This window comes from Caballeronia glebae (assembly GCF_001545035.1).
Taxonomy (GTDB): Bacteria; Pseudomonadota; Gammaproteobacteria; order Burkholderiales; family Burkholderiaceae; genus Caballeronia; species Caballeronia glebae.
This window is the reverse complement of sequence record NZ_FCOJ02000007.1, coordinates 114,601-170,873: the sequence shown is the minus strand read 5'-3', so window position 1 is coordinate 170,873 and position 56,273 is coordinate 114,601. Positions and strand designations below refer to the sequence as shown.

Annotated in this window: 56 protein-coding genes and 1 pseudogene (2 of these 57 only partly in view); 33 read left to right on the top strand and 24 right to left on the bottom strand. The window is 63.9% G+C overall.

Annotated elements, in window-relative coordinates:
- Positions 1-378, bottom strand: partial view of an SCO family protein gene (locus AWB82_RS07305; protein WP_159462568.1) — the 5' portion only. 282 nt of this gene lie to the left of the window's left edge; only the first 378 of its 660 coding nucleotides appear in the window; it begins with the start codon at positions 376-378; the stop codon falls past the left edge of the window.
- A 567-nt stretch (positions 379-945) separates the two neighbouring features.
- On the opposite strand from AWB82_RS07305, the gene AWB82_RS07295 reads away from it, so the two are divergent.
- From AWB82_RS07295 to AWB82_RS07280, 5 genes and pseudogenes are all read left to right on the top strand, one after another.
- Entirely contained in the window at positions 946-2,610 is a 1,665-nt protein-coding gene (locus AWB82_RS07295; RefSeq protein ID WP_086966478.1) for a PQQ-binding-like beta-propeller repeat protein, read from the top strand.
- A 61-nt stretch (positions 2,611-2,671) separates the two neighbouring features.
- Positions 2,672-3,856 carry a hypothetical protein gene (locus tag AWB82_RS07290; protein ID WP_235023207.1) on the top strand — a complete coding sequence of 395 codons (1,185 nt, stop codon included), beginning with the start codon at positions 2,672-2,674 and terminating at the stop codon, positions 3,854-3,856.
- Between the two features lie 91 nt (positions 3,857-3,947).
- Complete coding sequence (locus tag AWB82_RS38225) at positions 3,948-4,343, top strand: hypothetical protein (protein ID WP_235023206.1); 396 nt, start codon at positions 3,948-3,950, stop codon at positions 4,341-4,343.
- A 53-nt stretch (positions 4,344-4,396) separates the two neighbouring features.
- Positions 4,397-4,728: pseudogene (locus AWB82_RS07285) on the top strand (ABC transporter permease subunit); the annotation flags it as partial.
- A gap of 98 nt (positions 4,729-4,826) precedes the next feature.
- Positions 4,827-5,081, top strand: coding sequence for a hypothetical protein (locus AWB82_RS07280; RefSeq protein WP_086966477.1), 255 nt, complete (start codon positions 4,827-4,829; stop codon positions 5,079-5,081).
- 10 nt (positions 5,082-5,091) lie between these two features.
- On the opposite strand, the gene AWB82_RS07275 is transcribed toward AWB82_RS07280, so the two are convergent.
- From AWB82_RS07275 to tauA, 3 genes are read right to left on the bottom strand one after another with little or no spacing between them, the layout of a single operon-like run.
- Positions 5,092-5,940 carry an ABC transporter permease subunit gene (locus AWB82_RS07275; RefSeq protein WP_086966501.1) on the bottom strand — a complete coding sequence of 283 codons (849 nt, stop codon included), beginning with the start codon at positions 5,938-5,940 and terminating at the stop codon, positions 5,092-5,094.
- Positions 5,941-5,963: 23 nt separating this feature from the next.
- A complete protein-coding gene (locus AWB82_RS07270) occupies positions 5,964-6,743 on the bottom strand; it encodes a taurine ABC transporter ATP-binding protein (RefSeq protein WP_086966476.1) in 780 nt (259 codons plus the stop codon).
- Positions 6,740-7,774: a taurine ABC transporter substrate-binding protein gene (gene tauA / locus AWB82_RS07265; RefSeq protein ID WP_086966475.1), complete on the bottom strand. Its 1,035-nt coding sequence runs from the start codon at positions 7,772-7,774 to the stop codon at positions 6,740-6,742. Before tauA ends, AWB82_RS07270 begins: the two co-directional genes overlap by 4 nt.
- A gap of 283 nt (positions 7,775-8,057) precedes the next feature.
- Between tauA and AWB82_RS07260 the strand changes: the two genes are divergently transcribed.
- Genes AWB82_RS07260 through AWB82_RS07250 form a run of 3 tightly spaced genes read left to right on the top strand, consistent with a single transcriptional unit; the run spans position 8,058 to position 9,760 of the window.
- Positions 8,058-8,525, top strand: a complete 468-nt coding sequence (locus tag AWB82_RS07260; protein ID WP_086966474.1) for a rhodanese-like domain-containing protein — start codon at positions 8,058-8,060, stop codon at positions 8,523-8,525.
- 33 nt (positions 8,526-8,558) lie between these two features.
- Positions 8,559-9,506, top strand: coding sequence for a serine O-acetyltransferase EpsC (gene epsC / locus AWB82_RS07255; protein WP_086966473.1), 948 nt, complete (start codon positions 8,559-8,561; stop codon positions 9,504-9,506).
- Positions 9,503-9,760 (top strand): helix-turn-helix domain-containing protein, encoded by a 258-nt coding sequence (locus AWB82_RS07250; protein ID WP_086966472.1) that lies wholly within the window; start codon positions 9,503-9,505, stop codon positions 9,758-9,760. The genes epsC and AWB82_RS07250 overlap by 4 nt, the downstream gene beginning before the upstream one ends.
- A 13-nt stretch (positions 9,761-9,773) precedes the next feature.
- Here AWB82_RS07250 and AWB82_RS07245 read toward each other — a convergent pair whose 3' ends face one another.
- Complete coding sequence (locus tag AWB82_RS07245; RefSeq protein ID WP_086966471.1) at positions 9,774-10,979, bottom strand: acyl-CoA dehydrogenase family protein; 1,206 nt, start codon at positions 10,977-10,979, stop codon at positions 9,774-9,776.
- A 22-nt stretch (positions 10,980-11,001) separates the two neighbouring features.
- On the bottom strand, positions 11,002-11,577 hold the full coding sequence (locus AWB82_RS07240) for a peroxidase-related enzyme (RefSeq protein WP_086966470.1): 576 nt from the start codon (positions 11,575-11,577) through the stop codon (positions 11,002-11,004).
- A gap of 208 nt (positions 11,578-11,785) precedes the next feature.
- On the opposite strand from AWB82_RS07240, the gene AWB82_RS07235 reads away from it, so the two are divergent.
- Positions 11,786-12,430 carry a peroxidase-related enzyme gene (locus AWB82_RS07235; RefSeq protein ID WP_086966469.1) on the top strand — a complete coding sequence of 215 codons (645 nt, stop codon included), beginning with the start codon at positions 11,786-11,788 and terminating at the stop codon, positions 12,428-12,430.
- Positions 12,431-12,508: 78 nt separating this feature from the next.
- On the top strand, positions 12,509-13,840 hold the full coding sequence (locus tag AWB82_RS07230; RefSeq protein WP_086966468.1) for an LLM class flavin-dependent oxidoreductase: 1,332 nt from the start codon (positions 12,509-12,511) through the stop codon (positions 13,838-13,840).
- A gap of 15 nt (positions 13,841-13,855) precedes the next feature.
- Here the strand turns inward: AWB82_RS07230 and AWB82_RS07225 are convergent, their stop codons facing one another.
- From AWB82_RS07225 to AWB82_RS07180, 10 genes are all read right to left on the bottom strand, one after another.
- A complete protein-coding gene (locus AWB82_RS07225) occupies positions 13,856-15,052 on the bottom strand; it encodes an acyl-CoA dehydrogenase family protein (protein WP_086966467.1) in 1,197 nt (398 codons plus the stop codon).
- A gap of 23 nt (positions 15,053-15,075) precedes the next feature.
- Complete coding sequence (locus tag AWB82_RS07220; RefSeq protein ID WP_086966466.1) at positions 15,076-16,461, bottom strand: LLM class flavin-dependent oxidoreductase; 1,386 nt, start codon at positions 16,459-16,461, stop codon at positions 15,076-15,078.
- Complete coding sequence (locus AWB82_RS07215; RefSeq protein ID WP_086966465.1) at positions 16,458-17,297, bottom strand: TauD/TfdA dioxygenase family protein; 840 nt, start codon at positions 17,295-17,297, stop codon at positions 16,458-16,460. Before AWB82_RS07215 ends, AWB82_RS07220 begins: the two co-directional genes overlap by 4 nt.
- Positions 17,290-18,681, bottom strand: coding sequence for an LLM class flavin-dependent oxidoreductase (locus AWB82_RS07210; RefSeq protein ID WP_086966464.1), 1,392 nt, complete (start codon positions 18,679-18,681; stop codon positions 17,290-17,292). The genes AWB82_RS07215 and AWB82_RS07210 overlap by 8 nt, the downstream gene beginning before the upstream one ends.
- 12 nt (positions 18,682-18,693) lie before the next feature.
- Positions 18,694-19,659 (bottom strand): ABC transporter ATP-binding protein, encoded by a 966-nt coding sequence (locus tag AWB82_RS07205; protein ID WP_086966463.1) that lies wholly within the window; start codon positions 19,657-19,659, stop codon positions 18,694-18,696.
- Positions 19,656-20,651, bottom strand: coding sequence for an ABC transporter ATP-binding protein (locus AWB82_RS07200; protein WP_086966462.1), 996 nt, complete (start codon positions 20,649-20,651; stop codon positions 19,656-19,658). Before AWB82_RS07200 ends, AWB82_RS07205 begins: the two co-directional genes overlap by 4 nt.
- Positions 20,648-21,472 carry an ABC transporter permease gene (locus tag AWB82_RS07195; RefSeq protein WP_086966461.1) on the bottom strand — a complete coding sequence of 275 codons (825 nt, stop codon included), beginning with the start codon at positions 21,470-21,472 and terminating at the stop codon, positions 20,648-20,650. The genes AWB82_RS07200 and AWB82_RS07195 overlap by 4 nt, the downstream gene beginning before the upstream one ends.
- Complete coding sequence (locus AWB82_RS07190) at positions 21,469-22,389, bottom strand: ABC transporter permease (protein ID WP_086966460.1); 921 nt, start codon at positions 22,387-22,389, stop codon at positions 21,469-21,471. Before AWB82_RS07190 ends, AWB82_RS07195 begins: the two co-directional genes overlap by 4 nt.
- A 3-nt stretch (positions 22,390-22,392) precedes the next feature.
- Positions 22,393-23,961, bottom strand: coding sequence for an ABC transporter substrate-binding protein (locus AWB82_RS07185; protein ID WP_086966459.1), 1,569 nt, complete (start codon positions 23,959-23,961; stop codon positions 22,393-22,395).
- 218 nt (positions 23,962-24,179) lie between these two features.
- Entirely contained in the window at positions 24,180-24,785 is a 606-nt protein-coding gene (locus tag AWB82_RS07180) for an NADPH-dependent FMN reductase (RefSeq protein ID WP_407642980.1), read from the bottom strand.
- 449 nt (positions 24,786-25,234) lie between these two features.
- Between AWB82_RS07180 and AWB82_RS07175 the strand changes: the two genes are divergently transcribed.
- The 14 genes from AWB82_RS07175 to AWB82_RS07110 all read left to right on the top strand — a co-directional run bounded on the left by AWB82_RS07175 (position 25,235) and on the right by AWB82_RS07110 (position 38,400).
- A complete protein-coding gene (locus AWB82_RS07175) occupies positions 25,235-25,933 on the top strand; it encodes a GntR family transcriptional regulator (protein WP_159462567.1) in 699 nt (232 codons plus the stop codon).
- A 139-nt stretch (positions 25,934-26,072) separates the two neighbouring features.
- Positions 26,073-26,861, top strand: a complete 789-nt coding sequence (locus AWB82_RS07170) for an enoyl-CoA hydratase-related protein (RefSeq protein WP_086966457.1) — start codon at positions 26,073-26,075, stop codon at positions 26,859-26,861.
- Positions 26,862-27,161: 300 nt separating this feature from the next.
- On the top strand, positions 27,162-28,397 hold the full coding sequence (locus AWB82_RS07165) for a CaiB/BaiF CoA transferase family protein (RefSeq protein ID WP_086966456.1): 1,236 nt from the start codon (positions 27,162-27,164) through the stop codon (positions 28,395-28,397).
- A 56-nt stretch (positions 28,398-28,453) separates the two neighbouring features.
- On the top strand, positions 28,454-28,885 hold the full coding sequence (locus AWB82_RS07160) for a Zn-ribbon domain-containing OB-fold protein (RefSeq protein ID WP_086966455.1): 432 nt from the start codon (positions 28,454-28,456) through the stop codon (positions 28,883-28,885).
- Positions 28,885-30,024, top strand: a complete 1,140-nt coding sequence (locus AWB82_RS07155; protein WP_086966454.1) for a thiolase family protein — start codon at positions 28,885-28,887, stop codon at positions 30,022-30,024. The genes AWB82_RS07160 and AWB82_RS07155 overlap by 1 nt, the downstream gene beginning before the upstream one ends.
- Positions 30,025-30,026: 2 nt before the next feature.
- Positions 30,027-30,836 carry an alpha/beta fold hydrolase gene (locus AWB82_RS07150; RefSeq protein WP_159462566.1) on the top strand — a complete coding sequence of 270 codons (810 nt, stop codon included), beginning with the start codon at positions 30,027-30,029 and terminating at the stop codon, positions 30,834-30,836.
- Entirely contained in the window at positions 30,833-31,657 is an 825-nt protein-coding gene (locus AWB82_RS07145) for an alpha/beta fold hydrolase (protein WP_086966452.1), read from the top strand. The genes AWB82_RS07150 and AWB82_RS07145 overlap by 4 nt, the downstream gene beginning before the upstream one ends.
- Positions 31,647-32,231, top strand: a complete 585-nt coding sequence (locus AWB82_RS07140; RefSeq protein WP_086966451.1) for a DUF4286 family protein — start codon at positions 31,647-31,649, stop codon at positions 32,229-32,231. The genes AWB82_RS07145 and AWB82_RS07140 overlap by 11 nt, the downstream gene beginning before the upstream one ends.
- A 225-nt stretch (positions 32,232-32,456) precedes the next feature.
- Positions 32,457-33,785, top strand: a complete 1,329-nt coding sequence (locus tag AWB82_RS07135) for a CaiB/BaiF CoA transferase family protein (protein ID WP_086966499.1) — start codon at positions 32,457-32,459, stop codon at positions 33,783-33,785.
- Entirely contained in the window at positions 33,782-34,285 is a 504-nt protein-coding gene (locus tag AWB82_RS07130; protein WP_086966450.1) for a MaoC family dehydratase, read from the top strand. Before AWB82_RS07135 ends, AWB82_RS07130 begins: the two co-directional genes overlap by 4 nt.
- Before the next feature lie 75 nt (positions 34,286-34,360).
- Positions 34,361-35,320 carry a Bug family tripartite tricarboxylate transporter substrate binding protein gene (locus AWB82_RS07125; protein ID WP_086966449.1) on the top strand — a complete coding sequence of 320 codons (960 nt, stop codon included), beginning with the start codon at positions 34,361-34,363 and terminating at the stop codon, positions 35,318-35,320.
- 60 nt (positions 35,321-35,380) lie between these two features.
- The gene (locus AWB82_RS07120) at positions 35,381-36,304 is read left to right on the top strand and encodes a hydroxymethylglutaryl-CoA lyase (RefSeq protein ID WP_086966448.1); all 924 of its coding nucleotides are present in this window, start codon (positions 35,381-35,383) and stop codon (positions 36,302-36,304) included.
- 75 nt (positions 36,305-36,379) lie between these two features.
- Positions 36,380-36,856: a tripartite tricarboxylate transporter TctB family protein gene (locus tag AWB82_RS07115; RefSeq protein WP_086966447.1), complete on the top strand. Its 477-nt coding sequence runs from the start codon at positions 36,380-36,382 to the stop codon at positions 36,854-36,856.
- A complete protein-coding gene (locus AWB82_RS07110) occupies positions 36,853-38,400 on the top strand; it encodes a tripartite tricarboxylate transporter permease (protein WP_086966446.1) in 1,548 nt (515 codons plus the stop codon). Before AWB82_RS07115 ends, AWB82_RS07110 begins: the two co-directional genes overlap by 4 nt.
- Before the next feature lie 86 nt (positions 38,401-38,486).
- Here AWB82_RS07110 and AWB82_RS07105 read toward each other — a convergent pair whose 3' ends face one another.
- From AWB82_RS07105 to AWB82_RS07070, 7 genes are all read right to left on the bottom strand, one after another.
- Complete coding sequence (locus AWB82_RS07105; RefSeq protein WP_086966445.1) at positions 38,487-38,912, bottom strand: acyl-CoA thioesterase; 426 nt, start codon at positions 38,910-38,912, stop codon at positions 38,487-38,489.
- 259 nt (positions 38,913-39,171) lie between these two features.
- The gene (locus tag AWB82_RS07095) at positions 39,172-40,146 is read right to left on the bottom strand and encodes a Gfo/Idh/MocA family protein (protein WP_086966444.1); all 975 of its coding nucleotides are present in this window, start codon (positions 40,144-40,146) and stop codon (positions 39,172-39,174) included.
- Between the two features lie 17 nt (positions 40,147-40,163).
- Positions 40,164-41,015, bottom strand: coding sequence for a sugar phosphate isomerase/epimerase family protein (locus tag AWB82_RS07090; protein WP_086966443.1), 852 nt, complete (start codon positions 41,013-41,015; stop codon positions 40,164-40,166).
- Positions 40,930-41,349 carry a Dabb family protein gene (locus AWB82_RS39130; RefSeq protein WP_086966442.1) on the bottom strand — a complete coding sequence of 140 codons (420 nt, stop codon included), beginning with the start codon at positions 41,347-41,349 and terminating at the stop codon, positions 40,930-40,932. The genes AWB82_RS07090 and AWB82_RS39130 overlap by 86 nt, the downstream gene beginning before the upstream one ends.
- A gap of 2 nt (positions 41,350-41,351) precedes the next feature.
- Positions 41,352-42,521: a dihydrodipicolinate synthase family protein gene (locus tag AWB82_RS07080; protein ID WP_086966441.1), complete on the bottom strand. Its 1,170-nt coding sequence runs from the start codon at positions 42,519-42,521 to the stop codon at positions 41,352-41,354.
- A gap of 8 nt (positions 42,522-42,529) precedes the next feature.
- Entirely contained in the window at positions 42,530-43,309 is a 780-nt protein-coding gene (locus AWB82_RS07075) for a 3-ketoacyl-ACP reductase (RefSeq protein WP_086966440.1), read from the bottom strand.
- A complete protein-coding gene (locus tag AWB82_RS07070; protein ID WP_086966439.1) occupies positions 43,306-44,451 on the bottom strand; it encodes an acyl-CoA dehydrogenase family protein in 1,146 nt (381 codons plus the stop codon). The genes AWB82_RS07075 and AWB82_RS07070 overlap by 4 nt, the downstream gene beginning before the upstream one ends.
- Positions 44,452-44,653: 202 nt before the next feature.
- Here AWB82_RS07070 and AWB82_RS07065 point away from each other — a divergent pair, with 202 nt between their 5' ends.
- On the top strand, positions 44,654-46,198 hold the full coding sequence (locus AWB82_RS07065; RefSeq protein WP_086966438.1) for an acyl CoA:acetate/3-ketoacid CoA transferase: 1,545 nt from the start codon (positions 44,654-44,656) through the stop codon (positions 46,196-46,198).
- 45 nt (positions 46,199-46,243) lie between these two features.
- Here the strand turns inward: AWB82_RS07065 and AWB82_RS07060 are convergent, their stop codons facing one another.
- The gene (locus AWB82_RS07060; protein WP_086966437.1) at positions 46,244-46,927 is read right to left on the bottom strand and encodes a TetR/AcrR family transcriptional regulator; all 684 of its coding nucleotides are present in this window, start codon (positions 46,925-46,927) and stop codon (positions 46,244-46,246) included.
- A gap of 307 nt (positions 46,928-47,234) precedes the next feature.
- On the opposite strand from AWB82_RS07060, the gene AWB82_RS07055 reads away from it, so the two are divergent.
- The 8 genes from AWB82_RS07055 to AWB82_RS07020 form a co-directional block, all read left to right on the top strand.
- Positions 47,235-48,743 (top strand): aldehyde dehydrogenase family protein, encoded by a 1,509-nt coding sequence (locus tag AWB82_RS07055; protein WP_086966436.1) that lies wholly within the window; start codon positions 47,235-47,237, stop codon positions 48,741-48,743.
- Positions 48,744-48,837: 94 nt separating this feature from the next.
- On the top strand, positions 48,838-50,511 hold the full coding sequence (locus tag AWB82_RS07050) for a GMC family oxidoreductase (RefSeq protein WP_086966435.1): 1,674 nt from the start codon (positions 48,838-48,840) through the stop codon (positions 50,509-50,511).
- 117 nt (positions 50,512-50,628) lie between these two features.
- A complete protein-coding gene (locus AWB82_RS07045; protein WP_086966434.1) occupies positions 50,629-51,708 on the top strand; it encodes a sugar ABC transporter substrate-binding protein in 1,080 nt (359 codons plus the stop codon).
- Between the two features lie 32 nt (positions 51,709-51,740).
- Entirely contained in the window at positions 51,741-52,724 is a 984-nt protein-coding gene (locus tag AWB82_RS07040; protein ID WP_235023204.1) for an ABC transporter permease, read from the top strand.
- 17 nt (positions 52,725-52,741) lie between these two features.
- A complete protein-coding gene (locus AWB82_RS07035; RefSeq protein ID WP_086966432.1) occupies positions 52,742-54,241 on the top strand; it encodes a sugar ABC transporter ATP-binding protein in 1,500 nt (499 codons plus the stop codon).
- 7 nt (positions 54,242-54,248) lie between these two features.
- Positions 54,249-55,208 carry an ABC transporter permease gene (locus tag AWB82_RS07030; protein WP_086966431.1) on the top strand — a complete coding sequence of 320 codons (960 nt, stop codon included), beginning with the start codon at positions 54,249-54,251 and terminating at the stop codon, positions 55,206-55,208.
- A 52-nt stretch (positions 55,209-55,260) separates the two neighbouring features.
- Complete coding sequence (locus tag AWB82_RS07025; RefSeq protein ID WP_086966430.1) at positions 55,261-56,010, top strand: electron transfer flavoprotein subunit beta/FixA family protein; 750 nt, start codon at positions 55,261-55,263, stop codon at positions 56,008-56,010.
- A gap of 15 nt (positions 56,011-56,025) precedes the next feature.
- Positions 56,026-56,273 carry the 5' end (the start) of an electron transfer flavoprotein subunit alpha/FixB family protein gene (locus tag AWB82_RS07020; RefSeq protein WP_086966429.1) on the top strand. Its footprint extends 685 nt past the window's final position, so only the first 248 of its 933 coding nucleotides appear in the window; the start codon lies at positions 56,026-56,028; the stop codon falls past the right edge of the window.

The following is a 56,273-nucleotide window of genomic DNA, read 5'->3' as shown; positions in this document are numbered from 1 at the left end:
TAACAATTGCACCGGATGACGGGCACGGATTCCCGGAATGCGCTCCTGAACCGCGCTGAAAAGCGCGCCTTGCAGGGGACATATCGTGCCGCAACCGGTGTAGACCGTTTGCAATGCGGTTATGCGCTGGCGCAGCAATTCGTTCAGCAGGCGCTTGCTGCCGTTCTGGTCGACGAGCGACGCATCGTCGAGGCGAACCGGCGGCGTGACGAGCCCGAGTTCCCCATGCTGCGCGAACGAGAAAGGAGAGACTGCACCAAGCGCGAGCGCGGCCATGTCGCATAGCAGGGAGCGGCGAGTCAGGGAAGGAGCAAGCGCACGCATGCCGGATTTCACGCGATCGGGCATCTTCTCGTGGCTTACCGAAATCGTCCACATCGACACTTTGATGATCCCCGTTCCGAGCGTTCAGGGCGTGACCGGCACTTCGCGGGAAGACGTGCCGCAGTCACCTAACTTCTTCATGTATTGCAATACCATCGGAACAAAGATTAGCAGCGCAAATCGGCAATAAAAATTCGGCTCACGAAATAAATAGGTAAATATGTGCACTCGGACACATTCGTTTTTAGAGCCGGAACAACTTTTTATCGATGGATCGATAACTTTCGAAAATTGCAACTCTTGAAGCAACCAAGAGCGTAATGAATCTTTCGCGGCGTAAGCGGATAGGTTACGAAATGAGATCCGCGCGAACGTTCGGTTGCGAAAAATTCCTCGTTTTCTGTCACCATCCGGCGATGGCGGCCGGACCGTAAGTCAAATTGGCGCGGTCCACCCAACGCCTGCATCACGTGTAAAAAACGCCCGACGAATTCCTTGCTTCGCGGATGCACCGCTCTACCGGTACACATCGCCACGGGGCATTGCGATTGCTCTGTTGCAGCATCGCGGTCCTCGACATCGCGTTGTCCGTTCCGGCCCTTCCGGTGAAGGAGAATGCAAATGAATGCGCGTTTTTCCGTTTATGCCGCCGCACTCGGGGCCGTGCTGATCACGGCGATCATCGGCGCATGCAGCGGCGGTGACTCCAGCGGCGATTCGACATCGGCCGCCGCATCCAGAGCGCCTTCGAGCGTATCGAATGCAGCGTCCGCCAGCACATCGATGGATGTCGTCACCTGGCACAACGACATCGCTCGAACCGGGCAGCAACTCGCGGAGACCGTCCTCACGCCCGCGAACGTCAATCAGAACACCTTCGGCAAGCTCGCGCTGTATTCCGTCGATGGCGCCGTCGACGCCGAGCCGCTCTTTCTGGCGGCCGTGCCGATCGCGGGCGCCACACATAACGTGCTTTACGTCGCGACGGAAAACGCCAGCGTCTACGCGTTCGACGCCGACAGCGGCGCGGTGCTATGGAAAGTCTCGACGCTCGGCAGCGGCGAATCGCCGAGCGACGATCACAAGTGCGCGCAGATCACGCCGACTATCGGCGTCACGGCGACGCCTGTCATCGACCGCGCGCGCGGGCCGAATGGCGCGATGTATGTCGTCGGCATGTCGAAAGATAGCTCGGGCGCGTATCACCAACGCATTCACGCGCTCGACGTCACGACGGGTGCAGAACTCTTCAACGGCCCGACGGAGATCCGCGCGACGTATCCGGGCAACGGCGCGGGCAGTCAGAACGGCACGCTCACGTTCGATCCGGGCCAGTACGCCGAGCGCGCGGCGCTGCTTTTGTTGAACGGCGTCGTCTACACCGCGTGGACTTCGCATTGCGATTTCATGCCGTACACCGGCTGGGTCATGGGCTACGACGCGAACACGTTGCAGCAGGCGAGCGTGCTGAACGTCACGCCGAACGGCCAGATGGGATCGATCTGGATGAGCGGCGCGGGACTCGCATCGGACGGTGAGGCGATCTATTTACTCGACGCGAACGGCACCTTCGACCCGACGCAAAACGAGCACGAAATGCCGATCAAAGGCAACTTCGGCAATGGCTTTTTGAGGCTCAACCTGGGGCCGCTCAGGGTGCAGGATTACTTTCAGCCGTCGAATACGGTGCAGGAATCGAATCAGGACGAGGACCTCGGTTCCGGCGGCGCGATGGTGCTGCCCAATTTCGCCGATGCAAACGGCAAGGTATGGCATCTAGCGATCGGCGCGGGCAAGAACTCGACCATCTACGTCGTGAACCGCTTCTCGATGGGCAAGTTCGATTCGAACGCGGATCACATTTATCAGGAACTCGTCGGCCAGATTCGCGGACCGATGTTCGGCGCGCCCGCGTATTTCAACAACACGGTGTATTTCGGCTCGGTCGGCGACACCATCAAGGCGTTCACGATTTCGAACGCCGCGTTGTCGGCAACGCCGGCAAGTCAGACACCGAACGCGTTCGGCTTCCCGGGCACGACGCCGGGCATTTCCGCAAACGGCACGGCGAACGCCATTTTGTGGGCGGCGGAGAACGGCTCGATCGGCGTTCTGCGCGCGTACGACGCGACCAATCTCAGCCACGAGCTTTACAGCAGCGTCGATGCAGGCGCGCGCGATCAGTTCGGCCAGGGCAACAAATTCATCACGCCGATGATCGCGAACGGCAAGGTGTATGTGGGCACGAGGAACGGCGTCGCCGTGTTCGGGTTGCGGTCGAACTAGCGAGGACTCGCTCGCCGGTTTCGGCAATGACCACTACGAATGGCACTTGCACCGACTGACTATGTCCGAGCAGCTTACACAGAGGATCGAGGCGAGTGCGGGAGTGACTGGACTTCTCTTCGTCGTCGCGTATGCGGCGCTTTCGTTGACAGCGATCGCACTGGTCGGCCCTTACGGTTGGGACGACGGCGCGATCACTGTCGCCTATGCGCATACATTGGGGCGGCACGGAATATTCGCGTTGACACCCGCTTCGGCATTAGCCGAAGGCACGTCGAGTTTGCTCATGACGGCGATGTTGGCGCTGGGGGAGTGGCTGCTGCATCCAGACTTTCTGGAGGCGATCACGGCGGCGCAGTTGCTCGCCTTCATCGCACTGAGCGCTACGTTGGTGCTCGTGTGGCGCGCACTTCAACCGTCCCTGCCGAGCCCGACGCAACGCCTCGTTGTCGTGTGCGTGCTGGGACTGCTGCCGACCTGTCAGGCCGAGATCGTCAATGGCATGGAAATGACGGTCTTTGCGTTGCTGCTGTTTGCGTTCGTGCTCGCGTGGCGCGCGCGTTCGCCGCTCGCTTACGCGCTCGTGCCGCTTCTCATGCTGACTCGCTTCGAGGCCGTGTTTTATCTGGGTTTCGCGCTTGGCTGGATGGTCCTGTTTTGCCGGCAGGATCGGCCGCTCGCCATTCGAATGTGCGTCTGGCTCGTGCTTTGTTTTCTGCTGCTGACGATCTGGAGATATTGGGTCTTCGGGGCGCTGTTGCCGAATACGATTCTGGCCAAGCTTCAAGTGCCCTACAGCAAAAAAGGCTGGGATGGCGTATTGGAAAAGCTGCGCGGGCTCAAGGATCCTCCTGGTGAATGCCGCGCTGCTGGCTGGCATGTACGTGAGCCGGAAGGGCGGCCAAAAGCGCCGTCTGGATCCAATGCCCGTGCTTCTGATATTTTCCTTTGGCGTATTCGCACTCGTATCGGGAAGAAACTGGGGCTATACCGGACGGATGTTCGTGGCCGTGCTGCCCATTTTCATTCTTTCTCTTGCGGAACGTTTTGCGAATATGCGTCAACCCCGCGTATTGCGCGGGCTCGTGCTGTGCCTTTGCGGAACCTTCCTGTTCAACTTTGCGGTGCTGCGCGAAAACATCGACACGGCGATTCTCGGTGCGGCGATGCGTGGCGTGCTGCCCACTGCGCTGAGCGCCACGAGCGACACGGCCCGAAAGCGAGTGTGGCACCAGTCCCCCGGTGACTGGCGGGGTATCACGCCACAGAACTTCGCGATGACGGGTGCTTCGGTCGATCGTCTGCGCGAGTATCTGGGGCAACCGACGCTCAAGTTCATGACGCCGGACGTCGGTGGCGCCGCGTTGTGCTGCGAACGTTTGGAAATTCTCGATCTCGGGCTGTTGACCAACCCAACGCTCACGCGTCGCGGATATGCCAGGTTAGCGGACTATCTGAGCGAGGAACGCCCCGAAGTCATCGAGACGCATGGCGTATGGAGCAGGGACAGCGGCATATATTCCGTCTCCGAATTCGCGACGCATTATCGGCCCACGGTTTATAACGACACGCTTTTTTGGTTGCGTCATGACGTCCTGCAGCGCTTGGTCGATCGAGGCGTGGCGGCCGATTCTGTTCGCCCGGAGAGGCTGCGCGATATTCGCTATCTCGGAGACAGCCGGGACGTTTCGTATCTGATGCAATTTCCCGCCGTGACGGTGCTCGGCCGGTGAATCTCCATCGGCCTTAAAGATGTTGCGGCCAAATCGTCCGGCCTATGCGCGCTGGCGCTGATCGGCGGCTAGCTGCGCTCTCGCTCGGGCTGACGCGCTGGCAGGCGCTGCGCCACGTGATCCTGCCGCAAGCCGTGCGCGTGATGATGCCGTCGTTCGTGAGTCAATGGGTGTCGCGCATCAAGGATACGTCGCTCGCGTATATCGTCGGCGTGCCGGAATTCACGTTCCTCGCGAACCAGCTCAACAATCGCTTGATGGTATCCGACGCAGATTCCTGTTCGTCGGCTTCGTGTATCTGATGCTTTGCGGCGCGCTGCAAGGGCTCGCCCGCGTGTTGCTCGGGCGTCGAGAGCCGGGACCGGCGCGGCGGCTTCCGGAATGACATGGCGCGCCGCGTGCAATGCATCGCAGAAATGCTCGTTTGTGAAACGTTTCGCGGCGGCCTAGATTGAAGTCATCGTGAACTGAAGGAAGCGACTCATGCCGCGATTGCTCGCTTATTACTGGCGCATGCTTTCATTCCGGCTCGCCCCGTCGAGCGGGCGCCGCTTGCCGTTCGAAGCCGGTTGCCCGACGAGCGCATGCGCTTGCGCGACGCCTCGCGGCGAAGGCGAAGGCGAAGCGAGCCGCGCGGAACGGCTCGAATACATCGCGTTGTTCGCCCAGGCCGGGTACTTCAACATGGGCAATGCGGTCGATCTATTTCAGCCGCCTGTCGAACCGCCGCCTTTCTGACGCGCGCGCTTCAGCGCCCCTTCCACGGCACGAGGCGGCGCTCCAGCGCGCGCATGCCGAAGTCGAAGATCCACGCGATCGCGCCGATCAGCACGATGCCCATCACCACCACGTCGGTGCGCAGAAAGCTCGATGCGTTGAGCACCATCTGCCCGAGACCCGCGGTCGCGGCCACCATTTCGGCGGCGACGAGCGTGGTCCAGCCGAAGCCCACGGCGATGCGCAGGCCCGTCAATATTTCGGGCAGCGCGGCGGGCAACACGACGTGCCAGACCACCTGCCGGAAGTTCGCGCCCAGCGACCACGCGGCGTTCACCTGCTCGGCGGTCGCGCTCCTCACGCCGGCGCGCGCGGCCATCGCAATCGGCGCGAAGCAGGCTAGCCAGATCACGACGATCTTCGCGGTTTCGTCGATACCGAAGTAGATGACGACGAGCGGCAGATAGGCGAGCGGCGGCAGCGGCCGATAAAACTCCAGCGGCGGATCGAGCACACCGCGCACGATGCGGCTCACGCCCATCAGAATGCCGACCGGCACCGCCGTGACGACCGCCAGCGCGAACGCGCCGAACACGCGGATCGCACTCCACAAAAGATGCTCGGAGAGCGGCAGGCCGCCCTGAAGCCGTCCATGCAGCGCGTCGATGAATGCCTGCCATACCGCCTCGGGCGAAGGCAGAAAGAGCGGCGGCAGCCAGCGAAAATGCGTGGCCGCCCACCACAGCACCGCGAGCGTCGCGACACACAGCGCGCTGGGCAGCGCGGTCGGCCCCGCGCCCGGCATGCCGCGATAACGTGCGCGACGCTTCGCGCTTGCGGCGCGTCGTGTCGCGGGCGGCGTGCTTGCGGCGCGCGGCAGCGGAACGTCCTGAGCGGGCTGGGTCACGCCGCCTCCGTTTCGGTGCGATGCAGACGGCGCGTCAAGCGCTCGCGCCACTCGATGAACGCGGGCGACGACTTGACGGCGCGGGCATCGCGGTTGCGAATGTAGTCGCGCGAGAAGGGCAGATCGTGCACTTCCTCGATGCGTCCCGGGCCGGGCGTCATCAGCACGAGCCGCGTCGCCAGAAAGAGCGCTTCCTCCACGCTGTGCGTGATGAAGAACACCGTCTTGCCGGTACGCGACCATACGTCGAGCACGAGTTCCTGCACGGTTTCGCGCGTGAGGGCGTCGAGCGCGCCCATCGGTTCGTCCATCAGCAACACTTCGGGATCGCTCGCGAGCGCGCGCGCAATGCCGACGCGTTGCTGCATGCCGCCCGACAGTGCGTAGACCTTCGCCTGCTCGTGTTGCGCGAGGCCGACGAGCGCGAGCGTGCGGCGCGCGATCTCATGGCGCTCGGCGCGCTTCACGCCGCGAAAACGCAAGCCGAGCGCGACGTTGTCGATGACGTTCAGCCACGGCATCAGCGCATGCTTCTGAAACACGACGCCCCGTTCCGCGCCGGGGCCGTCGATCGGCTCGCCGTTGAGCGACGCCTCGCCTTCGGTCGGCTCCAGAAAACCGGCGAGGCAATTGAGCAACGTGGTCTTGCCGCATCCGGACGCACCCAGCGCCACGACGAACTCGCCGCTGCCGATCTGCAAGTCGACGCCTTTCAGCGCGGGCGTGCTCGCGCCTTCGTAAGTGACGCCGAGATTGCGAATGGAAAGCGATGTCACTTCGCGGCCTGCTGCACGAAGCGCGGATCGACACCCGTGGAGTAATCCGCGAGCACGTTCTGGATCGTGCCCTGCTGCTTGAGGAACTGCGCGGTGGCGGCGAGCGACTTCGCCGCGCCGGACTGCTGTCCGCCGCCAAGCCACGTCGGCGACGCCTGTTCGCCCGCGCTTGGGAACGCATAGAGCGCGAGACTCGCGGGCACGTCGGCGGCGTTCGCGCCGGATTCCTGCGCGACGGCCTGCACCTGTTTCGACGTGGCGCTCCAGTCGGCCTTGTGGTCGCGGTACTGCGCATCGGTATCGGCAAGCACCTTGACGAGACCGTTCAGGAACGCGGGATTGTCCTGCGCGAACTTGCGCGACGCGACGAAGCCGTCGAAGGTCGCCTTGCCCGATTCCTTCGCCACTTCGCCCGACGTAATGATCACGCGGCCGCTCTGCTTGGCTTTGGCGAGCACCGGGTCCCAGATGTAAGTCGCGTCGATATTGCCGCGCTCCCACGCCGCCGCGACTTCCGGCGGACGCAGATTGACGATCTTGACCGTCGACGGATCGACGCCCGCCTGCTGCAAGGCGACGAGCGCATGGAAGTGCGAGGTCGACACATACGGCACGCCGAGCGTCTTGCCCTTCAGATCGGCGAGTTTGCTCACGCCGGAGCCATTGCGCGCGACGAGCGCTTCCGCGTCGTTGATGTTGTCGAGAATCCAGAACAGCGAGAGATCGACGCCTTGCGAGAGCCCGGCCGCGATCGGGCTGGAACCGGCTTCGCCCAACTGTATGGAGCCCGACGCGAGCGCGCGGATGACGTCCGCGCCGCTGCCGAGCTTGCGATACGTGATCTTGTAGCCCGTGGCTTTCTCGACCGCGCCGCTTGCCTGCGCATAGCGCCAGGGCACCACCATGTCCTGATAGCCGATGACCACTTCGCGGGTTTCGGCGCTGGCGCGAACGGGCGCGAAAACGACGGCGCCAAGCATGAAGGAAGCGATGCCGGCGATCAGGGCGCGGCGATGGATCGTATGTTTCATGGAACGGACGAAGTGTGTGGTGAAGCCTTCGACTATAGGCACTTCGCATGCCGCGGCTACGAATCATTTATGCGTAGCAAATGACGCGCGATGCGCTTCGCATATACGTTCGACAGGACGGCGAAAGGTCTGGCGCGCGCCGTCATTTGCAAATGAAGATTGCTTCGTTCCTCTTTCGGCGAACGTCTCGCATAGTCGAGCGTGATGGCTATAGACGGTCGAGTTTCATCGGACGAGTGCCGCCGCCATCGCATCTGTGACGAAACGAAAAAACGGAGACGTCATGACTGACGAAGTACAGGAACGTGTGATTCATCCCGTGCTGGAAGCGGCGCGCGAAGCGGGCGCGGCGGTGCAATTGCCCTATGCCGGCAGCGTGCCGCCGAAGGACGCATGGGCGCTCGTGCAGGCGGGCGACGCCGTGCTGGTCGATGTGCGCACCGCAGAAGAGCGCAAGTTCGTGGGATACGTGCCGGAAAGCCTGCACGTCGCGTGGGCGACGGGCACGAGCCTTTCACGCAATCCGCGCTTCGTGCGCGAACTCGAAGCGAAGACCGGCAAGGATGCGGTCGTGCTGCTCTTGTGCCGCAGCGGCAAGCGCTCGGCCGCGGCCGCCGAAGCCGCGACGAAGGCGGGCTTCGCCCACGCGTTCAACGTAAGCGAAGGTTTCGAAGGCGAACTGGATGACCAACAGCGGCGCGGCACGCAAAACGGCTGGCGCTATCTCGGTCTGCCCTGGGTTCAGGATTAAAGCGGACGACATCTCATCGTAAAGGACTGCACTGTGGCCGTATTCGACATCGACGACATCGTCCAATCGCTTCAGACGGTCCGCCAGCAGTGGCGGGAAATGCAAAGGCGCTCGCTTGAACCGGGCGGGCGCGAGCTTCCCGCACGCGAGGCGCTCGCGGACATCGTCGGGGCGCTGAAGGGCGCGCTCTTTCCGATGCGGCTTGGCCCGCCCGACCTGCGTCAGGAAAGCGAAAACTTCTACGTGGGCCACGCGCTCGACTTCGCGCTGCAGGGTCTGCTCGCGCAGGCGAAGCTGGAGCTGCAATACAAGGCGCGGCATCGGCCACGCGACGACCACGCCATCGACACACACGCGAGCAACGCGATACGCGCGTTCGCTCAAACCCTGCCGCGCATCCGCACGCTGCTCGACAGCGATATTCTCGCGGCCTATCAGGGCGATCCGGCGGCGGGCAGCGTCGATGAAGTGCTGCTTTGCTATCCCGGCATCCTCGTGATGATTCACCATCGCGTCGCACACGAGCTTTACCGGCTCGAATTGCCGCTGCTCGCGCGCATCGTGGCCGAACTCGCGCATGGCGAAACCGGCATCGATATTCATCCGGGCGCGCGCATCGGCTCGGGCTTTTTCATCGATCACGGTACGGGCGTGGTGATCGGCGAGACGGCCGTGATCGGCGAGCGCGTGCGCATCTATCAGGCGGTCACGCTCGGCGCGAAGCGCTTTCCGCGCGACGCGGAAGGTCATCTGGAGAAAGGGCTCGCGCGTCATCCGATTGTCGAGGACGACGTCGTTATCTATGCCGGCGCGACGATCCTCGGGCGCGTGACGCTCGGACGCGGCGCGGTCATCGGCGGCAATGTATGGCTCACGCATGACGTGCCCGCCGGCGCTTCGGTCACGCAGGCGCTGTCGCAAAGCGGCGAAGCCAGCACGTCGCGCGCGCACACGCCGCAGATCGAGCGGGTCTCCTCATGAGCGCGCTGGTGCGCCACTTCGGCGCGACCGTGCGCGAACTGCGCGAATCGCGCGGCTGGACGCAGGAACAGCTTGCGGAATATGCCGGCCTGAACCGGTCGTATGTGGGCGAGATCGAGCGCGGCTCGTGCATCGCATCGATCGTCACCGTCGACAAGCTGGCGCAAGCGCTCCATGTGCCGATGGCGCGCCTGCTGTCGCCTGCGATGCGGGTTGAATCGGAACGGCTGACCGACGCGGCGGGAGAAAAATAAGCGCCGCGCGTTTTCAAACTTTGCCGAGCACGCCGAGCCACGCCTGCCCGATGACTTCATGCGCGGCATCCGCGTTAGGCGGATGAAACGCGCCGGCGCGCACGTCGCGATAAAGCCGTTCAAGCTCGTGATTGCGCGACAGCGACGCCGCGCCCGCGATCTTCAGCGCGAGATTCACCACGCGCAGTGCGCCATCGACCGCGTGCTGCTTCGCCGCGAGAAGATCCGCGATCCACGGTTCGTCTTCGCCGTAGCCCGCCGTCCACCAAAGCTGCGCCGCGCGATCGACGAGCGCCTCGATGCTGGCAAGCTCGATCGCCGCCTGCGCGACGGCCTGCTGCGTGAGCGGCTTGTACGCGTAGGTCTTGCCGCCGATGGCAGGCGAACTGCGCTGCTTCGCCGATTCCACCGCGATGTCGAACGCGCGTTTCGCGATGCCGTAATACACCGCGCCGAGACCGGGCAGCACCGCGCCGAGAATGCCGTCCACGAAGGGATCGTCGGGAATGCCGGCGGGCAGCACGCGGATCACCTTGTCGCGCGGCGCGATGGCGCCTTCGAGCCAGGTGTCGTCACTGCGCGTGGCGCGCAGGCCGAGCGCATCCCAGGTCTTCACCGTGCGATGCCCCGCCGCATCGCGCCGGATGAACGCGTGCACGATCTTCGGCGCTTGCGGATCGGATTCGTCGATGCCGTGCACGCCGAGCCAGTCCCACGCGGGCGCGAGCGAAGTGAAGATCTTGCGGCCGTCGAAGCGATAGCCGCCGTCCGCCAGCGGTGTCGCCTTCACCGACGACCACGCGAGGCCGAGATCGTTGCCCGGCTCGCCGTGACCCGCGGCGAAGACCTTGCCCGCGCCGGCTTCTTCGAGAATCCATTGCGCCGACGTGTCGCCTTGCCGATACAGATGCAGCGCCGCGCCGACCCAGTACAGATGCATGTTCAGCGCGAGCGCGGTCGATGGCGCGCGCGCCGCGAGCCGCGCCTGTTCGCGCAGCAGTTGCGGCAACGTGAGGCCGAGGCCGCCGAATTCAACCGGCACGCTCGCACGCAGGAAATTCGCGTCGTGCAGATCGCTCAAGTCTTCGGAGAAGAACCGGTTCTCGCGGTCGTAGAGAGCGGCGCGCCTGCCGATCGAATCCAGCAGCGCGTCGGACAGAAGATGGGGCGCGTCGTTCGCGGCGCGCGATGGGGTGACGGATTCGAGCACGGCGCTCATCGAAACTCTCCTTTGTATCGTGTCACGTCAGAGCCGAAAAATACTTCTCGTCCGGCACGACGCCAGTGGCGATGAAAATGCGGTTCGTATGGTTGAACCACGACGCGGTTTCGACGGCTTCGAGAATATCGGCGTCGTCGAGGCCCACGCCGCGCAAACGTTCGAAGTCCTGTTCGGTGATCGCGCGCGGCGACGTGGTGATGGTTTCGGCGATCTCGGCCAGCGCAAGCTGACGCGCGGACAATTCGGCGAGGTGATAGTCGAGCGCGATGCGTCGCGCCTGCACGCGGTCGTGCAGCGCCTCGCCGAGCGCATGCGCGTGATGAATCGCGCACAGCCCGCAGCCGTTGGTCCGCGAAACGACAACCGCGATCAGCTCGCGCTCGTCAATCGGCAGGCGGCCCGCTGTCGCGCTGAAGAGTTTTTCGAAGTACTGCGCGAAACGGCGTGCGGTATCGGGATTCAGGGACAGCGCGCGAATCCAGTTGTCGCCGCCGTGCTGCTCGATCAGTTGCCGGAGATCGTCGCTCAACGTGTCGTGCCCGGGAACATCGAGCCGGCTGATGACATGCGCTTCCGCGCTCAGGACTTCCGCCATGTCGCATTCCTCGCCTGAAAGAAGTGAAGAGAAGCTGCAGGCCATTATGCGCAGCGCTCGATCGGGCGATCCAATATCGATTTGCGATTTGCAATTCGTCCGGCGCGATGTGAGCGCGGGCCGATTAGCTTATGAAAAATCGGTCAAACCGCGCGTCGATGCGTGCGCTACCTTGGATACCCTCGACATAGCAACAGGAGACCGGAAGATGTCCACCATCGCGCCATCCGATCCGTTCGCGGATCACCTGAACGACTTCGATGCCGATCTGCAACGCGAGCCGGTTTCGCGGTTCGGCGTACCCGACGAGACGCGCCTGCCGCCGCACGTCGCGTCGATCCACGCGAAGTTTCGCCGGCAGTACGGTTTCGTGCCGAACTGGCTTGCGGCGCTGTCGGTCAATCCCGATACCGCGTATCGACTCGTCACGTTCTATGAGCATCTGTTCGATCCGCATCGCAGTCATCTGACGGCCGCGGAGCGCGAGTTGATCGCGGTGGTCACGTCGGCCGCGAACGAGTGCAGCTATTGCGTGTTCAACCACACGCAGGCGCTTGCAAACGTGCTCGGCGATACGGTGCGCGCGCAGCGTATCGCACAGGGCTTTCGACATGTGCGGCTCTCGGTGAAGGAGGCCGCGCTCGCGGAGATATCGGAGCGTCTTACGCGCGAGCCGGGCAGCGTGCGCGAGGAAGATCTGCAGCGGCTGCGCTCGATCGGCTTCACGCAGCAAGCCGTGACCGAGGTGCTCGAAATATCGGCGTTCTTCAATTACGCGAACCGGCTGACCATCGCGCTGAACGTCGTGCCGGACGATCAGTTTTTTGCGGGGCGCGATATCGAGGGCGTGTGAAGACGGGTGTCGTTTCAGCGCGTTTTTGCAAGTTGCAGTACCTTGGCGCGATCCGCCACTCGTTCATCGACCGACGCGATGCCATCTACCCGACAACTCCATCTCGGCGCGTTCATGCGCCCGGTCAGCCTGCATACCGGTGCATGGCGCTTCCCCGGTTCGTATCCCGACGCCAATTTCAGTTTCAGGCACATAAAACGGTTCGTGCAGACGCTCGAACGAGCCTGCTTCGATGCGTTCTTCATGGCCGATCACCTCGCCGTGCTCAACATGCCCGTGGAGGCGTTGAAGCGCAGCCATACCGCGACTTCTTTCGAGCCGTTCACGCTGCTGTCCGCGCTCGCTTCCGTGACCGAACGCATCGGGCTGATCGCGACGGCGTCGACCACGTTCGACGAGCCGTATCACATCGCGCGGCGTTTCGCGTCGCTCGATCATCTGAGCGATGGGCGCGCGGGCTGGAATCTCGTCACCACATCGAATCCCGATGCGGCGCGCAACTTCGGCCGCGAAGAGCATATGGAGCACGACGAGCGCTATCGCCGCGCGCACGAGTTCTACGATGTCGTGACAGGCCTCTGGGATAGCTGGGCCGACGACGCCTTCGTGCGCGACACCGAAAGCGGCCTGTTCTTCGATCCGGAGAAGCTGCACGTGCTCGATCACAAGGGCGCGTATCTGTCGGTGCGCGGGCCGCTGAACATCGCGCGCCCGGTGCAGGGCTGGCCGGTCGTGGTGCAGGCGGGATCGTCGGAAGCGGGGCGGCAGCTCGCCGCCGAAACCGCCGATGCTGTCTTCACCGCGCAACCGAATCTCTCGGCGGGCAAGCGCTTTTATGCCGATGTCAAAGGCCGCATGGAGCGCGTCGGCCGCGCGCGCGAGCATCTGAAGATTCTGCCGGGCGCGTTCGTCGTGGTGGGCGATTCGCGCGACGAAGCGCAGGAAAAGCGCGCGCTGCTCGATACCTTCGTGCATGACGACAGCGGCTTCGCGTCGCTCTCGATCGCGCTCGGCCACGATGTTTCATCGTTCGATCCGGATGGCCCCTTGCCCGAGATTCCGGACACCAACGCGAGCAAGAGCGCGCGCGAGCGCGTGATCGAAATGGCGCGCGCCGAAGGCCTCACCGTGCGACAACTGGCGCAGCGTGTCGGCGGCTATTCGGGCTTGCAGATGGTCGGAACCGCGACGGATATCGCGGACCAGATGGAGCAGTGGCTCGTCGAGGAAGGCAGCGACGGGTTCAACGTGATGTTCCCGTATCTACCCGCCGGCCTGGACGATTTCGTTACGAAGGTGGTGCCCGAGTTACAGCGGCGCGGCATCTTCCGGCGGGCTTACGAAGGAACGACGTTGCGGGAACATCTCGGCTTGCCGAGGCCCGGCAATCGCTTCTTCGAGCCTCGGTGATCGGCGCGCCCGCGCTCAAAACGTGCGGCCTTCCACCAGATGCGTCTTCACGTCGTTAAGCACGTAATCGCCGATAACCCGCGCCTTGTGATGCAGCGGGTTATGGCTGAAGATCGTGCGCAGATTGCGCCAGTGCCGGTCGAAGTTATGCTTGCGCGAAGTCGCCGATGCGCCGCCCGCATCGAAGAGCCGCTCGCCCGCCTGCAACGCGAGTTTCCCCACGACGATCTGCGTGCGCGCCGTGGCCAGCGCGCTTTGCAGCACGAGTTCGTCCGCGTCGGCATCGCCGTGCAGGATCGCGTCCGATGAACGGCCGAGCGTGCGCGCGTTCTCGCGCACCAGCACGTCGATGGTGTGGCTCAGCGCCGACAGTTCGCCGACGACCTGCTGGATGAAGCCGTCCTCGCGAGCGCTCGGCGCGCTGGAATGCATCACCGGGCGGCCGTGTGCAGTCACGTAGTTGCGCGCATCGGAAACGATATTGCGCACGATGCCCGCCGCGACCGCGACCAGATGCAACTGGCGATACGCGCCGCCATGGCGGCCGACCAGCGAGCCATAACCTTTCTCGATAACTTCGGCGGGATCGACTCTGACGTTGTCGAACACGGTGCTGCCGCTCGCCGTCATGCGCTGGCCCATGCCGTCCCAGTCGTCGAGCACCTGAACGCCTTCGGCGCGCACGGGGATGATCGCGGTGACGCCTTTGCCCTGTTCATCGACGAGATTGGTGCGAACGAAGTCGGCATACGCGGTGCCCGTGGTGTAGTACTTCTTGCCCGTCACGCGGAAATGATCGCCTTCGCGCCGCAGCACGGTTTCGATCTCGCCCGCGCGCGCCGTGCCTTGCTCGCCCGACGCGCCACCGAATAACGCGCCCTCGGCGATGCGGCTTATCTGCCGGTCGTGAAAGGGCGTGCGCGGCGCGAGTCGCAACGATTCGACCACATCGAAATGCACGCGCAGCGCATGCGCGACGTTCGACTCGTTGGCGGCGAGCGTCGTGATGACGTGGATCGCGTCTTCGAGCGTGCCGCCGAGACCGCCGCGCTCGACGGGAATGCGCAACGCGCCGAGACCGGAGCGGCGGAATGCGTCGAAGGCCGCGAACGGCAATTCGCGGCGGATCTCGCGCTGCGCGGCGTCGACGCCGATTTCTTCGGCCAGCGCGGGAAGGGCGGCCAGTGCTTCGTGGTATCGGGTCGTGCTCATGGTCTGTATGTGCAAAAGAAAAGTTATCGGCGAAATGCCGCGCCGGGATGACGCTCGTTCAGGCGGCCGCCCGCGCCGCCGAGCTTTTCGCGCAAGGTGCCCGGCGCGTAAGCGGTCTTGTAGCGGCCGCGCGCCTGCAACTCGGGCACGATGAATTCGGCGAAATCCTCGTAGGCTTCGGGCGTGACCGCGTAGCTCAGGTTGAAGCCGTCGATGCCGGTTTCATCGACCCATTCTTCAAGCGCGTTCGCCACTTCATCGGGCGCGCCGACGAACACCGGCCCGCGCCCGCCGATCGCGTTGTGCAACGCGAGTTCGCCCACCGTCCACACGCGTTCCGGATCGAGCTTCGTGAAGCCTTCGAGCGCGGACGAAGTGCCCGCGTCGAGCTGCATGTAGCGGATCGGCTCGTCGGGATCGTAGGTCGAGAAGTCGATGCCGGTCCAGCCCGAGAACATCGCGAGCGCCGCTTCCGGGCTCACGTAGCGGCGATAGTCCTCGTACTTGTCGCGCGCCTCCTTCGACGTGCGGCCGGTGATGATCGTCGCCATCGTGAAGAACTGAATATCGCGCGCATCGCGGCCGGCTTTCACCGCTTCGGCGCGCGTGCCGCTCACGACCGGCGTGAGCACCTTCTTGCTCGGCCCGCTCAGATAGATGCCTTCGGCATGACGTCCCGCGAAGCGCTGCCCGCGCGCCGACGATCCCGCCTGGAACAGCACCGGCGTGCGCTGCGGCGAGGGCTCGGTCATGTGGATGCCCTGCACCTTGAAGTACTTGCCTTCATGTTCGACGCGATGCACCTTCGACGGATCGGCGAAGATGCCGCTTGCCGTGTCGCGCACGCTCGCGCCGTCTTCCCAGCTGCTTTCCCATAGCTTGTAGACGACGTCCATGTACTCGTCGGCGATGTCGTAGCGTTCGTCGCGCGACGCGATGCCGTCCTTGCCGAGCACTTTCACGCTGCTCTGCGCGAAGCCCGTCACGATGTTCCAGCCAATGCGCCCGCGCGTCAGATGATCGAGCGTCGACATGCGGCGCGCGAACACGTAGGGCGGTTCGTGATTGGCGTTGCTTGTCACGCACAGGCCGAGATCGCGCGTGGCGTAGGCCATCGCGGAGAGCGCCATCACCGGGTCTTGCTTGGGCACCTGCGCGCCGTGACGCAACGCGGTGTCGATGCTGCCGCCATAGACATCGTTCACGCCGATGCTGTCGGCCATGAAGAGCGAATCGATCAGCCCGCGTTCGAGCGTCTTCGCAAGATCGACCCAGTAATCGAGCGTGTTGTACTCCAGAGAGCGGTCGCGCGGATGCCGCCACATGCCCGGCGAATGATGCACCGGGCTATGCAGCGCGAACGCGTTCACGCGGATTTCCTTCTTCGCCCGAGGCGTTGCATGGCTCATAGAAAAGGCTTGTCTCCATTGATCGTCACGCGATAACCCGAGCGCACTTCCGGGTAGTAGTCCCACACGGCCAGATGCTGCACGGCGCGGTTGTCCCAGAAGGCGATCGAATGCGGCTCCCAGCGAAAGCGCACCTGAAATTCCGGCGACGCGAAGCGTTCGTACAAGAGACGCAGAATGCCCTCGCTCTCGGCGGCGGGCACGCCATCGATGTGCGTGGTGAAGTTCGAATTCACGAATACGCCCTTGCGGCCCGTCTCGGGATGCGTGCGCACGACCGGATGCGAGGCTTTCGGAAACGTCTTGCCGCTATCGTCGATGCCGCGCAGGCGGTTGCGTTGCCGGTAAGTCGGTTCGCCGTCGTGCGTGGCGGTCAGCGCTTCGAGATAGGTCCGCAAACCCGGCGACAGCGATTCATACACCGCATACGAGCTTGAGAAGAGCGTGTCGCCGCCGTGCGTGGGCAGCGTATGCAGATGCAGGATGCTGCCCATCGGCGGTTCTTCGTCGCATGAAACGTCGGAATGCCAGCGGTCGCCCGCGATGCGCTTCGTGGTCGCATCGCTATGGATCGGCAGGATTTCCGGATAACCGTCCGGGCCGGGGCTGTTCGGATGCACGTGCAGCGTGCCGAAGTGACGGCCGAGCGCCAGATGCTGGTCGAGCGTGATCGGCTGGTCGCGAAAGAAGACGACCTGATGCGCGAGCAGCGCGCGGCGCACGTCGGACACCTCGTCGGCGTTGAGCGGCCGCGTCAGATCGATGCCGCCGATCAGCGCGCCGATATGGCGCGTGAGCGGCTGCACGGTGATGGATGCGTAAGCGGTATCAAGCATGAGTGTGTTCCTCGATGGAAGCGGCGCGATGCGTGGCGGCGGGATGCGGCGCGGACAAATGCGCGTGACCTTCGCCGTACAGCTTTTCCCGCAACGTGCCCGCGCTGTAGGCTTGCTTATAGACGCCGCGACGCCGCAACTCGGGCACCACGAGATCGACGAAATCCTCGTGCGTGCCCGGCAGCAACGCATGACTGAGATTGAAGCCATCGACGCCGGTTTGCGCCTTCCAGCTTTCGAGCGCATCCGCGACTTCAGTGGGCGAACCGATGAACACCGGTCCCTTGCCGCCGATCGCATTGAAGATCGCCAGTTCGCCGATGGTCCACACGCGCTCGGGATCGGCGACGGTGAACGCCTCGATCGCCGACTGCATGCCTTCGCTCTTCACGTAGCGCAGCGGATCGTCGGGGCTGTACTTCGACAGATCGATGCCGCTCCAGCGCGAGAACAGCGCGAGCGCACCTTCGAGGCTCACGTGGCGCTGGATGTCCTGCCATTTCGCCTGCGCTGCTTCGGAAGTCGGCGCGACGATCACGGTCGCGAGCGAGAAGAACAGCACGGACGCCGGGTCGCGTCCGAGCGCGGCGGCGCGTGCGCGCACGTCGGCGACATCGCGCGCCACCAGATGCGCGGTCGGCGAACTGAGAAACACGCATTCGGCGTGACGCGCGGCGAACTCCTTGCCGCGCTTCGACGTGCCCGCCTGATAGAGCAGCGGCGTGCGCTGCGGCGAAGGCTCCGAGTAATGCGTGCCCTGCATCGAGAAGAAGCGGCCTTCGTGCCGGATTTCATGCACGCGCGCCGGGTCCGCGAACACGCGCGCTTCGCGGTCGCGCACCGCCGCGCCGTCTTCCCAGCTTTGCTCCCATAGCCGATAGACGATTTCCATGTACTCGTCGGCGAGATCGTAGCGCTCGTCGTGCGCACGCGCGTCGGGCTGGCCGATAGCGCGCGAGCCGCTTTGCCCGAAGCTCGTCACGATGTTCCAGCCGATGCGCCCGCGCGTCAGATGATCGAGCGTCGACATGCGCCGCGCGAACAGGAACGGCGCTTCGTAGCTCACGCTGCTCGTCACCGCGAAGCCGAGATGCTCGGTGACTTGCGCCATCGCCGAGACGAGCAGCAGCGGATCGAGCCGCGGAAATTGCAGGCCCCAGCGCACGCCGGCCGCGTTCGATCCGCCGTAGACGTCGTACTGGCTGATGCCATCGGCGAAGAAGAGCGCGTCGTAGCCGCCGCGTTCCGCCGTGCGCGCGAGATCGGTCCAGAGCGATAGCGAGTTGTAGTCGAGCGCGCGGTCTTGCGGATGCGCCCATAGTCCGGGCGACAGATGCGTCGGCGCGAAGGCCAGGAACGCGTTGATGCGAATCTCCTTCGACATGGCGAAAGTCCTTTATGCCTTCGAGGTGAGGGGAAAGTGGCACGTCACGCGATGCGTCGCCGTGAGACGCTGCATGGGCGGCGCCACGCTTTTGCAGATGTCGCGCGCGGCGGGACAGCGCGCGTGAAACACGCATCCGGCGGGCGGCGCGAGCGGCGACGGAATCTCGCCGCCGATCGTCCGCACGTCGGGCGCATCGGGTTCGGAGGCGGCGATCAGCGCGTGCGTGTACGGATGCGCCGCGCGCTCCACGATGTCCTCGCGCGTGCCTTGCTCCATGAAGCGGCCGAGATAGAGCACGCCGATATGGCTGCTCATGAACGCGATCACGGCGAGATCGTGCGAGATCAGCAGATAGCTCAAGCCGAGCGCGTCCTGAAGATCCTTCAGCAGGTTGAGAACCTGCGCCTGAATCGATACGTCGAGCGCGGAGACCGGTTCGTCGAGCACGAGAATCTCCGGCTCCAGCACGAGCGCGCGCGCAATCGCCACGCGCTGACGTTGCCCGCCGCTCAGTTCGCCGGGACGCCGGCGCTTGAATTCGGCGGGCAGGCCGACTTGCGCGAGCAGTTCGTCGAGGCGCTTTTGGAAGGCTTCGCGCGCGAAACCGCTCTTCTGGATGCGCAAAGGTTCGAGCACGATATCGCCGATGTTCATCTGCGGATCGAGCGAGCCGAACGGGTCTTGCAGCACGGCTTGCACGGCGCGTTGCCGCCAGCGCCGGTCGGCGTCGCGCGATTGTTTGCCGAACACGCGCTCGCCGAAGCGCACGTCGCCGCGCGTGGGCTCGTCCGCGCCGAGGATGATTTTCGCGAGCGTCGACTTGCCCGATCCCGATTCGCCCACGAGCCCGAATGTGCCGCCGCGCGGCAATGCGAAGGAGGCGTCCTCGACCGCGCGCAGCAGTTTCGGCCTGGCGAACAGGCCGCCGCGCACGGGAAAAACACGGCCGATATCCGAGACTTCGAGTGCGTTCATGATGCCGCCGTCGCGAGAAGAGCGTCGGCCGTTTGCGGGTCCGGCTCGGGATGCCAGCACGCGACGCCGCGATGTGCGTCGATGGCGCGCGTCGCCGGATAGGCGCTCAGGCAATCGGCTTGCGCGCGCGGGCAGCGCGGCGCGAAGCGGCATCCTTGCGCGATGCTGCCGGCGAGCGGCGGCTGACCCGGAATGACCGTGAGCCGATGCTGCAAATCACGCAGACGCGGCACCGCGCCGAGCAAGCCTTTCGTGTAGGGATGACGCGGCCGCGCGAACACCTGTTCTACCGGTCCTTGTTCGATGATGCGCCCCGCGTACATCACGGCGACGTCGTGGCAATAGCGGCGCACCAGATGCAGATCGTGCGTGACGAGCACGATCGCGGTGCCGCGTTCGGCCTGCACTTCGCGCAGGAGATCGAGAATCTGCAGACGCACGGTGATGTCCAGCGCGGTCGTCGGCTCGTCCGCGATCAGGAGACGCGGATTGCACGCGAGGTTCATCGCGATCGCCACGCGCTGACGCATGCCGCCGCTGAACTGATGCGGATAGCTGTTCAGGCGGCTTTCCGGCGCGGGAATGCGCACGCGCCGCAGCAGTTCGATGGCGCGCGCCTCGCGTTCGCTCCGGCTCGTTACGCCCTCGCGATACCGGAACATTTCGGTGATCTGCCGGCCGATCGTGAGCAGCGGGTTGAGCGAAGTCATCGGATCTTGCAGGATCATGCCGATCTCGCGCCCGCGCAACGCGTTGAGTTCGGCGGGCGTCTTCGTGCGCAAATCGTCGCCGTCGAACAGGATGCGGCCGCCCGCGATTTGCACGCCGCGCGGCGGCAAACCGAGCACGGAAAGGCACGCCACGCTCTTGCCCGAGCCGGATTCGCCGACCAGCCCGAGCGTGCGCCCGGCGCCCACGGCGAAGCTGACGCCATCGACGAGACGCGCGTGTTCTGTCTCCACCACGAGGTCATGAACGGTGAGCAGGCTCATCGCGATACTCCGTCAGCGCCGCGCTGCAACGACTCGCCGATGCGATTGCTCGACAGCACGGTTGCGATCAGCACGAGCCCCGGCAGCGCGGAAAGCCACCACGCGGTATCGAGATAATTGCGGCCATCGGCGATCATGCCGCCCCACGAAGGATCGGGCGGCTGCACGCCGAGGCCCACGAAGCTCAGCGCTGCCTCCATGAAGATCACGAGGCCGATGTCGAGCGTCAGCAGCACCACGAAGGTATTGCGCACGTTGGGCAGCAGATGGCGCAGCACGACATGCAAGGGCGTCGCGCCGGCGAGCTTCGCGATCAGGATGAAGTCGCGCTCTCGCAGGCTCAGCGCCTCGGCGCGGATGATGCGCGCGAAGCGTCCCCAGTTCGCGAGCGTCACCACGATGACGATGTTCGTCATGCTCGGCCCGCAGATGCCGACGATCAGCATCGCGAGAAACACGGGCGGCAATGCATATTGCGCATCGACGATACGCATGAGCGTGGCATCGAAACGTCCGCCGATGTACGCCGACATGAGGCCCGCGATCGCGCCGAAGAAGCCCGCGAGCAGCACCGCGCAGAACGCGATGGCGAGCGAGATGCGTCCACCATAGAGCGTGCGCGTGAAGACATCGCGGCCCATCTGATCGGTGCCGAACCAGTGATGCCAGGTCGGCGACTGGAGCGTGGCCGACAGATCGATCGCGTTCGGATCGACGTTCGAGAGCAGCGGCGCGCACGCCGAGCCCGCGACGATGACGACGAGCATCGCGCCGAAAATCGCGATGCGTCTGTCGCGCGGCAAGAGGAATCGGGCGCTCATTGCCGGTACCGGATGCGCGGATCGACGAGCGCATAGAGCACGTCGACCGCGAGATTGATCGAGACGAACAGCAGCACCGACACGATCACGGCGGCCTGCACCACGGTGAAATCGAGCGTGCTGATGGCTTCGACCATCAGGCTGCCGAAGCCGGGCCACGAGAACACCGTTTCGATCGCCACCGCGCCGCCGATCAGCACGCCGAATTGCGAGGCCGTGAACGCGACGATAGGCAGCGCCGCATTGCGCAGCGCATGCGTGCCGATGACCACGTGCGCGGGCAGCCCCTTGATGCGCGCCATGCGTATGTAATCGGCTTCGAGCACGGTGAGCATGTTGGCGCGCGTGAGCCGCGCAATGCCCGCGGCGGAGTACCACGCGAGCGCGCACACCGGCAGGATCAGATGACGCCAGGAGCCGTGTCCGCCGGTCGGCAGCCAGCCCCATTGCACGGAGAAGAGGCGGATGAGCAACAACGCGACGAAGAAGGGCGGCGCGGCCTGCCCGAGCACCGCAAAAATCGACGCGAGGCGGTCGATCCACGTGCCCCTTCGCACCGCCGAGACGACGCCCAGCGACAGCCCTATGATCAACGCGAGCGCCAGCGAAATGCCGACCAGCAACAGGCTCGACGCGAGCCGGCTCAGCGCCATCGAGAGCGCGGGCGCGCCGAAGTGAAACGAGTTGCCCATGTCGCCGCGCAACATGCCTGCCAGAAAGCGCGCGTACTGCAGCGGCACGGGATCGGCGAGACCGAGCTGTTCACGAAAGAGCTGACGATCGGCTTCGGTGGCTTCGGGCGGCATCAGCAGATACGCGGGATCGCCGACCATGCGCACGAGCACGAAGATCAGCACCGACATCAGCCACACCGTGAACAGTGCGGAACCGAGGCGGCGCGCAAGATAGGCGGGCATCGCTCAGTTACCGGCCACCGCTTGCGGCGCCCACTGGATCGTGCGAAAGTTGAGGAAACCGCCGCCTTGCTGCGGCTGCCATTGCAGCGTCTTCTTCTTCGCGTACACGTAAGTGAATTCGGAGATGAAGAACGCGGCGGCATCGTCATGAAGTTCGCGGCCGATCTTCTGGAACACTTCGCCGCGCTGCTTCGTGTCGCTCACGCGAGAGACGTCGGCGAGCAGCGCATCGACCTTCGGATTCGAATAGTCGGACCAGCTTCCCTCCGATGCGAACGCGCCGCCGATGGGATGCACCGGGTCATACAGCGCATTGGTGAACTGGCTGAGCGCGAGCGGCCCGGACGTGTGCGTGTTGTTCAGGCGCTGGAAGGTGGCATAGGTCAGGCGATTGAGTTTGACCTTGACGCCCACTTGCCCCCAGTAGGCCGCGATCGCTTCGGCGACGCCTTGCGGCATGTCGCCCTGAATGTTGAGCGTGGTGTCGAAGCCCTTCGGATAGCCCGCCTGCGCGAGCAGGGCGCGCGCCTTCGCGGGATCGTATGGATACGGCTTGATCGAACGATCCGCGCCGTACGGATAGTAGTTCGAGATCATCGTGCCGAGCGGTTCGCCCACGCCGTACAGCACGCTCTTGATGATCGCGTTGGTATCGATCGCGTAGCTGAGCGCCTGGCGCACCTGCACGTTGGAGAACGGCGAGTTCTTGTCGGTGGTGTAGACGCGCACGTAGACCGGCGACGCCACGCGGCTCTCGATCACGTCGAGCCCGCTTTCCTTCTTGAGCCGCGCGTAGTCCGAGAAGGGCAGCGCCACCGAGAGATCGACTTCGCCGCGCAGCACCGCGTTGACGCGGCTCGCCGGTTCCGTGATCGCGCGGAAGATCAGCGTCTTCACGCGCGGCTTCTCGCCCCAGTAATCGTCGAAACGTTCGAGCACGAGTTCGCTGCCGCCCGGCGCGAGCGACTTGAACTTGTACGGCCCGAGCGACACCGGCTTCTGTGCGAACGCATCGGGATTGGGCAGGCTCGCGAGATAGTCGCCCGGAATGATGTACAGATAGCCCGCGACCTTGTTGGCGAACGCGCCGTCGGCTTGCTTCAGTTTGAAGACGACGGTGAGATCGTCGGGCGTCTCGACCGAATCGACGACCGGCGCGAAGAACGGACGGCGGGTGCTCTTGCTGCGCGGATCGAGCACGTGCTCGAGCGATGCTTTCACGTCGCGCGAGCTCAGCGTTGCACCGTTATGGAACTTGACGTTGGGACGCAGCTTGTAGGTGAACACGCGCGCATCGGGCGAGACGGTCACGCTCGTCGCGAGGCGCGGCACGAGGTTGCCTTTCTGGTCGAAGCCGTAGAGCGTGTCGTAGATCTGCCAGCCGTAGCGCAGCGAGTCGCCGCTCACGGCAACGAGGCCGTCGAGGTTATAGAACTCCTTTTCGACGCCGATCACGACCGTGTCGCGATCGACGGCGGGCGCGGTGCTCGCCGCGCGTGCCGGTTCGGTGAAAGCGCCGGACAAGGCGGCGGCGAAGACCAGTCCGCGAAGGACTGACGAAAAGGTGCGCATAGGTTGGTCTGAGTGCCGGGCGAGGGAGCGCCCTCGTCTAGTTGGAGAAGCCTGCTTATGAATTGAACATGATGACGCGCGCGCGCCCGGATTCGAAGCGAGCAAAACATATATCGATATCAAGTCCGCGTTCAGGTCGATTCAAGTGTTCGTGATGAAGTATTTGAATCGGAATGCTAAGCATCATTGGATCGCCTGCCTTGCGCGCGTCGCCGGTCTCAGTGCCCCGCGAGCACCGCCTCGCGCTTCACCGCATGCCACGCATCGGGCCGATGCGAGCCGAACGCCAGCGCGAAATTCGACGCCTGCTGCCCCACGGTGACGAGTTGCTCGACGACCTTCGGGTCCGAACAATGCTCGGCGGTTTCGAAGCGCGTTTCCAGCGTGTTGACGGCGGCGCCGAAGGGCGTCGGCCATCCGCGTAGCGCGTGCACGATCGAGCGCAGCGACGTGAGCACCGTGCCCGCCGCCTGCCAGCCATAAGCGGTGACGATGCTGCCGACCGCGCGGCCATCGAGATAGGGACGCTCGTCGTCGCGCAACTCTTCGAGCGTGTCGAGCGCGTTTTTGACGAGACCGGAGATGCCGCCGTGGTACCCCGGCGTCGCGATGATGAGTGCATCGGCGTCGCGCACGGCTTCGATCAGTTCGCGCTGTGCATCGGTGAGATCGCGCGAATCGGGCGAGTAGTGCGGCAGGCTGTACAGAAACGCACCGCCGAACAGACGCACGCGCGCGCCGGATTGCTCGGCGCCTCGCAGCGCGAAACCCAGCGCGCGCTCGGTCGACGATACGGGACGGGTCGTACCGCCAATTCCGACCACGAGCGGCCGGCGAAAGGTTTCGATTCGGGACAAGTTGAACACTCCGGGCAAGGCGAGACGCCGCACGACGCGGTTATTCAGCGGGCGGCTAAGACGAATAATCATAGCCAGCCGGTTCAGGAAGCGGAACGCATGAATTGAGCTAAGGTTATGCGCGAATGGGCCTTCGCCGATTGGGGGCTCGCGGACGTTTCTCTCGAATCATTGGCGTTAGCGGCGCGTGCACATCCTGTGATTAGAGACGTACCTCGCCTGCCGACCCATCGCTGTCCGCTCCAACTGATCGTCCACGCCTCAAACGCGCCGCCGTCGCGACGGGAAACCATAAGGGTAAAATCGGCGCCCTGAGATCGGGCCAACGTCGCGGAGTGACTATGCCGAAAACCATGAAGTCGTCTGGCGGAAAAAGCACAGGCGCGAAAACGGATCACGTCCCGGCCGCGCGTACTGTGTCTCAGGCCGTTTCGGTCGTCGCGGAGACATTGCGCCGTTTGCTCACGGGCGAGAACGATTCGGAGTCGCTCGTCGTAACGATTGCCTATGAACTGGGCCTCGACATCATCGAAGGCCGGCTCGCGCCCGGCGACGATCTCAACTCGGTCGATCTCGCGCAGCGCTTCGCCATCAGCCGCACGCCGGTGCGTGAGGCGCTGGCGTTACTGGAAAAGCACGGTCTCGTCGAGGTTCTCCCGCGCCGCAGGCCCCGGGTTCGCGGGGTGAGCATCGAGGAACTGCGCAACATATACGAGATTCGCGCCGCCATGCATGCGCTCGTGTGCGAAATCGTGGCGCAGCGCGCGAGCGACGAAGACCTCGCGCTGCTCCGGCGCGGCTTCGAAGCGATGCGCGACGCCGCCGAAGCGGGCGACATTCATCGATACTTTCTCGCAAACATGACGTTCCACGAAACCGCGACGGACATTTGCCGCAATCCGATGTTGCAGCGATCGCTCGATATGCTGGGCCTCACCACATTCAATCTGCGCTATCAATCGCTGTCGCAATCGGGACGCGTCAAGCGATCGCTCGAAGATCACTGTCTTCTTATGCGCGCCTTCGAGGATCGCAATCCGACGCTCGCGTCCGCCATCATCCGCAACAACATTCAGACCGCCCTGAAGGTGCTGGAGCAAAGCTTCAACAAGTAGGCGCGCCGACGTGCCAATCGCAAAGTGTGTACAGCGCGATGCCAAAGTGTATCCGCGACCGAAATAGTCATCGCGGTATGCGGCAGATTCATGCTTTAATCGCGTTTAAGTGTACACACTTACGACGCGGAGGAGCTTGATGAAGCAATACGAAACGCTGCTGCTGAAAAAGGACGAACACGTCCTGACGATCGTCCTGAACCGGCCCGGCGCGGGCAACGCGCTGAATACGCAGATGCTCACGGAGGTCGTCGATGCGCTGGCCTCGCTGTATGTCGATCCCGAAGACGTGCGTTGCATCGTGCTGACGGGCGCGGGCGAGAAGATTTTCTGCGCCGGCGGCGATCTGAAAGAGCGCAAGGGTATGAGCGAGGAGGCGTGGCGGCGCCAGCATGCCCTCACCGAACAGATGATGCGTCATTTGCAGGAGTGCCCGATTCCCGTCATCGCCGCGATCAACGGTGCGGCCTTCGGCGGCGGCTGCGAGCTGGCGGTCGCGGTCGATTTCGCCTACGCCAGCGAGACGGCGCGCTTCGCTCTGACCGAAGTGACGCTCGGCATCATTCCGGGCGCGGGCGGGACGCAGAACCTGCCGCGCGCCTGCGGCATCCGGCGGGCAAAGGAAATCGCGCTCACGGGGCAGCCGTTCTCCGCTCGGGAGGCGCTCGAATGGGGCGTGGTCAACAAGGTCTGTGCGCCCGACACGCTCATGGACGAAACGCTCGCCGTCGCGAGACGCATCGCCGATAACGCCCCGATCGCGGTTCGCCAGGCCAAGAAATCGCTGAACATGGCAACACAATCGGATTTGTCGACCGGATACCGGTTCGAGCTTGAGTCCTACTACCGCACGATTCCCACGCAGGACCGCGTCGAAGGCGTGCTCGCCTTCAACGAGAAGCGCAAGCCGCGATTCCAGGGTATGTAAGTCCACCGCCCGCATGACGGCGGCGCATCCTCGCGTCGTGCCGTCATGCGAAGTGTCCACACTTCATCGGCATTTCCCCTTATCGAAAATCTGTGACGACGCCCGGTCAGGCGCTGTCTCGCTCGCCGTATATGGCGTGAGCCTGTATTTCCGCGTATGGGCTTATCATTGCCGTGCGAATCAAAGTGTCGACAGAAGCATTGACACGGACGATAAACGGCGTACTATCGCTTCTCAGCAAGCCGAAGTGTCGACACTTTGAATCTAAACCGGACGCACAGGCCGACGAGCAGAGAAGCGATGACCTTATCTTCCGAAAACCGCGATAGCCGACGCCACGACGACCCCGCGCCCGCGCTGAACGGCGTGCGCATCCTCGACCTGTCGATGTTTCTCGCCGGGCCGTTCTGCACCCAGCAACTCGCCGATCTCGGCGCGGAGATCATCAAGATCGAACCGAAGACCGGCGACTCGACGCGCGTGCTGCCGCCGCATTTTCATAACGGCGAAAGCCTTTATTTTTTGAGCGCGAACCGTTCGAAAAAGGGCATGGTCCTCGACCTCTCGCAGACCGAGGGACGCGAGATCCTGTACCGGCTCGCGGCGAATGCCGACGTGGTGGTGGACAACTTTCGCCCCGGCGTCACCAGGAAGCTGGGCGTGGATTTCGCCACGCTCTCCGAAATCAATCCGCGCATTATCTGCTGCTCGATTTCGGGCTATGGACAGGATGGCCCGTATGCGAAGCGTCCGGCCTACGACATGATCGTCCAGGCGCTGTCGGGCGGCATGAGTTTGACGGGCGAGCCGGGCGCGCGCGCGGTGCGCGCGGGCATTCCCATCGGCGATATTTGCGCGGGTCTGCATGCCGTGATCGGGATTCTCGCGGCGCTCCGGGAGCGCGAACAGTCGGGCAAGGGCCAGTTCATCGATATTTCGATGCTCGACGTGCAGGTGGCGATGCTCTCCTATCAGGGCGTGTATCACCTGTTCTCGGGAGACGTGCCTGGCCGCCAGGGCCGAGGTCATGCGTCGATCCCGACCTACGCGTCCTTCGAGGCCGCCGACGGAGATGACGTGCTGATCTGCGCCAACACGGAAAAGATGTGGCAGGCGCTCTGCGACGTGCTCGAACTGCCGGAGCTGCCCGCCGACCCGCGCTTCGTCACCAACGAACTGAGACACGCGAATCGCGACGCGCTGGAGCCACTGCTGACGCAGGCGTTTGCCGGCCGCACGCGCGACGATTGGCTCGCGCGCCTGAACGAGAAGGGCGTGCCGTGCGCGCCGGTGAATTCCGTCGCGGATGCGCTTGCCGATCCGCAGGTGCGTCATCGCGACATGGTGCATCCGCTGACGCACCATCTCGGCGGTGAGATCGAGGTGCTCGGCAATCCGATCAAGCTGTCGCGCTCGCCATGTGGCGTGTTTCGTAGCCCGCCGCTGCTTGGTCAGCATACCGAAGAGATCATGCGCGAGCTGGCGTATGCCGCCGATGAAATCGGCAGCTTGAGGGCGCGCGGCGTCATCGCCTAGCCCATCGCGCGACCGCGAAGCAGATACAGACAAATCACTTCAAAGAGGAAGACGACATGGAATTCGAGACACCCATCGTTCCGCGCGCGAATGACCGCCTGTCAGCCGACTATCTCCGGTTCGACGGCGCGGGCGCTCATCTCGTCGGGCAGCGCTGCGAAGCGTGCGGCATGCAGCTTTTCCCCAAGACCGGCGTGTGTCCCGGCTGCCAGTCGGAGCATCTCACCGATGTCGCGCTGCCGCGAAATGGCACGCTCTATAGCTGGTCGGTCGTGCATGTCGCGCCGAAACCGTGGGTGACGCCTTACGTGATCGGCTATGTCGATTTGCCGGACGACGTCCGTGTGTTCGCGCATATCGGCGGCGATCCGCAGGCGCTCAGCATCGACATGCCCGTGAGCCTGCACGCGGCCCCGACCGTCGCGGAAGAACGCGAGCCCGGCACGCCGCTCTTCACCTTCAACCCTGTCTCGACGGAGAACTCGTGATGCGTAAAGTCTCAGTGATCGGCACGGGCATGATCAAGTTCGGTAAATATCCCGATGTGAGTCTCGCCGATCTCGGCTGGCCCGCAGTGAAGCAGGCCATCGCCGATGCCGGCATCGAGGCGCGCGATATCGACGCGCTTTTCTGCGGCACCGGTCTCGGCGGCCCGATGCCCGGCCAACGCATCTTCGGGCGTCTCGGCATCGCGGGGCTGCCGATCATCAACGTCGAGAACGCGTGTTCGAGCGGTTCGTCCGCGCTGAGCCTCGGCTATACGGCAATCGCGAGCGGACGCTACGACGTCGTCATGGTGATGGGCGTCGAGAAGCTGACGAAGTTCAACGGCGGCACGATTCCGCTGGAAAAAGAGGACTGGGAAGTCAGCAACGGCCTCGTGATGCCGGCGCTCTACGCGATGCGCGCGCGCCGCTATATGCACGACTTCGGCCTAACAAAGGAACAGCTTGCGAGTGTCGTCGTGAAATCGCGTCGTCATGCGGCGTTGAACCCGGACGCCCAGTTGCGCAAGGAGACCACCGCCGAGGAAGTGCTCGCGTCGCGCATGATCGCCGATCCCTTCACGCTGTTCCAATGCTGCCCGACCGGCGACGGCGCCGCGGCGATCGTCCTGTGCGCGAGCGACCTCGCGCGCAAGTACAGCGACCGGCCGGTGAACGTGGCCGCCTCGCATGTCGCGTCGGGCGTGTTCGAAGGCGGCTTCCGCGACATGACGAGTCCCGAGATCACCGTGCGCTGTGCAAACGACACGTACGAAGAGGCGGGCATCGGGCCGGATGACATCGACGTGGCCGAAGTTCACGATGCCTTCACGAGCGCCGAGTTGATGTATTACGAAGCCTTCGGTTTCTGCAAGCGCGGCGAGGCGGCGCAATTTCTGCAAAGCGGCGCAACATCGCTGGGTGGACGCATTCCGGTGAATCCGAGCGGCGGCTTGCTGTCGAAGGGACATCCGGTGGCGGCGACCGGCGCGGCGCAGGTCGTCGAAGTAGTGCGGCAGCTTCAGGGACGCTGCGGCGGCCGGCAGGTGCAGAACGCAAAGGTCGGATTGACGCACGCGACCGGCGGCGGCATCAGCGGCTTCGATCACGGCGTATGCGCCGTGCATATCTTCACGGTCTGATCATGCCAGTCGACGCGATGGAACTGCATTGCCGCATTCGGGGAACGGGCCGCGACATGGTGCTGCTGCATCCGGCGGGGCTCGATCACGCCGCGATGGACGCGCTCGCCGTGCTCGCGGCTCGCACGCATCGCGTCGTGTCGATGGATCTGCGTGGGCACGGTGCATCGCCCGATGCGCGGCCGGGCGCGTCGATCGACGAATATGCCGATGATGTCCACGCGACGATGGCGCGCCATTGCGAAGGCCCCGCCGTCGTGCTCGGCGTGTCGCTGGGCGGCATGATCGCGCAGGCGCTGGCGTGGCGGCATCCGGAGTCGGTGTCCGCGCTGGTGTTGTGCGCCTGCACCGCGACGTTTCCCAAGGAAGTGCGCGACATCCTGCGCGAACGCGGGCGCGTGGCGGAGCGCGACGGCATGAGCGCGGTGATCGAGCCGACGCTCGACCGCTGGTTCACGCAGGGCGGGCGGCACGGACCGTTCGCGGACCACGCGCGCGAGCGCTTGATGAGCGATCGCGTATCGAACTGGTCAGCGACATGGCAGGCAATCGCCATGCACGACATGTTGCCGAAGCTGGACGCGCTCACGGCGCTGACGCTCGTCGTCGCCGGTGAATCCGACGCCGCGACGCCGCTCGCCGCGACGCGCCAGCTCGCCGATGCCATCCCCGGCGCGCGCTGGCTTGCGTTGCAAAACGCACCGCACATGATGCAGATGGAAAACAGCGCGGCGCTCCATGCAGCGGTGATGCGCTTCCTCGCCGATGCGACCGGCGACGAGCGGACGGCATCGGCGGAGGCATCGTCATGAATCTTGTCAGGCGGCCTCGCGCGCCTCTTCATCACGCGCTGCACGCGGCATCCGCGAATCTGCCGACGCTTCTGCTGATTCATCCCCTCGGCGCGGACCACACGTTCTGGGACGCGTGCATCGATGTGTGGCGTGGCCGAATCGCGTGTCTCGCGTGCGATCTGCGCTGCTCGGGCGCATCGCCGGGCGCGGACGAGCCGCCTTCGATCGACACGCACGTCGCCGATCTCGACGCGCTGCGCCTGTCGCTCGGCATCGCTTCGGTGGCGCCTGTGGGCTGCGCCATCGGCGCGATGATCGCCGCTGCTTATGCGGCCGCGCATCCCGAGGCAACGGAGGCGCTCGTGCTGTCGAACCCGGCGGCGCGCTCGTCCGAAGAAGCCGCGCGGCGTCTCACTGAGCGCGGGCGGCTCGTGCAGGCTGGCGGCATGCAGGCGATCATGCCGGCCGCCGTCGAGCGGCCCTTTCTCAATCAGACCGACGACGCGCGCCGTAGAAGCTATGCCGAGCGCTTCGCGCAACAGGACGCGGCGCGTTATGCGCAGTCGGTGCTGGGCGTCGTCGATGCCGACGTCCACGCCGAGCTTGCGGCGATCCGTTGTCCCGCGCTTGTCGTCGCGGGAGAACACGACGTATTGTTTCCTCCGGACGAAGCCCGGGCGGTGCGGGACCGCATTCCGGGCGCGCGTTACGTACGCTTCGACGGCGCGGCGCACTTCGTTCCTTACCAGATGCCGACGGCCTTTGCATCGGCGGTTCTCGACTTTCTCGCCGACGTCCCGCGCGACGAATCAACCGGAGCACTTCATCTTGAACAATAAGGGTTCGCTCATCGTGCTCGCGCATCCGGCGCCGCACTTCGAAGAAGAGTTCAACGCCTGGTACGACACCGAGCATCTGCCGGAGCGCATGGCCGTGCCGGGCTTCGAGGCGGCGCGCCGCTACGTGTGCATGTCCGGAAGCCGTTCCTATCTCGCCGTCTACGACATAGAGAGCTACGGCGTGCTCGAAAGCGAAGCCTACCTTGCGGTGTCTTTCGATCGATCGAGCCCGTGGACGAAGCGCGTGACGAGCCGCTCGCGGGTGCATCGCTCGGCGGGCGTGCAGATCTATCCGGGCAACGCGCTGACGCCCGCCGCCGCGCGCACGTTGATGCTGCGTTTCAGCGGGCTGGAACGCCATGCCGGCGAGGCGATCGTCGCGGGCATGCGGGCGAATTTCGAAGCACTTCCGCAAACCGTGCTGGTCCGCGTGTTCGCGCATGACACGGGCGCGGGCATCGATTTCATCGGTCTCGTGGATGCGCTCGGCCCGGTCGGCGAGATCATCGATCGCAAGCTGTTCGGCGATTACGCGAAGGCGCTCGATCTCGTGAACCTGTACGCGCCGTACTGACGACGAAAGTCGAAAAGCCCGCCAAAGTGTATACATAACGCAGGCGATTGAATTTAGGAAGCTCGCGTTCCGCACCAGAGAACGCGAGAACGTAGCAAACGGTAGAGAGCGTACGCGCGGCATCATTTCCCGGGTTTTCATGGAGCGCGTATTGAATTTTCTTAGTGTACACACTAAGACGCGAGCGGCAGCAACCTTCACCATCGAAGTCACATGCACAGCCACATGAATCCTTCATCCGAGAATCAGACATCCGCGAACGAAGCAAAGCCGCTGGAAGGCATTCGCGTCGTTTCGCTCGAACACGCGCTGGCCGCGCCGCTTTGCACACGTCATCTCGCCGATCTCGGCGCGGAGGTCATCAAGGTCGAGCGCATCGACGGCGGCGACTTCTCGCGCGGCTACGACACCTACGTGCTCGGCCAGTCGACGTACTTCGTGTGGCTGAATCGCGGCAAGCGCAGCCTCGCGCTCAACGTCAAGACCGAAGGCGGCCGGTCGGTGCTCGACCGCCTCGCGGCGTCGGCGGACGTGCTCGTGCAGAATCTCGCGCCCGGCGCGGCCGAACGCGCGGGACTCGGATACGAGCGGCTCAAGTCCATCAACGAACGGCTGATCGTGGCCGACATCTCCGGCTACGGCGACCGCGGCCCGTTCGCGGACAAGAAGGCCTACGACATGCTGATCCAGGCCGAATCCGGGCTCATCAGCATCAACGGCGCGGCGGATACGCCGGCGCGCGTCGGCATCTCCGTCGCTGATCTCGCGACCGGTCTCTATACGCAGAACGCGATTCTCGCGGCGCTCATCCGTCGCGGCAAAACCGGCCGCGGCAGTCACGTGCAGGTGGCGATGCTCGACGCGCTCGCCGAATGGATGCATTACCCGATGTACCGCCACGCGTACAACCAGAGCGTGATTCCGCGCCAGGCGATGAACAACCCGTGGATCGCGCCATACGGCGGACACGCCACGCGCGACGGCGCGGTGGTCTTCAGCGTGCAGAACGAGCGCGAGTGGCGCAGCTTCTGCGAACTCGTGCTCGGCATGCCGGAGTTGACCCATTCGGACGCGTACGGCTCGAACAGCCGGCGGATCGCGCATGTCGCGGAACTGACCGCGCTGATCGAAGCGAAATTCGCGGATCTGTCGTCGCTCGACGTGGTCGCGCTGCTGGACCGCGCGGGCATCGCCAACGGCCGGCTGAATGCGCCGAAGGATCTCTGGGAGCACCCGCAACTGAGCGCGCGCGACCGCTGGCGAGAGGTCGGCATTCCCGGCGGCGGCACGATTCAGGCGCTGCTGCCGCCCGCGATCTTCGACGGCTTCGAAGCGGTGATGGGCCCGGTTCCCGCGCTCGGGCAAGACACGCAGCACGTGCTGTCGGAACTCGACTTCAGCGCGCAACAGATCGAAGCGTTGTACGCCAGCGGCTCGGCGATGCAGTACGCGGACGACGCCCCGGCGCGGGCCGCCGCGCTTCAGCAGCCGAACCGCGAAGCGATTGAATCCAGCAGTGCCCTGACAAACGAAACGATGGAGACCCGGAGATGAAAAAGGAAAGTTGGACAGGCAGATTTTTCGAAGACTTCACGGTCGGCGACGTGTACGACCATCCGCTGGGCCGCACGGTCCTCTCGGCGGACAACACCTGGTTCACGCTGCTCACGCAGGCGCCGGCGCCGATCCACTTCGATCATTGCTACGCGGCGCAGACGCAATGGGAAAAGCCGATCGTCAACTCGACGTTCACGCTCGCGCTCGTGACGGGGCAGAGCGTCACGGACCTCTCGCAGAATGTGTTCGCGAATCTCGGCTGGGATCAGGTGCGTCTGCCGAAGCCGGTTTTCGAGGGCGACACGATCTATTCCCGCTCCGAAGTGCTCGAACTGCGCGATTCGGAATCGCGTTCCAACGTCGGCATTTTGAAAGTGAAGACGATCGGCTTCAACCAGCACGGCACGGTCGTCATCAGCTTCCTCCGGACGATGATGATTTTCCGTCACGGCCAGGGTCCGAAGATTCCGCACCCGAACGTCGAATCCGTTGCTTGACATGTCGTACCACGGCGCGCGGGCGCGCGCCGCCTAAACATAGCGATCAACGCTAGCAGGCGAAAGGAGACAAGCATGTGGAAGTTCCTCAAAGCCGCCATTCTGATGGCGGTCTGCGCGGCCAGCGCAGTGGCGGCAGCCGAGTACCCGGATCACCCCATCAAGCTCATCATTTCGAACGCGCCGGGCGGCGGCACCGACATCACCGGTCGAATCATCGCGGAAGGTCTCAGCAAGAAGCTCGGGCAGGCGGTCGTCGTGGAGAATCATCCGGGCGCGGCGGGCATCATCGGCGACGGCATCGCGGCGAAAGCGCCGGCCGACGGCTACAGCATCCTTTACGACTCGGCATCGTTTACGGTCAATCCGGCGATTCGCAAGCTGAGCTACGACCCGGTCAACGACTTCATTCCGCTGTCGCTCTCGGTCACTCAGCCCAACGTGCTGGTCGTCGCGGCCAGTTCGCCGATCAAGACGCTGCAGGACTACATTCAGGCGGCCAAGGATCATCCGGGCAAGATCACGTTCGGGTCGGCGGGCATCGGCACCGGACAGCACATGACGGGCGAACTGTTTCGTCAGCGTGCGCATGTCGACATCCTTCATGTTCCGTACAAGGCGGGCGCGGCCGTGTATGTCGATCTCATCGGCGGGCAGATCACGTCTTACTTCGCCAACCTCGGCTCGGCGATGGAATACATCCGCAGCGGCAAGCTGCGTGCGCTGGCGGTGACGTCCGCGCAGCGCAATCCGCGCCTGCCGAATGTGCCGACGCTCTCGGAATCGGGCTTCCCCGACTTCGTCGTGTACGAGTGGGCGGGCGCCTATGTGCCGAAGGGCACGCCGCCCGCCGTCGTCGATCAGTTGTCGAAGGACTTCGAATCGGTCGTGCATCAGGAGCAGGTCAAGAAGGCGCTGGAAGTAGCGGGCGTCGATGTGGTGGGCAATTCGCCGACCGATTTCCGCAAGTTCCTCGACGAAGAGTTCAAGCGCTGGAACGACCTCGCGAAGGCCAACAACATCCGCGCGCAATGAAACCGTTGGCAGGCGTCGGCCATGCGAGCCGGCACGCATTTCAGGAGGCGAGTGCAGACGATGACGAGCAACGAAGTCAGCGTATGTGAAGTCGGGCCGCGCGACGGCCTTCAGATGGCCTCGGCGATCATGCCGACCGACGTGAAGCTCCGGTGGCTGCGCAGGCTCGGCGCGGCCGGCGTCCGCGAGATCGAAGTCGGCAGTTTCGTGCCGCCGAAGCTCGTGCCGCAAATGGCGGATACGGAAGAGATCGTGCGCGCGGCGTCGCAATGGATGCCCGAAGGGCTGTACGTGCTCGCGCCGAATCTCAAGGGCGCGCAGCGCGCACACGCGGCTGGCGCGCACGCGGTGATCGTTCCGGTGTCGGTGAGCGAGCGGCATAGCCAGGCGAACACGCGCAAGGGCACGTTCGAGCAGGTGGACGAAGTGCGGGCCATCGTCGAGTGGACGCGTGCGCAGACGCGTCGCATGCGAGTGGACGCCGGCTGCGCCACGGCCTTCGGCTGTTCGATGGAAGGCGCGATCCCGCTCGCGCGCGTGGTCGATGTGGCGAGCGGGCTCGCGCAGGCGGGCGTGGATGGCATCGCGCTCGCCGATACCGTCGGCTACGGCAATCCGGCGCAGGTACGCGAATGCGTGCGCGCGGTACGCGCTGCGGTCGGCCCGACGCTCACGAAGCTGCATCTGCACGACACGATGGGCCTCGGCCTCGCCAACGCGCTCGCCGGACTCGACGAAGGCATCCGCGAATTCGATGCATCGATGGCCGGACTCGGCGGCTGCCCGTTCGCGCCCGGCGCGTCGGGCAACATTGTGACGGAAGATCTCGTGTTCATGCTCGAAAGCATGGGCTTGCGAACGGGCATCGATCTCGAAGCGCTGATGGAAGCGCGCGCGTTTTTGCGCGAGGCTTTCTCATCGGAGCCGTTACGCGGAAGCGTCGCGCTGGCGGGCGTGCCGAAGACGTACCGGCGCGCCGCGTGAAGCCCGCAGGAACGTAGTGACCGAAGCGGACCGAAGCGGATCAAAGCCGGAACCGCGCAATGGAGGAGACGTTTCATGGTGAAGCTGCTGCTGAACAAAAGTCGCCGTGACTATATCGGCGGCCTGCTCTTGCTGATGATCGGGCTCGGCGCGGCCGTGCAGGCCTGGGAGTATCGGGCGGGCACGCTCGTCGACATGGGGCCCGGTTTCTTTCCGATGGCGCTCGGCGTGATTCTCGCGGTCAACGGCGTGGCGCTCATCGTCGCCGCGCGGTTGTCGGCGTCGCCGCCGGAGGAGAAGAAAAATCTGCCGTCGCAATGGCGGGCGTGGATTCACATCCTCGTGGCCATCGGAGCTTTCGTGCTGCTCGGCAAGTACGGCGGGCTCGTGCCGGCCACATTCGCGGTCGTGTTCATCTCGGCCACGGGCGATCGCGACAACTCGTTGAAGAGCGCGTTTGTGCTCGCGGTGTGTATGTGCGTGGTGGCCGTGCTCGTCTTCCGGCTGGCTCTGCAACTTCAGTTTCCGCTTTTCGCGTGGGGGCAAATATGATCGGCCAGGCGCTTTCGGACTTGTGGCAGGGCTTCGGGGTCGCCCTCGAAATGCATAACCTGATGTGGTCGTTCTTCGGCGTGCTGATGGGCAACCTCATCGGCGTGTTGCCGGGCATGGGACCCTTGTCGGCGATCTCGATTCTGCTGCCGCTAACCTATTCGATGCCGCCCGTCGCGGCCATTCTGATGCTCGCGGGCATCTTCTACGGCTCGCAATACGGCGGCGCGATCGGCGCGATTCTGCTGAACCTGCCGTGCCATCCGCCGCACGCGGTCACGTGCCTCGACGGTTATCCGCTCACGCAGCAGGGCAAGGGCGGAACGGCGCTGGGCATAACGATGATCTCGTCGTTCTTCGCCGCGTCGTTCGGCATCATCGTGATGATCTTCGCTTCGCCGCTGCTCGTGCAGGTCGCGTTCAAGCTGGGGCCCGCCGAACTGTTCTCCATCATGCTGCTCGGCCTGCTTGCCGGTGGCACCATGTCGCGCGGTTCGCCGCTCAAGGGCGTGCCGATGACGGTGCTCGGGCTGCTGCTCGGCGTCGTCGGCACCGACGTGAACAGCGGGGTCCCGCGCTTTACGTTCGGACTCTACCCGCTCTCCGACGGCATTCAGCTCGTCGCGCTGGCGCTCGGGCTATTCGGCGTCGCGGAGTTCCTGCGCAACGTGAACCGCATCGAAGCGGCGGCCAGCGGCCTGAAGGTGCGGCTGCGCGACATGCGTCCGAGCAAGGCGGAACTCAAGCAGGCGTTCGCGCCGATGGTGCGCGGCACGCTCATCGGCACGCTGTTCGGCGCGATGCCGGGAACCGGTCCGACCATCACGACGTTCATCGCGTACGCCGTCGAGAAGAAGGTGTCGCGAACGCCGTCGCGATTCGGGCACGGCGCGCTGGAAGGGGTCGCCGCGCCCGAGGCGGCGTCGCACTCGAAGACGCAGGTGGACTTCATCCCGACGATGAGCCTCGGCATTCCCGGCGATCCGGTCATGGCGCTGATCCTCGGCGCGCTGCTGATCAAGGGCGTGCAGCCCGGCCCCATGCTGATCGCGGAACACGCGGATCTCTTCTGGGGACTCGTGGCGAGCTTCTGGGTCGGCAACGTGCTGCTCGTGATCCTGAACGTGCCGCTCATCGGCCTGTGGGTTCGCTTTCTGCGCGTGCCGTATCGATACCTGTATCCCTCGGCGCTGTTTTTTATCGCGGTGGGCGTCTTCAGCACCAACAACAGTCTCTTCGAAGTGGCCGAGGTGCTGGTCTTCGGTGTGGTGGGAGCCGTGCTGCTCGCGCTCGATTTCCCGATTGCGCCGATTCTGCTCGGCTTCGTGCTCGGACCGATGATCGAGGAGAACTTCCGGCGTTCGCTCTTGCTGTCGCACGGCAGCATGTGGATTTTCCTGGAGCACCCGATCAGCGCGGCGTTCGTCGGCGTGTGCGTTCTGCTCGTTCTGGCGCAGATGGCGTTCGGCATGCGCGGGGCGTATCGAAGCAGAAGGCTTCGGCAGCGCTCGGGCGAAGCGCATCCGGGCGTGATGAGCCGTTAGCGTGTCTTGGGCGGACGAGTTCGTTGTCCAGTGACTGATAAATCGGGCAACGAGGTCGGCTTCCGGCATTGGCAACAACGCGGAAGTCAGCCGTGAGTTGAGTACTGCATCATCTTTTGTTTGAGTTCACTTGGCACCGCGACCGTGGAGCGATTTTCGAGCGAAAAGAGCACCACGGTCTGATCGACTTTTGCCCGCACCTCTGCGCCGACGCGAGCCGTCAAGCGCATTTTGATCGAGCTCTTTCCGACTCCCTGGACCTGCAAACCGAATCGCAGGATTTCGCCGTGTTTGCTCGGCGCGATGAACTCGGCCTGAATGCTGACGGTCGGAATGCCGAGCCTTTCCGTTCCAATGAACCGCGCATAAACAACGTCGAGCCCATCATTGAACCAGTCTTCGATAACTTCATGAAAAAGGACGAAGTACTGTGGATAAAAAACGATTCCAGCCGGATCGCAATGCTGGAACCGCACGAACTTGTCGCAATGAAATTCCTTTGCTGCTGTCATGTCGTATAACTCCGTGGTCTACGTAGGCGAGATATTCGACCGTGCTTTCGCGGTGCGAATCGCTTCATCGAAAGAGGCTGCGGTCGCCACATGACGATGATTCACCGTGACGAGCCATCCGTCGTGCGACAGGCACCAGCGAATGTTTCTGCTTTCGAGCAACGCGGAGAACCATCGCCAGACGGAGGCATCCTCGGCGTTAGCGCATGCGGCGGCCAATGCGCGAGCCTGTTGAAGGCTATGGACGTCGATCGTCTCGCTATGCATGAGACAAGATCCGGTCGATGACGAGTTGATTGCCAAGCGAGTTCTCAAGGGGAAATGCAATCGTGTTGCGATGCCCGGTCAACACGGCGTTGAAGTCCTCTACCATCAGTTGATACTGATCCACATTACCGAATTCGAAAGTTTCGATTTCTCCGTTAACGTCGGAACGAATCGTGATTTTCGCGTCGCCGTACACGCCTGGGTTGAAGGGTGCTTCAAGGGAAAGCCAACCCTTCGAGCCGTGGAAGACCATGTGCTGACGCCGCGAAAGTTGAGTGCCGCAGTAGAAGTGCAGGCGAAAGCCGGCGAAGGCCAGATCACAGATTGCGAGCTTGTCCGTGCCGTAGCGAGGGTCGAGAGTGATGTCGGCGTGTACCGAGAGCGGTTCAAGGCCCGTCGCGATACGCGTCGTTACGACCGGATAAACGCCGATGTCTCGCACGCCGCCGCCGCCAAGCGAGAGATCGTTTTTGAGCGCCTTCGGATCGTCGTTGAAGTAGGTGAAGGAACCTTCGACGAGTTCGAGCTTGCCGAGCGTGCCATCCGCGATCCGTTCGCGCACGAACGCCCATTGCGGATGATGCGCGACCATGAATGCTTCACCGCACAAGAGCCCGGTTGCGTCGCGAACTTCGATGAGCTCCCTCAACTGCGCGGCATTCATGGCGATCGGCTTTTCGCACAACACGTGCTTGCCCGCGCGAAGCGCCTTCTTGCACCACTCGAAGTGGCTCGCGGTCGGCAACGGAATATAGATAGCATCGACGGCGTCGCTCGTAAGGACTTCTTCGTAATTCGCATGCGCGGCGGGTATGGCGTGTCGACCCGCAAATGCTGCCGCGCGTGCGCCATCGCGGGCAGCCACGCAGACTACGCGACCATTGCTCGATCGCTGGATCGCCGGCACCACGAATTTGTCGGCGATTTTGGCGGCGCCGAGTACGCCCCATCGGATCTTGTCACGCATCGTGTTTTCCCTGAAGTTCAACACAAGGTTTGCAGGCGATCTGCACAGATGCGAAGTACCTCATCCGGATCGCGACGCCACCAGTTCTCTTTCGAAAATATCTCGACCTCGATCAACCCTTCGTAGCCGGCGCATTCAATGCTTTCCCGCATCGCGGACAAGTCGACGACACCATCGCCCATCATGCCGCGATCGAGCAACATGTCGCGCGTGTCGCGCAGCCAGTCACATGCGTGATAAGCAAGGATACGTTTCGCCTGCCCAGCCGCTGCAATCGAGGCCTGGAGTGCGGGGTCCCACCAGCAGTGATACACGTCGACGGCGACCCCGAGAAAGCCTGAACGATGCGGATCGAGCCTTTCGCACATGTCCAGCGCCTGCGCGAGCGTGTTGAGCACGGCGCGGTCGGCGGCGTACATCGGATGCAAGGGTTCGAGCGCAAGCGGGACGCCGCAATCGCGCGCCGTTTCGAGCAACTCCCCGATCCCGTCGCACACTTGAGCGCGCGCGCCGCTCAGATCGCGGCTGCCCTCCGGCAAACCGCCGACGACCATCACGAAACAGCGCGCCCCGAGCGTCGCGGCGTCGCGCAGCGCGGCCTTGTTCTCGTCGATGTTCGCGGCGAATTGCTCTCGGCTGGTCGCCGGCAGATACGTCGACCGGCAATAACCTGTCACGCTCAGGCCGAGCGCCCGGATTTGCCTTGCTGCGTCGGCGACGTTCGCCTTCTCCACCTCATGACGCCACGGCGCAATGCCGCCGAATCCGGCGCGCGCGATACGATCAATCGTGAGGCTGAGCGGCTCGCGATGTCCGAGCGTCGCGGTGTTGATGGAGCACAGGTCGAGTCTTCCCTTCAGGTTTCTCATGATTGTCCAAAGTGATATCGAAGACGAGCAGTCCGTGAGCGCCGCCTTCCAGCGCGTCGATGAGCCGTGCGCCGATCGCGCGATGCGTCGGATGCGCGAGATACGCGAAGCATGCGTCGCGGCTCTCGAAGTCCATCATGAAGCCATCGGCGAAGTCCAAGCCGTAGCCTTCCGGGGAGACGTTGGGTCCGCACTGGAAGTTCGTGAACGCGATCCCGGGAATCTCCGCGAGCCGCCGGATCTGCTCGAAGAAGGCGAGGCGACTCGAAGCCGCCACTTCGCTTCGGAATCGGCATAACACGATGTGTCGCACAGGCCCCTTTGAGCTGGTCATGATCAGTCTGCCCAACCAAGCGACGCCATGACCTTGCGCACGCGCGCGATCGCATCTTCCGGGTCGCGTAGCAGGCCAGCCTGATCGGCAAGACGAAAGACATCCGCGAGATAGGCGGGCGGGCGCATGCCGTGGTGGCCGCCGAGCATGAAGAAGTGATCCTGAAAGCCGTTCAAATAAGCGAGAAACACGACCCCGGTCTTGTAGTACTGCGTCGGCGCGCGGAAGATATGGCGCGACAACGGCACGGTCGGCGCGAGCAGTGCATTGAAGGTGTCGAGGTCGTTGGCGGCGAGCGCGTCGAGGGCCTGCGATGCGGCCGGCGCGATCGCATCGAAGATGCCGAGCAGCGCGTGCGAGTAACCCGCGGCGTCGCCCGCAATCAGATCGGGATAGTTGAAATCGTCGCCGGTGTACATCTTCACGGTGGGCGGAAGTTGTCGACGGAACGAGATTTCCTTGGCGTCGTCGAGCAGCGAAATCTTGATGCCGTCGACGTGATCGACGCTCGCGCCAATCACGTCGAGGCAGACCTGCGCCGCGCTTTCATAGTCCGGCACACCCCAGTAGCCCGCGAGTTCAGGATCGAACATCTCACCGAGCCAGTGCAGGATCACCGGCTGATCGCACATCGCCAGTACTTCGCGATAGACGCGGCGATAGTCGTCCGGGGAACGCGCAACGCGAGCGAGTGCGCGACTCGCCATCAGGATGACGCGTCCGCCGACGCGTTGTACGGCTTCCAGCTGCTCCGCGTAGGCGCGGATCACCTGATCGCAGTTCGTGATCGATTGCAGCGCAACGTGATCCGTCCCGCAGCCCGATGCGATCAGCGCGCCGGGGAGATCGCGCGTACCTTCGACCGTGCGCGTGATCAATTCGAGCGCGCTGTGCCACGGCAGACCCATGCCGCGTTGCGCAGTGTCCATCGCTTCGGCAATACCGAGACCCTGCCTGATGAGGTAGCGGCGGTATTCGAGCGTGCGTTCCCAATCGATGGCGGGCGCGGCGTTCAGCTCGCCGGCGCGCAGCGGATCGGCCACAACGTGAGCAGCCGAGTAGGCGATGCGGTTGAAGGGCCGTGCAGGCGCGCGAACGTCGAGCGGCGTGCCTTGCAGGCTATAGCTGTCCATCGTGCCGAGGGCCGTCGGCAGCTTGATTGTCGGGTTCATATGGGTGGTCAGTATTTGGTTACGAGAAGGCCGCCGTCGACACGAATGGCCTGTCCGACGCTGTAGGGAAGGCCGCCGGTCGCGAGCGTGCGCACGGCGGTCGCGACTTCCCGAGGCGTGCCCCAGCGCTTGATGGCCGTGAGACCCTGTTCCATCTGGGCGTCGTAGCGCGCACGGGAGGGCGCGGTCATTTCGGTTTCGATCAAGCCGGGCTGCACTTCATAAACGCCGACGCCGCTCTCGGCGAGGCGCAGCGCAAACAGCGTGTTCGCCATCGAGAGACCAGCCTTCGACACGCAGTACTCGCCGCGCAAAGGCGAAGCGGCGACCGCGTTCGATGACGTGATCGTGATGACGCTCGGATGAGGCGCGACGCTGGCTTGCGCGCGGGCGAGAAAGTGTCTGGCGAACGTCTGGGTCAGAAAGAACGTGCCGCGCGTATTCACGGCGATGCAGCGATCGAAACTCTCGGGCGTCACGTCGAGCAGATCGCCGCGCGACATCACCGATACGCCCGCGTTGTTCACAAGGCAATCGATCGGGCCACCGAGCCGCGCTTCGATATCGAGCAGCGTGGCCTGATGCGCGCCGATATCGGCGAGATCGGACACGACCGCGATTGCACGCGCGCCGGTCTGTTCGACGTCCGCGACTGCCTGATCGAGCTCGTCGGATGCGACCGCGTCCGTCAACGCGACGTCGAAGCCAGCGCGGCCGAGTTCGACCGCAATCGCCCGCCCGATGCCGCGCCGGCTGCCGGTGACGAGTGCAACAGGGCGGCCGCTCATAACTGCGCTCCATTGGCGATCAGGTCGCGGGCGATGATCGTGCGCTGGATCTGGTTCGTGCCTTCATAGATCTGCGTGATCTTCGCATCGCGATAGAGGCGCTCGACTTCGTAGCCGCGAATGTAGCCGCTGCCGCCGAAAATCTGCACCGCGTTCGCGCTGTGCTTGACCGCCGTGTCGCCGGCGAAGCACTTCGCCATCGAGCAGGCGATGCTCGCGCGGTCGCCGGCTTCGAGTCGTTCGGCCGCGTCGCGCACGAGCAGGCGCGCGGCCTGAATGTCCTTCGCCATGTCGGCGAGCATCCACTGGACCCCCTGGAAATCGGCGATGTGGCTGCCGAACTGCTTGCGGGTCTGCGCATATTCCAGCGCGGCTTCAAGCCCTGCCTGCGCGATCCCGACGGCGAGCGAGGCAATGCCAACGCGGCCCTTGTCGAGGGCGCTCATCATGATGTGAAAGCCGCGACCTTCCTGGCCGAGCAAGGCGTCATACGGGAGCTTCACGCGATCGAAATGCAGCTCGCCCACTTGCGACGCGCGCTGACCCATCTTGTGTTCCTTCGGACCCTTCGACACACCCGGCAGATGACAGTCGACGATGAAAATGCTCATGCCGCGCTTGCCGGCGCTCGGGTCGGTGCGTGCGAGCACGAAGGCGAGATCGGCGACCGGCGCGTTGTGGATCCAGAGCTTCGCGCCGCTGAGTTCCCATCCTTCGGCGGTGCGCGTCGCGGTGGTGCGGATGCCCGACACATCGGTACCCGCATCGGATTCGGTGATGCAGTATGCCGGCCGCAATTCGGCGCGCAGCAGCGGTTCCATGTACTTCGCGCGCTGCTCGTCGGAGCCGTGCGCGCTGAGCAGCGTGCCGACCAGTTCGAGCAGGCCGCACTGGTCCGCCACCGACGCATAGCCGCGCGACAACTCTTCCATCACGAGCGCGTAAGCAGTGACATCGAGCCCGGCGCCGCCGAATTCCTCCGGCACCGTGATGCCGAACAAGCCGAGTTCGCCCATCTGCTTGTAAATCTCCGCCGGGAAGCGCTCCTCGCGATCCAGTTCTTCGGCCAGAGGGCGAATCACTTCCTGCGCGAAACGCCGTGTCGTATCGCGAATCTGTTCGTGGGTTTCCGAGAGTCTCATGCTGTCTCCGTGGGTAATCGTCTTACCTGATTTTTGTGGTGCAACGCGCCGGTTCAGGTAAACCCGAGCGCCACGCAATAGGCCTTGAATTCAGTGATTTCGTGTGCCAACATTCGCTGCATGTAACCATCTGGTGGGTTATTTAAAACCAACGAGTGGCCGCTGTCAATGGGTTTTGCGGCCGATCCGAACGGAGGGAAGTGTGAGCAAATGGACGGCGGCTGCGGATGCGGTCGAGCAAATTTTCGACGGCGCGACGATCGCGCTGGCAGGTTCCGGAGGCGGTTTGCTGGAAGCGGATGCTGTGCTCGCGAAGCTCGAACAGCGTTTCCTCGCGACCGGACATCCGCGTGATCTGACCGTGGTGCATGCACTCGGTATCGGCGACGCAAAGGGCAGCGGATTAGGCCGGTTTGCACACCCGGGCATGGTGAAGCGCGTGATCGGCGGGCACTGGAGTTGGGCGCCTGCGATGCAGAAACTGGCAAGGGAAAATGCCTTCGAAGCCTATAGCTTTCCCGCTGGCGCGATCTCCACGCTGCTGCGGGAAATCGGCGCGGGCCGGCCGGGCCTGGTCACGCACGTGGGCTTGCGCACGTTCGTCGATCCGCGCATCGATGGCGGCAAGATCAACGAGCGCGCGACCGAGGACCTGGTCGAACTGATCGAACTGGATGGGCGCGAATATCTGCGCTACAAGCCGTTCAAGGTGGACTTCGCGATTCTGCGAGGCTCGTCGGCCGATTCGAGCGGCAACGTGACGCTGCGCCGCGAACCCGCCGATCTCGACGTCTACGCCGCCGCGCTCGCGGCGCACAACAGCGACGGCCGCGTGATCGTGCAGGTGAAGGAACGCGAACCCGAAGGCTATGTGCCCGCGCGCCTCGTGCGGATTCCAGGAATTCTCGTCGACACGCTCGTGGAGACGCCCGAACAGGTCCAGTGCGTGGTATCGGACTACGACGCGGCGTTGAGCGGCGAAGCGCTATGCGCAATCGGCGATGGTTTTTACGAGGTGCCGACGGGCATTCGCCGCATCATCGCCGCGCGCGCAGCGATCGAGTTGCATGAGGGGCAGTCGGCGAATTTCGGCTTCGGCATTCCCGGCGGCATCCCGGCTTTGCTCGCGGAACATGGGCGGCTCGGCACGTTCTGGGGCTCGGTCGAGCAGGGCATTCACAACGGCGCGATGCTCGACGGTCCGATGTTCGGCACAGCGCGCAACGCCGACGCGATCCTCTCAAGCGTCGATCAGTTCGACTTCTATAGCGGTGGCGGCGTCGATGTCTCGTTCCTCGGGATGGGCGAAATGGACGGCGAGGGCAACATCAACGTGTCGAAGCTCGGTGCGACGGTGGTGGGGCCGGGCGGCTTCATCGACATCACGCAGGGCGCACGCAAGATCGTGTTTTGCGGCAGCTTCGAAGCGAAGGGGCTGGAAGTCGAACAAGCGGGAACGGGTCTGAACATCGTGTCGCCGGGCAGCGTGCCGAAGCTCGTCGAGTGGGTGCAGCACATCACGTTCAGCGGCGAGCAGGCGCGCCGCACCAGTCAGGAAGTGCTGTACGTGACCGAGCGCGCGGTGTTCCGTCTCGAAACCGACGGCGTGCGGCTGATCGAAGTGGCGGAGGGAATCGATGTCGAGCGCGATGTACTGGCTCGCATGGCATTTCGCCCGCTCGTCGATGAAGCATTGCTCGCGCGGACGAAGCCGGGCGCGTCCCCGGCGCAGGAAAAGGTGGCCTGACAACGCGGCGCATGGACGATCCACACTCCCCATGCGCCGCAAATATCAGGGGCGCACGAGCCGCAGGATGGTCTCGATGTTGAAGTCGAGACGGCTTTTCAGGGCGGCTTTGTCCATGAAGTCGATGTCGAAGATCACGCCGCTCGTGAAGCGGTTGGTCAGATAGTAGTAGCCGATTGCAGCCATGGTGATATGCAGTTGCCGTACATCGACGCCGCTTCGAAACACGCCCGCTTCGACGCCGCGATCGAGTATGCCCTGCAACATGGAGATGAAACCCTTGTGCAGATCGTGAAACCGCTGGGACTTCTTGACGTGGCGTGCCTTATGAAGATTCTCGCTGTTCACGAGCGTCATGAACTCGGGGTTTCGCAGGTAGTAGTTCCAGGTATGCGTGGTGAGCGCAACGATGGCGTCCTCGGGCGACAGATGATCGAGATTCAGCTTCAGTTCGGCGGAGCGAATATCGGCGTATGCGTCTTCGAGCACGGCGACGAAGAGCTCTTCCTTGCTGCCGAAATAGTGATAGATCATCCGCTTGTTGGCTTTGGAGCGCGTTGCGATCGCTTCCACGCGAGCGCCGGCGAGACCGAGCTTCGCAAATTCTTTTTTCGCGGCTTCGAGAATGCGAGCGCGCGTGACCTCCGGATCTCGCTGCCGCGGCTGGCGCGCGGGAACTGCTTCGGCGGGCTTCGATGCGCGACTTTGGCGGATTGTTTCAGGGGTCATAGGGTCGTCGAAAGAAGAGGGATCGGGACGTCAATTTCGCCGACGCCATGGCGGTAACTATAAACCAAAAAATAGTTGCCAGGAAGTAACCGGGTGGTGCAGAATGAAGCCTCGTTGGAAGGCAAAGCTGATTTTTGAGATAGTCGATTTGTTTCACGGTATGCCTCTGACTACAAATGAAAAAACGTGATTTCAGTAAGTAACTGTATGGTGTATAGATCGGCTTTGATAAAGGTCGAGCGTGCTGAGTTCGACACACGTTGCTTTTAAGCGCCGACCGCAAAGAATTGCTTATTTGGAGACAGGAATGACGGATTTGAGCGAACTGGCAGCCGCGCTGCGCTTACCCACCCAGCCGGTGCGCACGCCGATGTTCATCGACGGCAAGGATTATGCGGGCGCGAATAGCGAATGGGTGACTCGCAAGAGTCCCGGCCATGGTGTCCCGGTAACGGCAACGACGCGGGCGTCGAGCGCCGACCTGGACCTCGCGGTCGCATCGGCGCGGCGCGCATTCGATGACGGCCGCTGGTCGCGACTCACGGGCGAACAACGCGCGACGGTGCTGCTCAAGGCGGCACGACTGATCCGCGACAACGTCGAAACGCTCGCCTATCTGGAAACGCTCGAAAGTGGCAAGCCCATCGGCCAGTCGCGCGGCGAAGTCACCGCCGCAGCAGGCATCTGGGAATACGCGGCGGGCCTCGCGCGTGTCGTGCACGGCGACTCGCACGACACGCTCGGCCCCGATATGTTCGGGCTGGTCGTGCGGCAGCCGGTTGGCGTGGTGGGCATCGTCACGCCGTGGAATTTTCCGTTCTTCATCCTCTCGGAGCGCCTGCCGTTTGCGCTCGCGGCGGGATGCACGGTGGTCGTCAAGCCCGCGGAACTCACGTCCAGCACGACGCTCAAGCTCGCCGCACTGCTGACCGAGGCGGGCCTGCCCGATGGCGTCGTCAACGTCGTGACGGGGCTCGGCTCCGTGGTCGGTCAGGCGCTCGCGGAACACATGGACGTCGACATGATTTCGTTCACCGGATCGACGCCGGTCGGCCGCTCGGTGCTGGCCGCGGCCGGCGGCAACATGAAGAAGGTCGGGCTGGAACTGGGCGGCAAAAATCCGCAGATCGTTTTCGCCGACGCCGATCTCGACGATGCAGCCGATGCCATCGCTTTCGGCATCGCGTTCAACGCGGGCCAGTGCTGCGTGTCGGGCAGCCGGCTCGTCGTGCATCGCTCGGTCGAAGCGGAACTCGTCGAGCGTGTGCAGGCGGTGCTCGCGAAAGTGCGCGTCGGCGATCCGCTCGATGCGTCGAATCACGTCGGCGCGATTGTCGAGGCGCGTCAGTTCGAGAAGATTCGCGGCTTCATCGACGCCGGCACGCAAGACGGTGCGCAACTCGTCTGCGGTGGCACGACGAGCAGCGAAGGCGAGCGCTTCTTTATCCAGCCGACGGTGTTTCGCAACGTGCAGCCCGGCAGCACGCTCGCGCAGGACGAAATCTTCGGGCCAGTGCTCTCAGTCACCGCGTTCGACACCTTCGATCAGGCGATGCAACTCGCGAACGGCGTGCCTTACGGGCTCGCGGCAAGCATCTGGACGCGCGATCTGCAAGGCGCGTTCAAGAGTCTGCGCGACGTGCAGGCCGGGCGCATCTGGGTGAATTGCACGATCACCGGCGGCCCTGAACTGCCGATCAGCGGCGTCAAGCAATCGGGCATCGGCCGCGAGACGGGGCGCTATGGCGTCGAGGAATACACGGAACTCAAGTCGGTGCATGTCCAACTCGGGAACCGGCCGCGCTGGATCGCGTAAGGCGAATTCACTTCAACGAGAGCGGCCACTAAGAGCCGCACGGAAAGCTTGCCCCGCGCCACGCGGGCGGCGGAACAAAGAATCGGAGACAGCAATGTATGACTTTGTGATCGTGGGCGGTGGCGCGGCGGGATGTGCGCTGGCCGCGCGTCTGAGCGAAGACGCTGGCAGCCGGGTGCTATTGCTCGAAGCCGGTCCCGCCGATACCGACCCCTACATCCATATGCCGGTCGGCTTCTTCAAGATGACAGGCGGGCCGTTGACGTGGGGCTATCGCACGGCGGCGGCGGCGGAAACACAACGCCGGCAGATTCCGTTCGCGCAGGGCCGCGTGCTCGGCGGCGGCGGCTCGATCAATGCGATGGTCTATACCCGCGGCCAGCCGGAAGACTACGACGGCTGGGAGCGCGACGGCTGCACCGGCTGGGGCTTTCGCGACGGCGTGCTGCCATATCTGCGCCGGATGGAAGACAACGAACGCCTGTGCAACGAATATCACGGCGTGGGCGGGCCGCTCGGCGTTTCGGATCTCATCAGCGTCAATGAACTTACCAAGGCCTTCGTGCTGGCTGGCCAGGAAGCGGGCTTGCCCTACAACAGCGATTTCAACGGCGCGCAGCAAGAAGGCGTCGGGGTGTATCAGGTCACGCAGCGTGGCGGACGGCGTTGCAGCGCGGCGGTCGGCTATCTTCGTGAGGCGCGCTCCCGTAGCAACCTGACGGTCAAGACGAACTGTCTGGTGTCGCGCATCGTGATCGAAAACGGACGTGCGGTGGGCGTCGAATTCGCCGATCAGAACGCGCGCTCGAACGTCGAGGTAGCACGGGCCGAGCGCGAGGTGATCGTGACGGCGGGCGCGATCGGGTCGCCCAAGCTGCTGATGCTCTCCGGCATCGGTCGCGCGGTCGATCTCGAACGCGTGGGCGTCAAGCCTTTGCATGGGCTGAACGGCGTTGGAGAGAATCTCCAGGATCATTTCGACATCGATATCGTGTACGAACTCAACGGCCCCTACAGCCTCGACAAGTACGCGAAGAAGCACCTGATGCTGCTCGCCGGCCTCGAATACAAAATCTTCAACAAGGGACCGGTCACGTCGAACATCGCTGAGGGCGGAGCGTTCTGGTATTCGGACAGCAGCGTGCCGACCCCCGACCTGCAGTTCCACTTCCTGCCCGGCGCAGGTGTGGAGGCCGGCGTGCCGCCGGTTCCTTCCGGCTCGGGGTGCACGCTCAACTCCTACTTCCTGCGCCCGAAGAGTCGCGGCAGCGTCACGCTCAACAGCGCCGATCCCGCCGATGCACCCATCATCGATCCTGCGTACATTCGCGACCCGTATGACCTGAAAGTAGCCGTGGAAGGCATTCGTCAAAGCCGCGAAATCATGAGCCAGCACGCGCTCTCCAAGTACATCAAAAGCGAGCATTTCCCCGGAACCACCATGCGCACGCAGGCGCAGTACGAGGAGTATGCGCAGCAATTCGGGCGCACCGGTTATCACCCGGTCGGCACTTGCAAGATGGGTGTCGACGAGATGTCGGTGGTCGATCCGCAATTGCGGGTGCGCGGTATCGAAGGGCTGCGCGTCGCGGATTCCTCGGTGATGCCGCGTATCGTCAGTTCGAACACCAATGCGCCGACGCTGATGATCGCGGAGAAAGCGGCCGACTTGATTCGTGGACGCGTGGCGAACCACGCGCAGGTTGCCGGTCAACTGGCCGGCTATTCGGGGCGGGCGGTGCGCGACGCCACCGCGACAGCCGCGTAAAAGCGGCGCGAGGCGCGCGCCAGGGATCGCCCGGCAATCGAAGCCTCGTTGATACAGTAACTATCTGCATATTTATTCACCGACAAGGGCGCAAGCCCGCTGATTGCAGGAGACACCATGTCCAGACAAGAACACTGCCCGGCCTTTTCACGCCGCGACTTCATCAAGCTCGGCGCGGGTGCGGCGTTTGCCGTGGCCGGCGGCGGTCTCTCGCGCCTTTCGCTCGGCGCGGATCAGACCACGCTCGCCTGTTCCTTCCGCTCGCTCACCAATCCGTATCACGCGGCCTTCAACAAAGGTGCGCAGGCCTTCGCGACGAGCGCGGGCCTGCCGTACGTCCCGCTGACGACCGAAGGAAGCTCGGAGAAGGGCATCGCCGATATTCGTGCGCTGCTGCAAAGGACCAACGGCAACCTCGTGCTCAACGTCGATCCGAACGATTCCGCCGACGCCCGCGTGATCGTCGAAGCGTGCTCGAAGGCGGGCGCTTTCGTCACGACGATCTGGAACAAGCCGAAAGACCTGCATCCGTGGGACCACAACCCGAACTATGTCGCGCATCTTTCCTATGACGGCGTGGCGTACGGCGAGGAAGCCGCGACGCAACTGTTCAAGGCGATGGGCGGCAAGGGCGGCGTCGTCGCGCTCGGCGGCATTTTCAGCAATGTGCCGGCGATCGAACGCAAGGCCGGTCTCGACGCCGCGCTGAAGAAGTTTCCCGACATCCAGTTGCTCGACTTCCAGGTCGCCGACTGGAATTCGCAGAAGGCGTTTCCGATCATGCAGGCCTGGATGACGCGTTTCAACGCGAAGATCAAGGGCGTGTGGGCCGCGAACGACGACATGGCGCTCGGCGCGATCGAGGCGCTGCGCGCGGAAGGTCTCGCGGGCCAGATGCCGGTCACGGGCATGGACGGCACGCCGCCCGGACTCAGCGCGATCAAGGCCGGTGAGTTGATCGCGTCGGTCGACTGGGACCCGTACTGGCTGGGTGGCATAGGCCTGTCGATGGGGCTGCAGGCGAAGCAGAAAAAGGTCGATGTGGCGACGCTGCCGAAGGATCGTCGCGAGTCGTATTGCAAGGCCACGTTCGTGACCAAAGCGAACGTCCAGGACGTCATCAAGCGCGCGAGCGCGCCGAGTGTCGATTGGAACAACCTCTATGCCCGCGTCGCGGGTCCCGTGGTGTATCGATGAACAAGCTGACCGCAGCGCCCACCCGGCAGGCCATGTCCACAAGAACAACCGGGACTCCGATCGTATCGAAGCAAGCACTCGCGCGGCGTTTTGCACCGCTGCTCGTCCTGGTGGCGCTCGGTCTTTGCATCGGCGCGCTGAACCACGACTTCTTCGATCCGATGAACCTGTCGCGGATTGCGGTGGGTGCCGCGATTCCGCTCACCATCGCACTCGGTGCCGCGTTTGTCATTCAACTGGGAAGCATCGATTTGTCGGCTGAAGGGATCGTCGCGGTTGCGGCGATCGCGGTGTCGATGCTGGTCGAGAACTCGTATAACGACAACCACTTCGGCCTCTGGGTGCTGGCGGTGGCCTTGGCCGCTGGCGCGCTGCTGGGCCTCGTCAACGGCGTGCTGCACGTGTTCCTGCGCATTCCTTCCTTCATCACGACGCTGGCGATCGGCTTTGTCGCAACGGGGATCGGGACGGCGTGGCTGTCGGGGAACACGATCCGTGTGAGCGACGCCTCGCTGCGTGCCATCTCGATCACGCGCTATCTGGGCGTGCCGCTGTCCGTCTGGATCGCGGTGGCGATGCTCGGCGTCGCGTGGTTCGTCTACAAGCACACGCTGCTCGGCCGTCACACGCTGGCGATCGGCGGCGGCGAGGATCTGGCGCGATTGAGCGGCGTGCGGGTCTCGCGCGTGCGCATTGCGGTATTCGCGCTGGCCGGGGCTTTCTATGGCGTCGCGGGCATCCTTGCCGTGGCGCAATTCGGGCAGGGCCATGCGCGCATCGCCGACGGTCAGCTCTTCGTTGCAATTACCGCGATCGTCGTGGGCGGAACGTCGCTCGCGGGCGGCAATGGCACCCCGATGAACACGCTCATCGGCACGCTGATCGTGATCGTGCTCGGCAACGGCATGGTGTTGCTCGGTGTTCCGCCCTATGTGCAACAGGGCATCCAGGGCGTGTTGATCATCGCCGCCGTGACGCTCGCGCTGAATCGCTCGCGCCGGCGCATCGTCAAGTGAGCGTGAGGAGAATAGACATGCTTTCACTCAAGAACGTCACCAAGCGCTTTCCGGGCGTGCTCGCGCTGGACAATGTATCGATCGAAGTGCGGCCGAATGAAATCGTCGGCTTGATCGGCGAGAACGGCGCGGGCAAGTCCACGCTGATGAAGCTATTGACCGGCGCGTATCGCCAGGACACGGGCGAGATCGAGCTCGGCGGCAAGCCGCTCGTGATCCGCAGTCCGCGCGACGCGACGTCCAAGGGCATCGCGATGGTTTATCAGGAGCAGTCGATCCTGCCGAACCTGACGGTCGCGGAGAACCTGTTTCTTGGGCGCGAAGAAGAGTTCGTCACGTTCGGGCGCGTGAACTGGACGAAGCTCAAGCGCGCGGCGAAGAAGGAGCTTGCCACGGTGCATCTGGACGTCGATCCGCTGACGCTGTGCGAGGACATGTCGTTCGGCCAGCGGCAAATGGTGGAACTCGCGAGAGCGTTGTCGCTCGCGGGCCGCACCGGCGGCACGCCGATCATCCTGCTCGACGAGCCCACTTCGGTGCTCGAAGCCGGGGAGATCGAGATTCTGTTCGGCCTCGTGCGTGAGTTGAAGTCGCGTGCGTCGTTCGTGTTCGTTTCGCATCGGCTCGATGAATTGCTGTCGTTGAGCGATCGCGTGTATGTGATGAAGGACGGGAAGGTTGTGTCGGAAATGGCGTCGAGCACTGCGTCGGTGGCGAAGCTTCATGAGCTGATGGTCGGACGCTCGCTGCACAGCGAGTACTACCGTGAGAACCTGCAGAAGCCGTGCCGCGCGGAAGTGGCGCTGTCGGTGCGAAACGCAACGCTCGGTCACGTGCTCAACGACGTCTCCTTCGATGTTCGCTGCGGCGAAGTGTTCGGCGTGGCGGGCGTGGTCGGGTCCGGACGCGAGGAACTTTGCCGCGTGATTGCGGGCCTGGAAAGTCTCGATCGCGGCGAAGTGATGGTGGGTAACACGCGTCTCAAACCGCAGGCGAATCACGCTGTTTCTCTCGGCATCGGATACGTTCCCCGTGAGCGCAAGGTGGAAGGGCTCGTCACGCAAATGAGCGTCGCGCAGAACCTCACGCTGCCTCGGCTCGGCGCGGTCAGCCGTGCCGGCGTCGTGCGCAAGTCGAGTGAACGCGCGTTCGCCAACGAGTGGATTCAGCGCTTGCACATCAAGACGCCGGGGCCCGACGCATCGTGCCGCAATCTCTCGGGTGGGAATCAGCAGAAGGTCGTGCTCGCCAAGTGGCGTTTCGCAGGCAGCCGGATTCTCGTGCTCGATCACCCGACGCGCGGTCTCGATGTCGGCGCGAAGGAAGAGGTCTATCAGCTCATCCGCGAACTGACGGCGGAAGGCGTCGCTGTCGTGCTGACGGGCGACACGCTCGAAGAGATTCTGGGGCTCAGTCATCGCGTGATGGTCATGCGCGACGGCCGCGCCGAAAAGATTCTCCCGTGCGAAGTGGGCCACAAACCCTCGCAGGTTGAAATCGTCGAACACATGGTCTGAGGTCAACATGCCACAACTGAACGCATCCATCGCGGCGAAGCTGCGCGACAACGCGCCCTTCCTCGCTCTCATCGTGCTGTACGTGTTGATCGAGATTGCGCAGCCGAGCTTCCTCGCTCCGTCGACGCAACTCGGCCTGCTCGCCGACAGTTCGACGCTTTTCATCATGGCGGCGGGCACGACCTTCGTCGTGTTGCTCGGCAGTATCGATCTGTCGCTGCAGGCGGTGGCTTCCTTGTCGAGCGTGATCGTCGCGATGTTGCTGCCGCGCTATGGCGCGATGGCGGCTGTCGTCGCGCTCGCGGCATCGTTCGGCATCGGCCTGTTGAGCGGCGTGATCCAGACGGTGCTGCGGATTCCGTCTTTCATCGCGACGCTGGCGGTGGGCGGGATCGCATCGGCGGCTGCGTTGACGCTTTCCGGTACCCGCTCGATCGGTATCAGCGATGAGATGCGCAACGCGTCGCTTGGCTGGACGACCGGCTCCTCGTTCGGCGTGCCGCACGAAATCCTGCTCGGCATCGCGGTGTTCGCCTTCTGCGTGTTCCTGCATCGCTCGACGGTGTTCGGCCGTCAAACCGATGCGATCGGTGCAGGCGAACCGGCGGCGATTGCATCGGGCGTGCGCGTGTCGGTGACCAAGTGCCTCGTGTTCGGGACGTCGTCGTTCTTCGCGGGGCTGGCGGGGGTCGTGATGGCGGGGCGGCTCGGAAGCGGCTCGCCCACGCTGGCGGACCAGTTTCTGCTTCCGGCCATCGCTGCCGTGATCGTCGGCGGCACGGCGTTGACGGGCGGCGCCGGCGGTATCGGCAGGACGCTGGTGGGCGCGCTTCTGGTGTCGGTGGCGCGTGTGGGCATGACGTTCGTCGGCATCAGCGTGTTCGCACAGCAGATCGTGTTCGGGCTGATTCTGATCGTCGCGGTGACAGTAGCTTTCGATCGTTCGAAGGTGCTGGTCATCAAGTGAGTTTCGATCCGGCCCGTATCGCGCGGGCTATTGTTGAAGGAAGGGTTTGCACATGAAGATTCTGGTGAGTGTGAAGCGGGTGGTCGACTACAACGTCAAGGTGCGCGTGAAGTCGGATGGCGGTGGCGTCGATATCGCGAACGTGAAGATGTCGATGAACCCGTTCGATGAAATCGCGGTTGAGGAAGCCGTGCGCTTGCGCGAGGCGGGTGTCGCGACCGAGGTCGTTGCGGTGTCCTGCGGCGTGACGCAGTGTCAGGAGACGCTGCGCACCGCGCTGGCGATTGGCGCGGATCGCGCGATTCTCGTCGAATCGACGGAAGAACTGCAGCCGCTGGCGGTCGCGAAGATTTTGAAGGCGCTGGTGGATAAGGAGCAGCCTCAGTTGGTCATTCTCGGCAAGCAGGCCATCGATGACGATTCGAATCAAACTGGTCAGATGCTTGCCGCATTGTCCGGTCTGCCGCAGGCGACGTTTGCATCGAAGGTCGTTGTGGCCGATGGCAAGGCCACGGTCTCGCGTGAAGTCGATGGTGGCGCGCAAACCCTTGCGCTGACTTTGCCGGCCGTGATCACCACCGATCTGCGCCTGAACGAGCCGCGCTACGTCACGCTGCCCAATATCATGAAGGCGAAGAAGAAGCCTTTGGAAACTGTGAAGCCTGCTGACCTTGGTGTCGACGTGACGCCGCGCCTGAAGACGCTGAAAGTCACCGAGCCGGCGAAGCGCTCTGCCGGCGTGATGGTGCCCGACGTGAAAACGCTGGTCGACAAGCTGAAGAACGAAGCCAAGGTTCTGTAAGGGAGACGCACGAAAATGACGATTCTGGTAATTGCAGAACACGACAACGCATCGATCAAGGCGGCCACGTTGAACACAGTTGCCGCTGCTTCGAAGATCGGCGGTGATATTCACCTGCTGGTCGCGGGAGCGAACGCACAAGCCGCGGCGGACCAGGCAGCGAAGATCGGAGGCGTTTCCAAAATCCTGCTGGCCGACGCGCCGCAACTCGCCGAAGGGCTGGCTGAGAACGTCGAAGGCACAGTACTTAGTATCGCGAAGGA

Bases quoted from the DNA above. Each gene is read 5' to 3' on its own strand.
- AWB82_RS07295 (WP_086966478.1), top strand. From the start codon at position 946: ATGAATGCGCGTTTTTCCGTTTATGCCGCCGCACTCGGGGCCGTGCTG.
- AWB82_RS07290 (WP_235023207.1), top strand. From the start codon at position 2,672: ATGTCCGAGCAGCTTACACAGAGGATCGAGGCGAGTGCGGGAGTGACT.
- AWB82_RS38225 (WP_235023206.1), top strand. From the start codon at position 3,948: ATGACGCCGGACGTCGGTGGCGCCGCGTTGTGCTGCGAACGTTTGGAA.
- AWB82_RS07280 (WP_086966477.1), top strand. From the start codon at position 4,827: ATGCCGCGATTGCTCGCTTATTACTGGCGCATGCTTTCATTCCGGCTC.
- tauA (WP_086966475.1), bottom strand. From the start codon at position 7,774: ATGAAACATACGATCCATCGCCGCGCCCTGATCGCCGGCATCGCTTCC.
- AWB82_RS07260 (WP_086966474.1), top strand. From the start codon at position 8,058: ATGACTGACGAAGTACAGGAACGTGTGATTCATCCCGTGCTGGAAGCG.
- AWB82_RS07250 (WP_086966472.1), top strand. From the start codon at position 9,503: ATGAGCGCGCTGGTGCGCCACTTCGGCGCGACCGTGCGCGAACTGCGC.
- AWB82_RS07245 (WP_086966471.1), bottom strand. From the start codon at position 10,979: ATGAGCGCCGTGCTCGAATCCGTCACCCCATCGCGCGCCGCGAACGAC.
- AWB82_RS07240 (WP_086966470.1), bottom strand. From the start codon at position 11,577: ATGGCGGAAGTCCTGAGCGCGGAAGCGCATGTCATCAGCCGGCTCGAT.
- AWB82_RS07235 (WP_086966469.1), top strand. From the start codon at position 11,786: ATGTCCACCATCGCGCCATCCGATCCGTTCGCGGATCACCTGAACGAC.
- AWB82_RS07230 (WP_086966468.1), top strand. From the start codon at position 12,509: ATGCCATCTACCCGACAACTCCATCTCGGCGCGTTCATGCGCCCGGTC.
- AWB82_RS07225 (WP_086966467.1), bottom strand. From the start codon at position 15,052: ATGAGCACGACCCGATACCACGAAGCACTGGCCGCCCTTCCCGCGCTG.
- AWB82_RS07220 (WP_086966466.1), bottom strand. From the start codon at position 16,461: ATGAGCCATGCAACGCCTCGGGCGAAGAAGGAAATCCGCGTGAACGCG.
- AWB82_RS07215 (WP_086966465.1), bottom strand. From the start codon at position 17,297: ATGCTTGATACCGCTTACGCATCCATCACCGTGCAGCCGCTCACGCGC.
- AWB82_RS07210 (WP_086966464.1), bottom strand. From the start codon at position 18,681: ATGTCGAAGGAGATTCGCATCAACGCGTTCCTGGCCTTCGCGCCGACG.
- AWB82_RS07205 (WP_086966463.1), bottom strand. From the start codon at position 19,659: ATGAACGCACTCGAAGTCTCGGATATCGGCCGTGTTTTTCCCGTGCGC.
- AWB82_RS07200 (WP_086966462.1), bottom strand. From the start codon at position 20,651: ATGAGCCTGCTCACCGTTCATGACCTCGTGGTGGAGACAGAACACGCG.
- AWB82_RS07195 (WP_086966461.1), bottom strand. From the start codon at position 21,472: ATGAGCGCCCGATTCCTCTTGCCGCGCGACAGACGCATCGCGATTTTC.
- AWB82_RS07190 (WP_086966460.1), bottom strand. From the start codon at position 22,389: ATGCCCGCCTATCTTGCGCGCCGCCTCGGTTCCGCACTGTTCACGGTG.
- AWB82_RS07185 (WP_086966459.1), bottom strand. From the start codon at position 23,961: ATGCGCACCTTTTCGTCAGTCCTTCGCGGACTGGTCTTCGCCGCCGCC.
- AWB82_RS07170 (WP_086966457.1), top strand. From the start codon at position 26,073: ATGAAGCAATACGAAACGCTGCTGCTGAAAAAGGACGAACACGTCCTG.
- AWB82_RS07165 (WP_086966456.1), top strand. From the start codon at position 27,162: ATGACCTTATCTTCCGAAAACCGCGATAGCCGACGCCACGACGACCCC.
- AWB82_RS07160 (WP_086966455.1), top strand. From the start codon at position 28,454: ATGGAATTCGAGACACCCATCGTTCCGCGCGCGAATGACCGCCTGTCA.
- AWB82_RS07155 (WP_086966454.1), top strand. From the start codon at position 28,885: ATGCGTAAAGTCTCAGTGATCGGCACGGGCATGATCAAGTTCGGTAAA.
- AWB82_RS07150 (WP_159462566.1), top strand. From the start codon at position 30,027: ATGCCAGTCGACGCGATGGAACTGCATTGCCGCATTCGGGGAACGGGC.
- AWB82_RS07145 (WP_086966452.1), top strand. From the start codon at position 30,833: ATGAATCTTGTCAGGCGGCCTCGCGCGCCTCTTCATCACGCGCTGCAC.
- AWB82_RS07135 (WP_086966499.1), top strand. From the start codon at position 32,457: ATGAATCCTTCATCCGAGAATCAGACATCCGCGAACGAAGCAAAGCCG.
- AWB82_RS07130 (WP_086966450.1), top strand. From the start codon at position 33,782: ATGAAAAAGGAAAGTTGGACAGGCAGATTTTTCGAAGACTTCACGGTC.
- AWB82_RS07125 (WP_086966449.1), top strand. From the start codon at position 34,361: ATGTGGAAGTTCCTCAAAGCCGCCATTCTGATGGCGGTCTGCGCGGCC.
- AWB82_RS07120 (WP_086966448.1), top strand. From the start codon at position 35,381: ATGACGAGCAACGAAGTCAGCGTATGTGAAGTCGGGCCGCGCGACGGC.
- AWB82_RS07115 (WP_086966447.1), top strand. From the start codon at position 36,380: ATGGTGAAGCTGCTGCTGAACAAAAGTCGCCGTGACTATATCGGCGGC.
- AWB82_RS07110 (WP_086966446.1), top strand. From the start codon at position 36,853: ATGATCGGCCAGGCGCTTTCGGACTTGTGGCAGGGCTTCGGGGTCGCC.
- AWB82_RS07105 (WP_086966445.1), bottom strand. From the start codon at position 38,912: ATGACAGCAGCAAAGGAATTTCATTGCGACAAGTTCGTGCGGTTCCAG.
- AWB82_RS07095 (WP_086966444.1), bottom strand. From the start codon at position 40,146: ATGCGTGACAAGATCCGATGGGGCGTACTCGGCGCCGCCAAAATCGCC.
- AWB82_RS07090 (WP_086966443.1), bottom strand. From the start codon at position 41,015: ATGAGAAACCTGAAGGGAAGACTCGACCTGTGCTCCATCAACACCGCG.
- AWB82_RS39130 (WP_086966442.1), bottom strand. From the start codon at position 41,349: ATGACCAGCTCAAAGGGGCCTGTGCGACACATCGTGTTATGCCGATTC.
- AWB82_RS07080 (WP_086966441.1), bottom strand. From the start codon at position 42,521: ATGAACCCGACAATCAAGCTGCCGACGGCCCTCGGCACGATGGACAGC.
- AWB82_RS07075 (WP_086966440.1), bottom strand. From the start codon at position 43,309: ATGAGCGGCCGCCCTGTTGCACTCGTCACCGGCAGCCGGCGCGGCATC.
- AWB82_RS07070 (WP_086966439.1), bottom strand. From the start codon at position 44,451: ATGAGACTCTCGGAAACCCACGAACAGATTCGCGATACGACACGGCGT.
- AWB82_RS07060 (WP_086966437.1), bottom strand. From the start codon at position 46,927: ATGACCCCTGAAACAATCCGCCAAAGTCGCGCATCGAAGCCCGCCGAA.
- AWB82_RS07055 (WP_086966436.1), top strand. From the start codon at position 47,235: ATGACGGATTTGAGCGAACTGGCAGCCGCGCTGCGCTTACCCACCCAG.
- AWB82_RS07050 (WP_086966435.1), top strand. From the start codon at position 48,838: ATGTATGACTTTGTGATCGTGGGCGGTGGCGCGGCGGGATGTGCGCTG.
- AWB82_RS07045 (WP_086966434.1), top strand. From the start codon at position 50,629: ATGTCCAGACAAGAACACTGCCCGGCCTTTTCACGCCGCGACTTCATC.
- AWB82_RS07040 (WP_235023204.1), top strand. From the start codon at position 51,741: ATGTCCACAAGAACAACCGGGACTCCGATCGTATCGAAGCAAGCACTC.
- AWB82_RS07035 (WP_086966432.1), top strand. From the start codon at position 52,742: ATGCTTTCACTCAAGAACGTCACCAAGCGCTTTCCGGGCGTGCTCGCG.
- AWB82_RS07030 (WP_086966431.1), top strand. From the start codon at position 54,249: ATGCCACAACTGAACGCATCCATCGCGGCGAAGCTGCGCGACAACGCG.
- AWB82_RS07025 (WP_086966430.1), top strand. From the start codon at position 55,261: ATGAAGATTCTGGTGAGTGTGAAGCGGGTGGTCGACTACAACGTCAAG.